Origin of the sequence: Blastopirellula marina (assembly GCF_002967715.1) — a bacterium.
Taxonomy (GTDB): Bacteria; Planctomycetota; Planctomycetia; order Pirellulales; family Pirellulaceae; genus Bremerella; species Bremerella marina_B.
Map to the genome: position 1 here is coordinate 57,672 of NZ_PUIA01000069.1, position 56,808 is coordinate 114,479.

Genomic DNA, 56,808 nt, shown 5'->3' on the forward strand with positions numbered 1-56,808 from the left:
CAGGAGCCGGCACAGGTCGGACTTCGATTTGCTGGCGACCTGGCCGTCGATCAGGGGGATGATGTCGGTGGTAGTAGAACCAACATCGACTACCAGGCCGCTTTTTCCTTGAAACCACTGACCACCGAATCGGCCCAGGGCGTGCCAGTTGGCAGCAGCCACGGAAAGGGGATCCAAGATGCCGTCTTCCAGCGAAACCATCTTGCCGGTGACGGTATAGACCTTCACGGGGTAATCAGTGAAGACTTCGCGAATCGCACCCAGCACGAAACGCACCCCCTCTGCTTTCGAGCCAAAGCAGTCGGCCAGTTCGGCGGTCATCGTCACGGCCACCCGATCAAAGACCGGGGTCATCCCCAACACGTGCTTCAGATTCACGACCAGTTCGTGCTTCTTCTTCCAGATCGCAAAAGGAAAGGAATGAGCGAAACCATCACCCGTCGCAATCTTGATGTTGGCTCCTCCAACGTCAACGCCCAGGACCGTCATACGCTCTCTATTTCCTCATCTAAAGGATCTCAAAATCGATCTCACCGCAGCCTACCCTGGGCTCGAAGCTCTGACCAGCAACCACGTCCAACATGGCTTGGGCCAGATTGTTCTTCAGAAACAGTCGTAGGCCAACATACGAGCTCGTCAGCCGCGGATTCAGATCAACCGCGACATCGTCCTTCCCGTCGGGACAGGGCCCCAGAATCATATCAAGCCCAACATATCCCCGGAAAGGGGGCATCGCTCTAATTGCTTGCGCCGCAAGGCGATGCGCTCGCAAGTTCAGTTCCATCGGGATGGGCAAGCACCCTCCATGATATTTCAAATCTTTATCAAGCGACTGAAACGCAGCTGGCAAAAGAAAGAAATCCGCTCCATTTCCCAGCGCCGAGCAGCTCACGGCATCGCCAAATATCCTGGGCTGTATGAGATATTTTTCGTTTCCAAGTAGCTCGCCATTTAGCTCAAATCCCGCATTCCAAGAAAGAACTCCCTCCGAGCCAGCTCCGTCGGAGGGTTTTGTGACGACCGGAATATCTAACAAGTGCTCCCACGTCGCACGCTCGGCAACGCGGAACGTGTCGATCGTGCGGACCGACAATTCGCGCCACTGTTGGAAGCACTTCCACTTGCAAGATGCCAGTTGCACGAACGTCGAGTCAGGGCTCATCAGAAACGCGCCCTCTTCTTCCGCCCATTGGGTCCGCGCAAGATGGAGCCCGTCGAACTCGGGGGCGATCACCAGCGTGGCTTCGGTCGACGCTGCGGCATCTCGAAACGCAATGCGCTCTCCCTCGGGGCCTTCGACGGTGATTTGCTCGGCAGCCGCTACCGACAGCATGGGCAATCGCGAATCACGTAGCACCGTTACCGATACGCCATCGATCGCGGCGAAGTCTTCGACGACAGCGGCCAGCATGGCCGTGCCTTCTTTCAGCAGAGATCCACTTGGGGCAGGCGAACCAGGGACAGAGTAGAGACCGCCCCCGGTTATCAATTCGTAAACAAAGACGCTACGAGGATAGGAGGCTTCCGACGCCATCACAAACGCTTTTGCCCCCATCTAAGCAGTTATCTACGGTATCGTGTGCCAGACCAACTCACCTTCCAATACTCAGGCAAGAAGCCGCTGGCACTGGGAAGCCTGACAGTAGGTTAATCCCCACTATAAAGCTTCCGGTGGGGACTTTACTAGAAGATTCCCAGTTGATCCCGGGCATCTTCGGTCATGCGATCGGGCGACCAAGGCGGGTCCATTACGATCTTCACTTCAACGTCGCCAACCCCTTCCATTTGCGAAACGAACTGCTTCGCACCGCCGATCAACTGTGGGCCGGCCGGACAGGCAGGGCTGGTCATGGTCATGTTGATCAAGACCTTCTTGTCTTCCGACTCTTCGATATCCTCGAAGTTGACCTCGTAGACGAGACCAAGATCGACGATGTTCACGAACAGTTCCGGGTCGATCACATTCTTGAGTTGTTCGCGGACGGTGTCTTCCGATAGTGCCATCGCAGGGCTCCTTCTTAGTCAACAAGGCGAACGTAGATGTCGCCCCCTTCAATCTTGGCTTCGTGTACCTGGGTCGGCTGTGTGGCTGGCATCAGCGTGGCCTTGCCGGTCCGAATGTCGAACTTGGCCCCGTGACGAGGGCACTCGATTTCGTAACCGTCCAAGTCCCCCTCGCCCAGTGGTCCGTCGTCGTGCGTGCAAACGTCGTCCAGGCAGAAAACCTGACCACCGGCATGAATCACGATCACGAAGCGATCGTCGACTTCAAACACTTCTTTACCAGGATCGGGTATCTCACTGAGAGCCGCGACACGCACAAAGTCGGACATTCGAATTACTTACTTGCAGGACAGGAGGTGATTATCAAGTTGATCGCTGAAACATGTAGAGCCCACGTGTCGCGGGTCAGAAACTCGGTACCCGCTTTGCGACCCGCGACACGCGGGCCCTACTTACCAGTTAATCGTATTCGCGAACACGGCGCGCGATCGCGTGCCCTAGGGCTTCACGTACCGATTCGAGCGTAATGCGGTCGAATACCTGTTGGAAGAAGCCGGTCACGATCATACGCATCGCTTCTTTGCGGGTATAACCGCGAGCCATGGCGTAGAAGATCTGCTCTTCGTCTACCTTGCCGGTGGTGGCCCCGTGGGTGCAGCGAACGTCGTCCGCTTCGATTTCCAAGCCAGGGATCGAGTCGGCACGGCTATGTTCGGTCAGCAGTAGGTTGTCGATACGCTGATAGCCGTCGGTCTTCTGAGCACCGGGAGCAACCTTGATCATCCCGCGCCATACGGTTCGTGACTGATCTTGCAGGGCCGCTTTGTACAGGAAGTTACTCGTGCAGTTCGGGGCACGATGGTACTGCTGCGTGTGATAGGAAAGGTGCTGCTTGTTCTCGGTGAAGAGCACGCCGTTCACTTCGCAGTGGGCACCTGGCTTATCAAGGGCAACGTGCTGATTCACTTTCGACAGGCGGCTACCCAGTGCACCCAGCGTCCAGAACAGGTTACCGTCTTGGCCGACGCAACCTTTCTGCTGAGCGAAGTGCCACACCTTTTCGCCCCAGTTCTGCAGGTTCACGAAGCGCAGGTTGGCTCGATCGCCAACGATCACTTCAATCGCACCGCAGTGGAAGCCAGGCTGGTCGTCGTCCAGGCTGGCCGATTCGGTCAGCACGGTTGCCTGGGCACCTTCTTCCAGCACGATCAACGTATGAGCCAGGTCGACACCGTTGTCTCCAACCAGGTTCAACACGTGCAGCGGTTGCTCGACCTGAACGTTACGGGGAACGTACAGAAACGCACCGCCACTGAAGTAGGCGGCATGCAGGGCACTGAACTTGTCGAAGTGTGGGTCGAACTCGCCTTGGAAGAGATACTTCTTCACCAGGTCGCCATGCTCGGCCAGAACGGTACGGAAGTCGCCGAAGATGACGCCTTTGGCTTTCAGTTCGTCGCTGATGGTACTGACGGCGGTCTTACCGTTCAGGGAGATCACCTGGCCGCCGATGTCAACACCTTGGGCCAAGAGACCGGTCGGGAGGGTCGACGGATCGACCTGGGTAGCGAAGCTAGGCGGATTGAACTTCTTCAGGCTGAAGCCGCGGATGTCGGTTCGCATCCACTCTTCTTCCTTGCGGGTCGGCCAGTCCTTCTGCTCAAAGCTTTCGAAGGCTTCCTGGCGAAGATCGACCAGCCACTGGGGCTCGTTCAGTTGTTTGACGTAATCGTTGAATGCTTCGGCATTCCAATTTTCGACGGTGGTTGCGGCTGCCACGCTCATGATATCGCTAATGTTCGGGTCTTAACTGTCAAAGAAAAATGGCCAAGCACGCCAGCTCGATCGACGCTGCTTGGCCCAAATGTGGTCACGAAAGGGTTCCGTCGACTAACCGACCGAACCTTCCATTTGCAGCTCGATCAAGCGGTTCAGTTCGACCGCGTATTCCATCGGCAATTCCTTCACCAGCGGCTCGATGAAACCATTGACGATCATCGTGCTCGCTTCCGCTTCGGTCAGGCCGCGGCTCATCAGGTAGAAGAGTTGCTCTTCACCAATACGCGAGACGCTCGCTTCGTGACCGATGGCGACATCGGGTTCCATGATTTCGATGTAGGGGTAGGTGTCGGTCTGGCTTTCGGGGTCCAGAATCAATGCATCGCACACGACGCTGCACTTGGTGTTATGAGCACCTTCCTCGACGCGAACCAGCCCGCGATAGCTACCGCGACCGCCGTCCTTCGAGATCGATTTGGAAATGATCTGTCCAGAAGTGTTCGGAGCACAGTGAACCAGCTTGGCACCGGTGTCCTGATGCTGATGCTTGCCGGCAAACGCGATCGAAAGGATCTCGCCGCGGGCACCTGGTTCCATCAGGTAAACAGCTGGGTACTTCATCGTCAGGTGGCTACCCAGGTTGCCGTCCACCCATTCCATGGTGGCGTCGGCATAAGCCAAAGCGCGCTTGGTCACCAGGTTGTAGATGTTGTTCGCCCAGTTCTGGATCGTGCTGTATCGGCAACGCGAACCCTTCTTGCAGATCACTTCCACCACGGCCGAGTGCAAGCTTTCCGACGAGTACATCGGAGCGGTGCAACCTTCGACGTAGTGAATCTTCGCCCCTTCGTCGACGATGATCAGCGTACGCTCGAACTGCCCCATGCTTTCTTCGTTGATACGGAAGTAGGTTTGCAGAGGGAATTCGATTTCGACGCCAGGAGGAACGTAGATAAACGAACCGCCAGACCAGACCGCCGAGTTGAGCGCGGCGAACTTGTTGTCGTGCGGAGGAATCACCGTGCCGAAGTATTCCTTCAGCAGTTCAGGGTGTTCACGCAGAGCGGTGTCCGTATCGGTGAAGATCACACCCTTTTGAGCGAGGTCTTCCTGCAGCGAACCGTACACCACTTCGCTCTCGAACTGAGCTTTCACGCCGGCCAGGTATTGGCGTTCGGCTTCGGGAATGCCCAGTTTCTCGAACGTTTCCTTGATTTCCGCCGGCACGTCGTCCCACGTCTTGCCTTGCTTCTCGGTCGGCTTGAGGTAGTAGTAGATGTCTTGGAAGTCGAGGCTGATGTCGCCGCCCCATTTGGGCATCGGCTTGGAGTTGAAGATCTCCAGCGAGTCCAAACGGAACTTACGCATCCAGTCCGGTTCGTCCTTGATGTCCGAGATCTGATTGACGATCTCAGGATTCAATCCCTTCTTGGCCTTGAAGACACCCTTGCTGGTCGTGCGGAAATCGTACTTGTTGATTTCACCGATTGGGCTTTGTACGCCGGTGTCAGTAATATCGGTGGCCATTGTCTCTCCAAACTATTGAATATCGTCGGTGGCGATGGTCTGCGTGCTTCGCATTGGTGCCTGGTCGCAGTTCAGGCCGCGAAGCGAATCGCACAGTGACTAATACGCTTTGTGACTAAACCGTTTGCTCTTCGTCTTGCATCGCACGTTCCATGGCAGCCGCTTCCGGATATGCCTTGCGAATGCGTTCGTAACCATTGGAATGCAGTTCGTGAGCCAGCTCGACGCCGCCGCTTTCGACGATCCGCCCACCCAGCATCACGTGAGCGTGCGAAGGTGGGTTGTGCTCGAGCAGCTTGTCGTGGTGGGTAATGATCAGAAGGCCCATCTCTTCGCCACCGATCTGAGCGATACTCTGGCTGGCCAGACGCACCGCATCGGCGTCCAGACCGCTGTCGGTTTCGTCCAGAATGGCGAATTTCGGCTGCAGCATAGCCAGCTGAAGAATCTCGGCCCGCTTCATTTCACCACCTGAGAAGCCGTCGTTGACGTAACGACGAGCGAACTCGGTGTCCATCTGAAGCTGGTTCATCTTCTCTTTGATTTCCTTACGGAATTCCCGCATCGGAATGAGGTCTTCACCTTCTTTACGTTCTGGATTGCGAACGTTGGTCGTTGCGTGCCGCAGGAAGTCGGCCAGGCGAACGCCAGGGATGGCGATCGGCCGCTGGAAGGCCATGAACAGGCCAAGTCGGGCTCGTTCGTCCGCTTCCATCTCGGTGACGTCGACATCGTTCAGCAGAATGCGACCTTCGGTCACTTCGTACTTGGGATGTCCCATGACGGCAAAGCCGAGCGTGCTTTTACCGGAACCGTTAGGGCCCATCAGGGCATGCGTTTCACCACGCTTCAGTTCCAGGTTCACGCCATTGAGGATCGGCTTGTCTTCTACCGAAACGTGTAAATTCTCAATCTTCAATACGTCGGTCATTCGTGACTATTCGCTCTACTTGAGTCTCAACGGAGGCGACACCGCAAGCGGCGTCATGGAAGTTATTTACCAGTATGCTTTTGATGTTGGGTCAGCGGGTTTTCCGATCCTGTCGCCTGGACATAACCGGAATGATGCGGAACCGGCAACTCGTCTTCGACGCGTGTGCCGTTCTTATTATTGATGCGATGTCCGCGGATCTTGTCTTGGATTCGCATCAACCCTTCCAACAGTGCCTCCGGCCGTGGAGGACATCCGGGAACGTAAACGTCCACGGGAACAACCAGGTCAACTCCTTTGACCACGTGATACCCATACTTGAAGTAAGGACCACCACCCACGGTGCAGGCACCCATGGCGATGACATACTTCGGATCAGGCATCATGTTGTAAAGCCGCCGAACTCGGCTGGCCATTTTGTAGGTGACCGTGCCGGCGACAATCATCAAGTCTGCTTGGCGAGGGGAGGCCCGAAACGCTCCGGCCCCGAAGCGGTCGATGTCGTAACGACTCGCCCCAACAGCCATCATTTCGATCGCACAACAGGCCAGCCCAAACGTCATGGGCCAAATACTTGCCTGCTGCCCCCAATTGATGGCCTGTTCGATGGTCGTCGTGATGACGTTCTCTTCGAAACGGCCTTCAATCCACGGCTTGGTCATGTGTTACACGCTTTCCGTTTCCGGGCCGATTTGGGTCAGCTCGTAAGTGCAACAGCCTTCGCCATCGAGCCGACAATGGCTCAACTTCATGTTTTGTCCGACCAATTCGGCAAACATCGCTTTCTCGAGGGCACACACCGCTCGATCCTGCTCGGCCAAATCCGGATAAGGACAAGCCAGCACGTTGAGCACCGGCTTACCCTCAGTGTCTTCTTCGTATTCCAACGGAATCTGACGACCGATGAACAGGGCCATCAGGTCGTGAATCCGCTCGTGGGCGTCTTCGCCGTGAATCTGGCTGGCGTACATCTCGACCAGCCGCTTGGCGATCCGAGAAATGAGCCCTTGCTTCACCTCGGGATCTTCAATGGACCGAATCTCGTCCCACAGGGCCAAAGCCAGGTCGGCATAGTTCGCCCCGGTCTTTCGTTCACCCTTGGTGGTCAAGCGATACTTGTGGGTCGGTCGACCACGGCCGGCTTTCGACGAGATTCGCTCGACATAGCCTTGCCCCATCAAGCGATTCAGACGCTGCCGCACGGCGGTGGCGGTCACTTCCATAGCCACGGCCATTTCGGCTGTGGTTAGGGAAGGAGTCCGACGCAATAGATCGAGCACGACCAAGTCGGTCGGGAAGACCTCGTTGGCCCATCGTGTGTCATTTTGCGCGGAATTGGTGCTCATTCGCTTAAATTCGCTGTCTCACGACTGGCAATCTGCTAGCCGTATCGCTAAGTTGTGTCAGTACCCTAATGTTAGGGATTATCGCATTTTTGACAAGTATATATTCGTTAAATCGCGGTTCCCCGACAAGCGTTGCCGTAACCCCTTACCAGAACAATGGTTAAACTTTGCGGCAACTACAGCCCCCTAATCGCCCTAGCTCATCCATTTCGGAACGACTAATAGAACAACCTTCATTCATCCGGCGAGCCCCATGCCGAATCAGGAAGGTTGGCAGTTTGGGAAATTTGCATGATCGCAAGTCGACGAACTTTTCCGTGGGCCGTATTCACCTTTGTCGCATTGATGGTCGCACTAAGTTGCTTCCTCGTTTCGGCTCAGGATGCTCCTCCTTCAGACACACCGGCGGCAGAAGATAACGCCGGAGAGCAGTCTTCTTCGGAAGCGACCTACCCGCCGCCGGTCAATTTGGTTGACCAAGAGCCGGTCCCGGTACTCGATCGCATCGATGGTGCATTCGGCTGGATCGTCGGCAAGATGGCCGCCACGCTCTTCTACAAGGTCGCCCCTGAAGAGCGGCAATATGTCCAAGAGAACTACGTTCTGTACTATGTGCGTGACGAAGGAACCGACGGACCGTTTCAATTGGCCGAGAACAGCAAGCTTCGCAAGCCGGAAGACATGCCCGACGAGGTAACCGAGAAGGAAGCGACCGCCTGGGTCGAGACAGGCAACGCGATCAAACCGGCCAGCCCAAGCGTTCCGTACCGCCGTGGCGACTTGATTCGCCCAGGTGAAGACGGCAAACCTCGCGTTCGACCGGTTGAATACGTCAAGTATATCATTAACGATTCGGCCAAGTACGTTCTGATCCCTGGCAAAGATGGCGAGCCTGACTCGTTCCGTCCGGTCCGCAAGGTCCGCGCCGCACTGAGCACCGACCCAGCCGATTGGAAGTCGCCGGAAGAGATCAAGCAGATGGCCGAGCATGGCGAACTGGCTCTTGATTCGGCCGCCAACGGCCCTCAGACGCCTTACCTGTTTACCGAATATGACGGAGGGGTTCCCCTGGTCGTGATTTGGCTGGCAGGGGGCGCGGTCTTCTTCACCGTCTACTTTGGATTCGTCAACTTCTGGGGTGTTCCGCATGCGATCACCGTTGTCCGCGGTACCTACGACGACCCCAATGAACCAGGCGAAGTGACGCACTTTCAGGCATTAGCCTCGGCACTTTCGGCCACCGTCGGCCTGGGTAATATCGCCGGCGTTACCGTAGCGGTTACAGAAGGGGGGCCAGGCGCGTTCTTCTGGATGATGCTGTGCGGCTTCTTTGGTATGGCCAGTAAGTTTGTCGAATGTACGCTCGGCCAGATGTACCGCGAGGTCAAACCTGACGGCACCATCCAAGGTGGCCCGATGAACTACCTGGTCAACGCCTTCGAGCAGTTCGGTCTCAAACCGATCGGCATCGTGGTTTCGATCGTCTTCGCGGTGATGTGCGTGCTGGCCAGTTTCGGCGGCGGCAACATGTTCCAAGGAAATCAGGCCGCTTCCCAAGTGCTGAAGATGGTCCAGAACTCCGACATCGATCAACTAGACAAGGTCCAGCAGCAACTCAAAACCGCTGCCGCAGCGAAAGACCTGGAGCAAATCCCCGTCCTACAGGCCCAACGTACGACCCTGCAAAACCGGGTCGATGGCTTCGAGCGTCAATTCAAAATTGGCTTCGGGATCGTTATGGCGATCCTGGTCGGGGCGGTCATTATTGGCGGTATCAAACGCATTGGCGCGGCGGCCAGTAAGATTGTTCCCTCGATGTGCATCATCTACATCCTGGCCTGCTTGTGGATCATTTTAAGCAACGTGACGGAGATCCCTTCGCTGGTCGCCATGATCTTCACCGAGGCTTTCAACCCTGAAGCGGTCCGCGGGGGTATTCTTGGCGTGATCGTGCTGGGTGTGCGTCGTGCCGCGTTCAGCAACGAAGCTGGCGTCGGTAGCGCCGCGATCGCCCACAGTGCTGCAAAAACTGACGAGCCTGTCCGCGAAGGATTCGTTGCCTTGCTGGAACCCTTTATCGATACGATCGTGGTCTGCTCGATGACGGCGTTGGTTATCTTGATCACCGGTGCCTGGAACGATCCGACCTTGGTTCACACCAAAGGTTTTGAAGGGGTCGAGCTCACCTCGGAAGCATTCAAAGCCCAAATCAGTTGGTTCCCCTATGTGCTGACGGTCGCGGTCGTGCTGTTTGCATTCTCGACCATTATTTCGTGGAGCTACTACGGCGAACGCTGCTGGGAACGCCTGTTCGGTGCCCGCAGTGTGATGCTCTATAAAGCGATCTTCGTGGGGGCCGTTTTCCTGGGCCCCATCTTCCCACTGAGCAACGTGCTCGATTTTTCCGACTTCATGATCCTCTCCATGGCGTTTCCTAACATCATGGGGGCCATACTGTTAGCCCCAACCGTCAAACGTGCCCTGGGCGAGTACTGGCAAAAATATAAGGCCGGCGAGTTCAAGAAATTCAAATAAGCCGCGAATGACTTCCTAAGTGGGAGATCCGATTTTATCTCCCACGTTTCCTCCCCCGGAAAAAGGAAGTTGTCCGATGTGCACTCGCCAGTGTCACGAAACGAAGTCCTCCTCGACGAATGTCCTCGGTGCTTGGGGCTTCGGGATTTCGTTGTTTGGTCTGCTGATGACCTTTGGCCTGCTATGTCCGCTGGGCCTGCTGCTAAGTTTCTTTGGCTTGTTTGCCAAGAAGCGGGGCATTGCGATCGCCGGAACGATCATCGGCGGGATCGGGACAACCATCGTCGCAGTCGGCATCGGCTCGATCGCCATGGCCGCTAATGCCGTGCATCACTATCAGGTCGAAGTCCCCAAGATCCAAGAGACGCGTCAGATCCTTGATACGGCCTGCGTCGAGATCGAATCGTACCGCCAAGAGAACAACCAACTGCCCGAGGGGATTGAAGGCAACAAGCTGGTCCTACAGTTCGAAGACGCGTACGGCAACGCCGTTCGTTACGAACCGGAAGACGACGGTAAGTTCGCCATTCGCAGTGCCGGTATCGACGGCAAGTTCGACACTAGCGACGACCTGCGAATGCTCAACACCGAGCGGGCCCTCAACGAACCAATCGCCTCGCACGGACCCCACTTCCACGGCCAACAGTGGCACGTCCAGAAACACCACCACAACTGTGGCTGGTAAACCGCATCAGGCCGGTGCCGGGGCCTCGATCGGGAAATGCTTCTCGACCACCTCGTAGAATTCCTGCGGAGTCGAGACATTCGCTACGTGCTTGCGGAAGTGGCGTGCACCAGGCTTTGCTTGAGCGTAACAGCAGGCAAACTTCCGCATCAGCAGCGTTCCCTTGCCTTCGCCGAATCGTTCTACCACCAGGTCGTAATGCTTGAGCATGCAATCGCGCTGCTCGACCAAGGTTGGCTCAGGCGGGATCGGTTTGCCGGCAATCGCCGCGGCGGCTTGAGCGAACAACCACGGACGCCCCAAACAGGCCCTGGCAATCATCACGCCATCGACATCGAAGTTGCGGAACGCCCGGTAAACCTTCTCGGCCGAATCGAGGTCGCCGTTGCCGATCAGCGGAATCTTCTTCAAATGCGATTTGATCTCGGAGATACGTTCCCAGTCGGCTTCCCCTTTGAAGAACTGAGCCGCCACGCGGCCGTGCACCGTCAGGGCCGCCGCACCACTTTCTTCAACGACCTGGGCGATGTCGTTGGCGTTGATGCAATCCATCGAACAGCCCAGGCGAATCTTCGCCGTGACCGGCGTCGGAGCACATGCCTCGACCAGCTTCGAGATGATCTGTCCCATTCGCTCGGGCATACTCAGCAGGTACGAACCGCTGTGGGCTTTCTCGGTAACCTGCTTCACGGGGCAGCCGAAATTGATATCGACGACACTGACCTTGAACTCTTCGACGAGGCGGCGTCCCACCTTGGCCATTACCTCGGGCTGATTGTCCCAGATCTGAACGGCCAGCGGACGGGCTTCGTCTTCGACACCCCATAAGCGATCAGGGAATTCAGCCTCATGCTCATCCAGCCAATGAAACCCGCGGGCATTGACCATTTCGGTCGCGAGCAAGCCAACACCACCATAACCGCGCACGATTTGCCGGAACGCATAATTGGTAAAGCCCGCCATGGGGGCCTGCAGAATCGGCGGATCGATGACCATATCGCCGATCTTCAGGGGCGGCACTTTCAGGTCTTCAGTGGTCGGCTCGATGCCGGTCAGGTCGAATTGATGCAGAGTATCCATGGGCTTTATCGTTTCCCACTCGACCAAAATCGTCAAGTGGCAAACTGGAAAGCCGCAATGACTTACAGCAAGAGCTAAGGAATTCGGCTCGGGCTGATCGAACCACTGGTACTGCTGCTGTATCCCTGCGTCGGCGTCGACCAGCTGGTGCTGGGCATCGCCGAGGTCGCCGGAGGAGCCAACATGGTGGCCGGGGCCGCCTGAACGGGGACTACTTCAGTTACCTCGTTGACATGCATCCCGCGCACGTACGGATTCGTGCTGGTGCCAGACGCAGTCGTCGTTGAAGGGGAAGTCACCGGGGTGCTGGCCGAGGTCGACATGTTCACTTCTTCGGTGTAGCTGGCCGGCACGACGCTTCCGCTAGTGGTACCGCTAGGGGAAGACTCACTCACGCTACGCCACTGCTGCGAACCATAGCTCGATGGCGGCGAGTTGGTAGGGGCGGTGTTCGGTGGCGGCGTGAACTGGGCAGGCGGATTAGTCTGGTAGCCACCTTGAATGGTTGGAACCTGGCCGGCAGCTGGCCCCTGATAATAGGGAGCCGTCTGGGCAGGCTGCCCATAGGTTTGCGTGCCAGGAGGGGGAAGACGCTGCGGTCCGTAGACGGCAAAAGGATTCATCTGCGACTGCTGGTTCTGGCAGCCGACCATCAAAAGCAAAAGAAAGCTTGCAATAACGAGGCTTTTCATTGGAAATCCTTTTCCGGATACGGCATCCACTTTCCGGCTTCCTGCCTGGGAAATTGCCATCCTCCCGAAATCAAACCGACCCGTCAGCCCACAACATACTGGCTGACGGCGGGGAGAGGTTACCAAAGACTGCTAGCCAGCGACAAGACGAATTGCGAAAACCTGAGAGAAATCCCTCAAGTTTCCGCGCAGCTAGACCGAGCGATTATAGCTCGTTGGTGACAACCTTAGGGGACAGCACCGAAACGGCTTCCCCTTCTGCGTCGACGATCTTCATCGCCGGCTCGGCGGGAACTTCGCTGCTAGCAACGTCTTGGTCGACGTAAGGATTCACGACGACCTGTGGCTCCGGAATCGTGCGTTCGGCGACGTAGGTGACGCTCGGCGAGTACGACGAAATTGGGTAAGGGCTGATTCCGTAAGGAACGGCCACGTTATGCGAGTAGTAAACCGGTGGGTGCATCGCGTAGTAAGGGGGCATCGGCAGATAGCCTAGCGAGCGATTGAGCGAGTAAGGGCCCCACGACCAACGATTGCCATACCCCAGGCCACAGTTGTTTCCGAAGCCGACCGATGAGGTACTATGGACGATGATGTTACCATCGGCCATCGCTTCGCGAGTGGAAATCAAACCTGCGGTCATAGCCGCAGCCAACAGCACCAGGATTACCTTGCGCATCTCAGAGCACCTTGCGTGATCAATCCGAAGAACCCGTCCTTGGTAATTCAATCCTTATTATTTCACCCTAATTACGCCCCCAGACGAACGCAAATTCATTTGCTGGTTTTGAACAAGTGCCCACTTCCCCGACAGATCTGACTTCTTTGATCCGTGACGAGGCCCACCAGTTGGGCTTCTCGGCGATTGGCATTTGCCCGGCAGTTACCCCCACCGGATTGCATCGCTTTCACGACTGGCTCGACGCCGGCTACGCAGGCCAAATGCAGTACCTGGAAGACCGCCGCGACGCCTACGCCCACCCCAAACACGTGCTGGAAGGGGTACAGAGCATCGTCATGCTGGCCCTCAATTACAAAAGCCAGCCCATTCCGCCGCTGGCCCCAGGGCAGGGGAGGGTGTCGCGGTATGCATTCGGCGAGCTCGACTACCACGACTGGATCCATGCTCGGCTCAAACTGTTAAAGAAGGCGATCGCCCAGTGGGAGCCTGAGGCCAGCGTTCGCGGCGTGGTCGATACGGCTCCTCTTCTAGAGCGGGAATTCGCCCAGCTGGCCGGCCTCGGCTGGATTGGCAAGAACACGATGCTGCTCAACAAGCAACTCGGCAGCCTGTTCTTTCTCGCCGCGATATTGATCGACCGAGAACTGGATTACGACGAACCTCACAGCGCCAGCCACTGTGGGACATGCACGGCGTGCCTGAGTGCCTGCCCGACCGACGCGTTTCCCAAGCCTGGCGTGCTCGATGCGACGCGATGCATCTCGTACCTGACAATTGAGCTGCGCGACGAAATCCCTGTCGAGCTTCGCAACGACATGCACGACTGGGTCTTCGGATGCGATGTTTGCCAGGATGTTTGCCCATGGAACAACAAGTCGCCCGCCTCGTCGCACGCGGCCTTCTTTCCAGCCAGCGAACGGGCACCACTCGATCTCCGCACACTGTACACGATGACCGACGACGACTTTCGCGATCACTTCCGAAAGACGCCGCTCTGGCGAACGAAGCGCCGCGGCATCCTGCGCAACGCGGCGATCGTGCTAGGCAATCAGCCCCATACCGACAATCTGCCAGCACTCTCACGCGGACTAAGCGACGCAGAGTGGCTCGTCCGCGGGGCCTCGGCCTGGGCGTTGGGCAAGCACCATTTCCCGGAAGCGTTGCAGCAGTTATCGCAGCGGCAGCCGGTTGAAGAGAACGAACACGTTCAGCGCGAAATCAACCAGGCATTGGCTAACCAGCCGAGCAATTGACCTGTTTGTTGTGGATATCAGCCGAGAGGTACAGCCCCGGCTGATCGACGGTATAGAACTCGTCGCGAATTGCTTCCCAGTCGGCCATCTCGCGGATACGAACGAACTTTGATCGTACGTCTTCTACTTGCGGATGCAAGAACGAATACTTCACACCGAACTTACGAAAGTTGGTCATTGCCTTGCTTTCGCCGTACAGTTCGACCACCAGCCGCAGATGCTCCTCGATGATCTCGAGTTGCTCGAACGTGGTTGGCGGTGGAGGCAGAGGCAGGCCCGCAGCCAAGGCCCGGGCCTGTTGGAAGATCCACGGATTGCCAATCGCACCCCGCGCGACAGTCACGCCGTCGACACCGGTCTCGTTGATCATGTCGAAGCAGTCTTGAGCCGAGAACAAGTCGCCGCTGCCTAGGATCGTGCGGTCGCCGACGTGCCGCTTTACTTCTGCCAGGAACTCCCAGCGACTGGGTCCGATGTAACGCTGCTCGACCGTGCGGCCATGCACCGTGATGGCATCCACTCCGATCTCGAACGCACCATCCAGAATCTCGAAAAACTTGTCGCGGCTTTCTGGGGTGTCGTCGATCCCACGACGCATCTTCACCGTTAGCGGCATCTCGCTGGGAACGACTTCTCGCGTGCGGCGTACGATGTCGAGGGCCACGTCCGGCTGGCTCAAATGGAACCCGCCACGGCAACGCCCTAATACCTTCTTTACCGGGCAGCCGAAGTTGATGTCGATCACATCAAAGCCAGCTTCCACTAGCTTGGCAGCACCAGCAGCAAACTGCTCTGGCTCGGCCCCCATCAACTGCCCCCCGACTGGGTGTTCTTCGTCGGCAATTGACAGGAAGTGGCGATTTTTTTTCCGGTCGTTCAGCTCGACCAGGAACTTGTCGAGCATCACTTCGCAGATGGTATAGGAGGCACCCATACGACGCGCGATGACGCGCATCGACATATCGCTGTATCCAGAAAGAGCAGCTTGTACGAGCGGGAAATCAAGCTCTAAATTGCCAAGTCGTAGGGCCATAGGGCCGTTAATACCTCGAAAATCGATTCAACCGGTGCCGTTTATCACCAAGATATCAGCTGTGCCGCCAGCGAATAGTGTGACTTTCCGCCAACTATTGATATTTGCATCAAGAGAATGTTTTCGCGCACCGAGGAATTTTTGAACTTCAGTAAAGGCCGCCCATTGGGTGGTCGATAAGTGCTCATATAGAACTGTTTCATGAACTGAATTACCCCAGCCAGAAACATTCGTGAGCACACGTCGCTGGTTCCTGAGATCACCAGCGACGATGAAGGGGTCGAATGGTTACCTGCCCCAACCGTTCGGCCCCGTTTTTATTTCTTGGTCTGATCTTAGTGCAGAATAGGGCAGACGTCGAACCATTGCCGGCCATGCTCGGCCATCCAGTCGTTCGATTCGTTTGGTCCCCAGTAGCCGGTCTCGTACAGGTGCAGTGTCGGGGCCTTCTCACTTCGCCAGGTCTGGATGATCGGGTCGATGATCCCCCAGGCCAATTCCACTTCGTCGCTGCGTGCAAACAGGCTGGCATCCCCTTGGATCGCATCCAATAGCAATCGCTGGTACGCGTCGGGCATTTCCCCCTGAAACTCTTTGCAGAAGCGAAAGTCCAGCGGGCTGGTGCGTGTCATCATGCCTGAGTCAGGCACCTTGGTCTGGATCTGCAGCTGCAAACCTTCCGCAGGTTGAATCTGCATCACCAGGCGACATGCGTCCACGTATGATTTCTGACCGAAGAGCGAGTGGGGTGGATGACGGTATTGAATGACGATCTGGGTCGTGCGACATGACATCCCTTTGCCGCTACGCAAATAGAACGGCACGCCATTCCAGCGCCAGTTATCAACCCACAGCCGCAGGGCAGCGAATGTTTCGGTCTGGCTGTCGCGCGGCACGCCTTCTTCCTGGCGGTAGCCGGCATACTGCCCGCGAAGCGTTTCATTGGCGATTTCCTCCGAGGCCATCGGGCGGATAGCCTGCAGGACCTTGACCTTTTCATCCCGCACCATGTCGGCGTCGAAGCGAACGGGAGCTTCCATTGCCGTGACCATCAGCAGTTGCAGCAGATGGTTTTGGAACATGTCCCGCAGCACGCCGGCCTGATCGTAGTAACCGCCACGGCGTCCCACAACCACTTCTTCGGCCACGGTGATCTGAACGTGGTCGATGTAGTTGCGATTCCACAGTGGTTCAAAGATCGAGTTAGCAAACCGCATCACCATCAAGTTCTGAACTGTTTCTTTTCCCAGGTAGTGGTCGATGCGATAGACCATCTCTTCAGGGAAGACGCGATTGACGTCGGTGTTCAACTTCTTGGCCGTGCCCAGGTCGTAGCCGAATGGTTTTTCCAGCACGATACGTCGCGGGCCTTCTTCCTGATTCGCCAGGCCAGATTCTCCCAGCTTATCGATCGCAGCGATGTAAAGCCGTGGTGCCGTCGACAGGTAATAGACTCGCTCAGCCGGTCCCGCTTCCAGCTTTTCCAGCAGCCACTTCAGCCCTTGCAGGTCTTCCAACTGAGTCAGGTCGCCGGGGTGATAGTAGATGTTGGCGGCGAACTTGTTCCACGACTCTTCTTCAAATTTCGAGTCGGTGAACTTCTGCGTGCTCTTCTTCAGTTCGTCCCGCCAGGCATCGTGCGAAAACTCGGTTCGCGACATGCCTACAATTCGCGTCCCTTCCGGCAGACGCTTCTTCTTGGAGAGCAGATACAGAGCCGGGATCAGCTTGCGACTGGTCAGATCCCCCGAAGCACCAAAGATGACTATTGTGTGAGACATGGCTATTCCTGTTCCATGCACCGCGGCGTGTCGGGAAAAGCCCCAAGGTCGCCAACAGCACGAATACGCGACTGTCTTACTTCTCACGAGCCGACACAAGCGGCTTACGCCATGTCGGCCCATTATGCCCGGTCGGCTGCTGGGCAATAACCCCGAAACTGGGGCCTAAAATCGCATCGCCGTAAAACCGCCGTCGACGTACACGGTGGCACCGGTGACAAAGCTGCCGGCGGCTTGCGATAACAGCAGGATCGAGGTGCCGACCAGTTCTTCCGGTTCGCCGAAGCGAGCCATCGGCGTTTGGCCGATGATGTTATCGACCCGCTGTTTATCCAGGATCTTACGGTTCTGCTCGGCTGGGAAGAAGCCAGGGCAGAGCGTATTGAATCGCACCCCTTGGGTCGCATATTCGCGAGCCAAGTTCTTGGTCAGGTTCTCGACGGCCGCTTTCGATGCCGAGTAGGCGAACACTCGCGAGAGCGGCAAGTGAGCCGTCACGCTACCAATGTTCAGCACCGCGCCCCCTTGCTTCTGCTTGGCCATCGTCGGGGCGAAAGCCTGGCATGCCAGGTGAGTGCCGGTCAGATTGGTGTCGATGACGCGCTGCCAATCTTCGTCGGTGATCTCTTCGTAAGGAACCGAAGAGTTCACGCCGGCACAGTTGACCAACATGTCGACCCGCCCGTATTTCTCCAGGCACTTATCACGCAGTTCGGCCAGCGAATCGCGTGAGAGAGTATCTGCGGCGATGAACTCGGCTTTGCCGCCGGCAGCGGAGATTCGCTTGGCACGGCTTTCACCGCGTTCGGGATTCATCCCACTAACCACCACGGTAGCGCCGGCAGAGGCCAGGCCTTCGGCGATGGCACCACCCAGGACTCCAGATGCCCCGATAACGACGGCAACTTGACCATCGAGTCCGAACATTTTGGTGAGGAAATCAGTTGCCATTGCTCGCGATCGATCTTTTTCTACAACTCCCAGGCACCCAAACGGCCTGGGAGTTTGTGGCAGGAGAGTTAGAAATGTAAATCGGCTAGCTAGAGGCGATTAGGACTTTGGCTCGCGACGACGCTGCAGCCATTCGGCATGGAAGGTTCCTTCCTTGTCGATTCGCTGGAACGTGTGAGCACCGAAGTAATCGCGTTGGGCTTGCAGCAGGTTGGCTGGCAGTCGTGCGTTGCGGTACCCATCGTAGTAGGCCAAAGCACCAGCGAATGCTGGGGTCGGAACACCCAGGTCGATGGCCGTTTTGACCACGGCTCGCCAGCCGTCTTGTCCCTTGGTAACCGCCTCCGTGAAGTACGGATCCAAGAGGAGGTTTTCGAGGTTCGCGTCTTTGTCAAACGCTTCCTTGATGCGATCGAGGAACTGGGCACGAATGATACAGCCACCACGCCACAAGAGGGCACAGTCGCCGTAGTTCAGGTCCCAATCATGCTCGGCCGAAGCGGCTTGCAACTGCACGAAACCTTGAGCGTAGCTGCACAGCTTCGAGGCGTATAATGCTTCGCGAACTTGTTCGATGAACTTGGCACGATCTTCGGAAGTCTTGCCGCTGGGGCCGGTCAGCACCTTGCTGGCACGAACGCGGGCTTCCTTGGCAGCCGACAAACCACGAGCATACACAGCCGTGGTTACCAGGGTGCTAGGCACGCCCAGGTCCAGAGCTAGTTGGCTCATCCACTTGCCGGTCCCCTTGGCACCAGCGACGTCCAGGATCTTGTCGACCAGGTAGCCATCGCCGTCGTCATCTTTCACGCTGAAGATGTCGCGGGTGATTTCGATCAGGTAGCTTTGCAGGTCACCGCTGTTCCATTGATCGAAGACGTCGTACAGTTCGTCGTTGGTCAGCCCCAGACCGTGCTTCAGCAGGAAGTAGGCTTCACAGATCAACTGCATGTCACCATACTCGATGCCGTTGTGCACCATCTTCACGTAGTGACCGGCACCACGAGGACCAACCCATTCGCAGCAAGGAATGTCTTCGTTCGGTCCCACCTTGGCGGAAATGGCCTGGAAGATTTCCTTGATGTGCGGCCAGGCAGCTTCGCTACCACCGGGCATCAAGCTGGGGCCCTTCAACGCCCCTTCTTCTCCGCCGGAAACACCGGAACCAACAAACAGCAGGCCCTTTTCTTCGACGTATTTGGTACGACGTTCGGTGTCGGCGTAGTGGGTGTTACCGCCGTCGATGATGATGTCGCCTGGTTCCATCAAAGGAAGCAGTTCTTCGATCACGGCGTCGACCGCTGGCCCGGCTTTGATCAGCATCATGATCTTACGAGGACGCTTCAGCGAAGCGACCATCGTTTTCAAGTCGTGGCAACCGACAAACTGCTTGCCGGCGGCACGACCTTGAATGAATTCATCCGTTTTCTCGGTAGTTCGATTGTAGACGGCTACCTTGTAACCGCGGCTTTCGACGTTCAGGGCCAGGTTTTCGCCCATCACGGCGAGACCAATCAAACCAAAATCGCAGGAAGCATCGGACATGATGTTTCTTTCCTCTGAGAATTAACGGGAATCAGTTGTACTGTTAGTCCCCTCTCCCTTGGGAAGGGAGAGGGGACAAGAGATGGACGCGGTGCGAGGTTATGCCGCCTCGGTTGATTACTTAGCCGACAACAGGCCAGCTTGGCTTTTCTGGCAGGTAGCGATCGAATTCTTCGAGCAATGCCTTTTGGTAATCGCCAGCGAATTCGAGATTCAGGAACTTATCAATTCCTTCGTCGTAGAATCGCTTCCAGCTGTTTTCTTCGTCGCCTGGGTTGATCGGATAAAACAAGCAGTCGTTAGCAACGGCTGCTTTGTAGTCGCCAGGAGCATCGCCAATCATCAGCGTTTGGTTTGGCTTGTACTTGGTCGCGTTGGTCAACGTTTCCTTCTTGTTGCCAGCCTCCTGGCCGCAAATTTCGGTCACGAACTGACGGATGTCGTGCTCTTCCCATTCGTCGTTCAGAGCGTCGTTTGGCGTGGCCGAAACGACCAGCATGTCGGCCTTGCCGGTCAGCTTTTCCAGGCACTTACGAACCGAAGGGAAGGGGGCCACGCCGCGAACCATGCCGGCGACCGTTTCGTTAACGGCCTTCGACCACTTCAGGCAGTGGGCCAGATCTGGGTCGTTCGACTCGGCGACCTTGGCTTCCAGTGCGGGGTTACCCAGCTTGGTTTCTTCGGCGATCCACTTGGTCAACGAAGCAGGGATTTCGATCTTCGCGCCACGTTCGATCACTTCTGGACGCTTCTGCAGCCATTCCAGCGTTTCGACCAGAGCCGGAAAGCGGTTGATGCCGCGGCTCTTGGAGTACAGATTGACGAACTCGGCGGCTTCGCGAGCGTACTTGCTGACGCCTTGCAGTTCGTAGTAGTTGATGATGTTCGGAATGAAGCATTCTTTGTGCTTCAGTTCCATCGTGTCGAAGACGCAACCATCCGAGTCGATGCCGACAAGAAACTCTTGCTTCGGTTCAATCTGATAGACCATGGTCGTTCGTTCTCGCTACTTTCGGTTGATGGTTGATGTGGGTGTGAAGTCGACGCGATGTTACTTCTTCGGAGCTTCCTGGCGATCGGCCTGCGGCACGTACGCTGGCAGCTTTTGCTCGGCGTACAGGTTCTGCAGGCGAGTCATCCGCTGACGACCATCGATCATCGGCAGACTGACCATTCCTTCGCCCAACAGCGGCTTGGCGTACTTGACGAATTCGTCGGTTACGTCGTAACCGTTGGCGGCGATCCATTCTTTGGGGAAGGTACGTTCGCTGTTGGCAACTTCTGACAGAGGTGCCTTGTCGTAGCGAACGCTGTAGACGTCTCCTTCGTTTCGCAAGATCGTCGACATGTAGCCCGACTGACCGGTCGAGGCCAGCACAGCTGCCATTTCACCGGCGTGGTAAGCTTCGTCCAGGTCGACCGACGAGGCATAAGCCATCGCGTGGCGTTGGTCGGTACCACTGACGTTACAACGAGCCGCACCCTTGACGGCGAGGCCTTGATCGTTGAGGTAGTTCGTGACGATCTGAGCCACGGTGATGCTGCTGGCACTGAAGCTGGTGTGACCGAACGAGTCTTTACGGGCACCGATGTCGCCCACGTCGAACCCTTCGCTGAGGACCACGATGCAGCGGCCATCTTCACGGAGCTGTTTGTTGACGTTCTCGTGCAGTTCTTCCAGCGAGCATGGCGACTCGGCCATGTAGATCTGCAGCGGCATTTCGCGTTTGGGGTCGGCCAAACGAGCGGCAGCGGGGATGTAACCGATCTTGCGCCCCATGGCCTGCATGACCAGCACCGGGTCGGCTGGCGAGCTACCACGGTTTTCTTCGTTGGCGTACTGAATCATGTGCATCCAGTACTTGGCCGTCGAAGCGTAACCAGGCGTGTGGTCGATCAGCTTGAACTCGCTGTCGCCGACGTCGTTATCGATCGTCTTCGGTCCGCCGATGCCGATCAGATCGAGGCCGCGATCCTGGGCCATCTTGGCGATCTTGTTGGCGGTGTCCATCGAGTCGTTGCCGCCGATGTAGACGAAGTAACCGATGTTGTGGGCCTTGAACACTTCGATGCAGCGATCGAAATCTTCGTTCTGCCAATCCTTCAGCTTGTAACGGCAGGTACCAATTGAACCAGCAGCAGGTGTGTAACGCAGCAGCGAGATCTCTTCGGCCGGCTGATCGGTCAGGTTGATCAGTTCTTCTTTGAGAACCCCTTCGATCCCATGATGGGCACCATAGACCGTCCCAATGTTGTCCGTCTGCAATGCCGCTTCGACCAAACCGCGAAGGGTGTTATTGATTACGGGACTGGGACCACCACTTTGGGCAACAATTAAGTTCTTCTTGGTGCTCATGCTTTTCCACCGAATCGAGATGGGGAACCGTCTGCGCCTTCCTACTTCCAGATCAGGTCGGCAAGATAGGGTAAACCGCGAATTTTACTAGACATAGCTGCAACCGGCAATGAGGTGCCACCACGGCGACTGACACCGTTTCACCTTCACTCATCTGGCATTTCAGGCCCCGAGCTGCGTGCGAAGGCAAGCGAAGCCAATAGTATAAGAACCGTTAATGGAACCCCGCCGAACAAGGCGACCACTCCTACGGTTGATGCTAACGGTGATTCGATCGCCACCAACACCAGATAAACGGTGTAAAGCACGTACCACGCGAGAAACAGCCCGCCTTCCCAGCGGTCGATGCGATAACCGGTAAAGAAAATCGGCAGGCATATCGCGCTGGCCGCAATCATCACTGGTATCTCTTGCCAAACGGCAGATGAGGCCACCGGAACACCATCCGGGACGATCACAGCCGTCATTCCCAGCACGCACATCAGGTTGAACAGGTTGCTTCCCACCACATTGCCTACGGCGATGTCGCGTTCTCCTTTAAGGGAAGCGGCAATCGAAGCCACCACTTCCGGCAGCGAGGTTCCCACGGCAACGATTGTCAGGCCAATCAGCAGTTCGCTCATGCCCATCTGCCGGGCGATCATCACAGCCCCATCGACCAACCAGCGTGAACCGACCGCCAACGCGATCAGCCCCAACACGATCCACAATAGCTGCAGCGCAAGTCCCCACTTCGTTCGCGGAGGCTTGTCGAACTCTTCGGCGAACTCCTCGACAACGGCCGCTGATTCGCGCCGGCTTTCGATTACCGACCAAATGACATACACGACCAGGCCGGCGACCAAGACCAGGCCCTCGATTCGCCCCAGAGTTCCGTTAAAGGCCAGCCCCCACGTCACCAGGGAAACGATCACCATCAAGGGAAGCTCGCGGCGGATCAGCTGGCTATGGACTACCAGCGGAGCAACCAGCGCCGAGATGCCCAGGATGAAGAGGATGTTGAAGATGTTGCTGCCGACCACATTACCGACAGAAATATCGGCCTGACCTGTAAGGCCTGCTTTGAGCGAGACCGCCAACTCGGGGGCACTGGTGCCGAAGGCCACCACGGTCAAGCCAATAATGAGTGGAGAAACTCCTAAAAAGGCCGCTAAAGCCGAAGCCCCACGGACCAAGAGTTCCCCACCTAAAACCAACGCCACCAGACCAACAAGGATCAACCCGACGGCCAATAACATACGGCTCTTTCAGCAAAAGAAGTTGTGAGCCGTCATTATGAGAAGCGAACCCGGCCGTCGAACAGGGGACATTCGACGGCTTGGGGGAATTCGCACGCGGGCCAGGCGAGTGTTAGTCGACCGGAGCGTCGTTCTGTTCCATCAAAGCACTGAAGTACATGACGAACTTGCCGCTGCGACGATCGCGTTTATCGATCATCTGCATCGCGGCATTGAGCAGATCGCGGCGACTAACCTGGCCAATCAGTTTGGTCCCTTCCAATACCGGCAACCGCCGATAAGGAGTGGACAAGAAGATTTGAGCACAGCTGAGCCAATCGGTATCGGCAGTGATCAACCGAGCGATATCCGTGTTCATGAACGCCCCGACCCGGTTCGAGGGGAGCTGGGAATAGGCAGCGTCGAGCAGGAAACGCATCGAAGTCTTTTCGGAAAAGATCCCCAAAAAGTTTCCTTCGCTGTCGACCACCGGAGCCCCGGAAATTCGGTAGTGTAGCAATTTTCGAATGGCGGCCAAAGCATCTTCATCCGGGCTCAGGCAAATCAGCTTGGTAGCCATGAAGTCGCGCGCCGTTAGCGTCGGTGCGGTTGGCGCAGTCGTCGAAGTAGGAATCGACATGCAAAGTTCCTCCTGCGAGAAGTGGGGTTAATACCACGCAGCGTTGTCAGACGAGACTTTTATTTTAGCGGATAGAAAACTCAATTTTCCATCCTTTTTTGTTACGTCTGACAAAAACAAGTCACTAGAAGCGATGCAACTGCCATGCCTTTCCTGGGAAATGGCCAGCAAAAAATGGTTCAGATTGACGTGAATTCAACCACGAGATAACTTTAATTTAGGGAGATTCCAGGAGGAGAGTCCCCATCGTGCCCTTAACTCGGAAAGTGTTTCGATGATTCGCCCCGGCGATGTGGTCGTCTATACCAAGACAAAACACACAACGAGCCCTGGTCCCAGGGCGCACGACATCGAGCCAGAATCTCGGGGGGAATACTACACCTACGTGGTTGACAAATACTGGATTGTCGAAAGTGTTGACCCGGACGGCATTATCTGCCGTACCCGCCGCGGCAAGTGCCACCGCATCTCCCCGGACGACCCACGTCTGCGGCCAGCTAACTTCTGGGAAAAGCTCTTCCTGAGAAGCCGCTTCCCGACATCCCCACAAAGCTCGTAACAACAAAACGCCGCGAAACATTCGCGGCGTTTGTTGTTCGTTTAGCTGTTAACAGGCAGGGCAAGCACTACTTGCCTTCCAGTTGATCCTGCATGGCCTTGTACTGGGTCGCCATGCGGCCAGGGCTGCCCATGATATTGTACCCAGCGTCGACGTGCATGATCTCGCCGGTGATGCCGCCGGCCAGGCTCGAAAGCAGAAAAGCCCCGGCGTTCGAGACTTCTTCCATCGTAATATTGCGGTTCAGTGGCGAAACGGCGGCGTACAGATCGAGCATTTCCTTTGCGCCGACGGCACTGCTGGCCAGGGTCTTCAACGGACCGGCACTGATCGCATTCACGCGGACATTGTATTCGCCCATGTCGAACGACAGGTACTTCACGATGCTATCCAGAGCGGCCTTGCAGACCCCCATCATGTTGTAGCCAGGCACCGCTTTTTCGCCACCGAAGTAGGTCATCGCACAGACCGAAGCACCCTCGTTCAGAATCGGACGAGCTGCGTTGGTCAACGCGATCAGGCTGTAGGCGCTGATGTCCATGGCCATTTTGAAGCCTTCGCGGCTGCATTCGACGGTTGGCACACGCAGGTCATCCAGCGAAGCGAACGCCACCGAGTGCAGCAGGAAGTCGATCTTGCCCAGTTCGCTTTCGGTCGTCTTGATCACTTCGGCAATGTTTTCATCCGACTGAACGTCCAGCGGAACCAGGAACTTGGCCTGCTCGTAGCTGTCGGTCAGCTGCGAAACGCGGCGACGATTCTTCTTGCGTTCATCGTCTGCGCGATCTGGCAGGTGAGTGAAGCCGCACTCGCCCCCTTCTTCCATAATTTTCTGGGCGATGCCCCAGGCAATCGAATTTCCGTTTGCAACGCCAACGATCAGGCCTTTTTTACCAGTGAATAGTCCCATCGTTCTCTTACCCTGGGGAAACATGTCTTCGCGGAATTGATGAATGTCGCGTGTCCGATTTTCTCGAAATCGCGCAGCGTTTAGGATAACGACATTCGGCCTGCCGCAAAAGGCGACCCAATCGGCATAGTGCCCGCCCGGGCCGATGCCTGAGGTGCGTTTTAGCCACAGAGCTCACAGAGCACACCGAGGGAAAGCCAGGAAAAGAAGTAGATTAACCACGGATTACACGAATATCACGGATGAGGAAAAGCTGAAATGAGGCTGCCGCCCGTGGCATCCCATATTCCATACCACTTATCCGTGTTCATCCGTGCAAACCGTGGTCAAAAACCTTCCCTCAGTGCTCTCTGTGTCCTCTGTAGCAGATCCCCTCTTCGGTATCATCACCAGGGGACCGGCCGTTTTTGAACCCTTGGATTGCAAACTTGTTTTTTTGATTTGGAAGGCGCTTGCTCATGTCGCTTGAAGGAAAAGTCGCTCTGGTTGTTGGTGGTGGGTCGGGGATCGGCAAGGCAATTGCCCTGTCGCTGGCCGCCGATGGAGCAAAAGTCGCCATCGCAGGCCGCCGCTTCGACGTCCTTGAGCAGGTCGCTGCCGAGAGCGATGCCGAGATCCACTGCCACAGCGTCGATGTAGCCGACCGGGCCAGCGTGAAGGGGCTGTTCGAGTTCGTTACGAAGACTCTGGGGCCTGTCGATATTCTGGTCAACGCCGCCGGCATCAATATCAAAACCCGCAGCATGGCCGAAATGACCCCAGAACAATGGGATCAGGTGATGCAGATCAATGCCACTGGCGGATACAATCTGATGTATGAAGCACTCCCTCCGATGCGAGAACGGAAGGACGGGCTGATCATCAACATCTCGTCCATCTCCGGCAAACGAGCCTATGCACTGGGGGGCATTGCCTACTGTGCGTCGAAGTTCGCCATGACGGCTCTGGGCACCGCGATCGGAAACGAAGTCGCCGCCGAAGGGGTTCGCATTACCAACATTTACCCTGGCGAAGTCGAAACCCCAATCCTTGCCCAGCGTCCCAGCGCACCGACCGCCGAACACCGTGCCCGGATGTTGCAGCCGGAAGACTTCAGCGAAGTGGTTTTGGCAATTTGCCACTTGCCACCGCGGGCCCACGTGGCCGAACTGATTATCAAACCGACGAAACAGGAATACACCTAGTATCGCGGCATTTACGATGCGGGCAGTGACTGCCATCATTCCCGTCCACTAACTTTTAATGTGGAGATTAATGATGCCATACGATCCCGACTATCACGAGGACGCTCCAACCAAGGACGACATCAACCGGACGACCGGGAAGGTCGTCCTCGATTTCGGAGCCAATTGGTGCCCTTACTGCCAGGAACTTTCCCCGTCGCTTCAGTCGCTTCTTTCGGGTGCCGAAAACGTGCGGCACATCCGGGTCGCCGACGGCAAAGGGAAAGTCCTCGGCCGATCGTTCCGAGTCAAACTCTGGCCAACGCTCGTTCTTTTGCAGGATGGAGAACTGGTCGCTCAACTGGTGCGGCCATCGGCCCATTCCGCCGAGACAGAACTGGCGGCTTTCCTTAAGACGTGAAAAACGCGTGACCGCCACCTCACGCTGCATTACACTTCGAGCGATGCTCCACCCATCGCATTGCTCGAAATGTAAGCCGCTATTGTGACGAATGACTCGCCTAAATCCGACGACGAGAAACCTGCCCGACACCGATGGCATGCCGTGGCGATCGTGGTCGCGGTGATGGCCTTCGCGATGGGGGTCTTTTTGAATGTGCCAGGGGAGCCGATCGTCGGTCCCGGCATTCTCAATAACGGCAAATATGGGCCACACTTTGAGTGCTACACGCAGTACGTTGCCCACGGCTGGCCGTGGCGGTTCCTGAAACATCTTGGCCCGCCATCGGTGGCAGCCAATTGGGGTAAACCGCTGAGCCCCTGGATCATCGGCGTTTCTCCCGAAGTTGACGGGTGGAAACTGAGCGCAAACATCGCGACCGTTATCATGGGCTCGCTGTTGATCGGTTGGCTCGTCCATCGGCACCTTACGAAGTACAGATACCGATTCGGTCTGGCAAACGTGGCGATGCTTCTTCTGGCAATAGCGTGTGTGCTGGGCTACGGGACGTATAGCTATCGCCTGCAACAGGACCAGCTTCGTGCCCTCGTCTCTGAGGATGTCGATACGAGCTCTTCTTTCTTTGAGTGGGAGCCGTTTGGTCCCTACTGGCTCCGCTCCCTTACCGGGAATAAGTTTTGGAGTTGGGGTGATCGCCTGGTCGTCATTGAGCCATGGAAATCGGCCGATATCGATGCCTTTCCCGGAAAGTCTTCGGTCAAGGTCATTCGGCTTAGTGAGTTCAACCTGGATCATCCCCCAAGGCTTGCCGATTACCCAAACCTCGTGGGTCTCGACGCATACGCTGTGTACTTCACATGGGACTCTTGGGAAGACGACAATCGTGGCGTGGTACGCACAGAGTTTCTAAAAGCCGTCGCCGAGTGCCCAACCATCGAAGGCATTAACTTCTATGAACTCGATTTAACCGATGCCGACCTACAAGAGTTAAGCGGGATGCCCAACTTGATGCACCTCGATATTTCACTAAATGTCGACGTCACCGATGCAGGCCTCGCTCATTTAGCTTCGATCAAATCGCTGCGAATTCTTTGTCTCTACGAAACGCAAGTCACCAAACAGGGAGTCGACCAACTTCAGGCCGAACTGCCCCATTGTGAAATCGAGTGGGACGGAATGGAGCAAGAACCGTGGTAGCTACCGTGAGGCCCCAGCAATCAGTCCAAACACAATCGAGCCAATACACGACAAATTCGCCAGCGTCGCAAAGCCCCCCAGCAAGATTCCGATCCAGGCATGCACCGAGCCCTTAACCGCTGGGTTCTGAGCCCGTTTTCGGAGCCCCATGATCCCCAGCACGAAGGCCGGGATCGACGCGAAGATGCCAATCACGGGGAATAGACCAACGATGGCCAGGTAGTAGGCGGCCAAGGCAGCAGGGTTCTTATAGGGGATCAGGCCACCCGTGCCGTCTCCAGAGGTGTCTAGCGGTCGGACCTCGGTCGAGCCGTCGAGGTCGGTTGGAGGCGAATTGAAGGGATTGGACTCATTCATCGCTAGGACCTTGGCAAAGATGAGGTTAGCACCCGAAGCCTGTTTTGCTCCGATGTGCCTAATTGTGCCTGATGCGCATTCTCTTTGCGAGGTCTTTCGGTAGCGAATTCCCGCTCCAATTTAGGGGAGCATGCGTATCTGGTGCAACATGTGTCCGAGGCACCAAAACTGGTAAGGCACCTCCAACATGCCTAGCAATAGGGCGATCAGTGCCGCTGGTTTGCCGGGGATGGTAGGGTCGTCGTGGATGCGATTAAGGCTAATGAACGCGAAGACGATAGCCGCCATCACCAAGGGAACGCCAAACCCTGGGAACATGCCTAGAAAAGCACAGGATAATGCGAGAAGAGTGTACGATTCCCACTTGCGAATCTCCTTGACTGGGTCGTTCACGGGGCTTTGGTCGCTGGGCTGGTTCATAGGAAGGGCTCCTGGTGGCGGTGGGTGATCTTCGGTAGGTGTCGCTTTTTCGGCCTCAAACGTCTCTCGGCTTACTATCCTACGCGTAGGCGGTATCTGTATGGGTCAAAAGCTGCGGCATCTGTGCCCGTTGACGAACGGCAGACGCTTTCCGACAATTCAATATTCTTTCCGGGGCTCGGGTATGCTCTGGGGGTCTCACTAGGTCTCAACCACAACGCTGGCATGAACTTAATCAAGCAAAACGATCCCGAAGTTTGGGCAGCAATCCAGGCCGAGCAGGTACGTCAGGCAGACGGCCTCGAAATGATTGCCTCGGAAAACTACACCAGTGCCGCCATCCAACAGGCCGTCGGTAGCGTGCTGACCAACAAGTACGCCGAAGGCTACCCCGGTCGTCGCTATTACGGCGGCTGCGAACATGTCGACGTGATCGAACAACTGGCCATCGACCGCGCCAAACAGCTGTTCGGTGCCGAGCACGCCAACGTTCAACCCCACGCCGGTAGCCAGGCCAACTTCGCCGTCTACCTAACGGCGGTCGAGCCCGGCGATACGATCCTCGGTTTGGACTTGGCCCACGGTGGCCACTTGACGCACGGCATGAAGCTGAACGTCAGCGGCATTCTGTACAACTTCATCAGCTATGGTGTCGATCGCGAAACGCACCGGCTCGATTTCGACGCGATCGCCAAGCTGGCCAAAGAGCACAAGCCGAAGCTGATCGTCGCCGGTGCATCCGCCTACCCGCGTGAAATCCCGCACGAAAAGTTCGCCGAGATCGCCAACGACGTCGGAGCGAAGCTGTTCGTCGACATGGCTCACTACGCAGGCCTGGTCGCTGGTGGCATCCACAACAGCCCGGTGCCGTATGCCGACTTTGTCACGACGACCTGCCACAAGACGCTGCGTGGTCCGCGTTCCGGTCTGATCCTGTGCAAGGAAGAGCACCAGAAGCTGATCAACCGCAATGTCTTCCCCGGCACGCAGGGTGGCCCGCTGATGCACGTCATCGCCGGCAAGGCGATCTGCTTCCAGGAAGCGCTGCAGCCTGAATTCAAGCAGTACGCTCAGCAAGTGGTCGACAACGCCAAGACCCTGGCCGACACGCTGATGTCCGGCGGCCTGAAACTGGTCTCTGGAGGCACCGAAAACCACCTCATGCTGGTCGACGTCACTGCGGTGGGTACCACTGGTACCGCGGCCGAAAACGCCCTGGGTGCGTGCGGCATCACGGTCAATAAAAACATGATCCCGTTCGACGAGCGCAAGCCGATGGACCCCAGCGGAGTGCGAATCGGAACGCCTGCCCTGACCACTCGCGGCATGAAGACCGACGAGATGAAGACGATCGGTGGATGGATCCTGGAAGCCTTGAAGGCCCCCGAAGACGCCGCCGTTCACGGTCGCATCCGCAGCGAAGTTGCCACGCTTTGCGAGCAGTTCCCAGTGCCAGGCCAGGCAGTCGAACTGCACTAAGCCGGATAGCAGGCATCGCTAAGAAACGCGTGTTACACTGTGCGTAGCCCATTTCGGGCTACGCATTTTTTTTGTAATTACAGGTAAACCGCGTTCGGATCGAAGGCCAGTAATTTCATGCCCGATACCCCGTCGGCAAATCGATTTCGATTCAACATCAGGACCTTCCTGCTGCTGATAGGAATGGTCGGTGTGATATTGGCTTTCATCAACTATACCGAGATTGACTTCTTTGGTCCCAGACTCGACGAGTACACGATGTCGAATGGCAACGACAATCGCTGGGGCTTGGTGCTCAGCCGGGGCCGACCTAGAATCGGTTACTACGACCAATTTGGGGAAACAGGAACGGAACCCGAAGATTGGCAGGTCTACGGCAATCGAGTCTCGACTCTCGTGGTTCGAAGAAAGAATGAGCGTATCTTTCCTGTCGACGGTGGCTTGCGACTCTTCTTTCGTCGAGCCGATGAAGAGTGGGAAGAGGTATTCATTCCGGATGAGGACCTAAAAGAGTGGTTAGACTCATCAAACCATCTCCACAATGCGCGTGAATTCTTCGAGAAGTATGCCCAGCCCTAAGCACCCAAGCCCTATTCGGACGAAGCAACAAGGAAATTCGGTTTACAGCTCCGCTCCCTAGCCCTCTCCCCGGCGGGGAGAGGGGACATGAGGCAAAGACTATTTGCCCATGAGTTGCTGTTTGAGGAACTCGTAGGTCAGGGCCGTCATGAAGGCGCGTTGCTTGTTGTCGGCGGCGCCGGCGTGGCCTCCTTCGATGTTCTCGTAGTAGAGAACTGGGTGCCCCATCTCTTTCATCCGGGCAACCATCTTCCGAGCATGACCAGGATGAACGCGGTCGTCGCGGGTGCTGGTAGTGAAGAGCGTGTTGGGGTACTTCACATCCTTCTTCACCAGGTGATACGGCGAAAAGGTCTGCATGAATTCCCATTGCTCAGGGTCGTCGGGATTACCGTATTCGCCCATCCAACTGGCACCGGCCAACAGCATGTGGAACCGCTTCATATCCAGCAGCGGAACCTGACTGACCACCGCGCCCCACAGGTCAGGCCGCAGCACCAGCATGTTGCCAGTCAGCAGACCACCGTTCGAGCCACCCATCACGCCGAGATGCTCAGGCGTGGTAACCTTACGGGCAATCAGATCTTCGGCCACGGCAATAAAGTCTTCGTACGCTTTGTGGCGGTTTTCTTTCAGAGCGGCCTGGTGCCACTTCGGTCCAAACTCGCCGCCGCCGCGGATATTGGCCACGACGAAGACGCCACCTTCGGTCAGCCAGGCCGTGCCGGTGGTGGCCGAGTAGTTTGGAGTCAGTGGAACTTCAAAACCACCGTAACCGTAGAGCAGGGTGGCGTTCTTGCCGTCGAGCTTCAAGTCTTTGTGCGAAACCTGGAAGTAAGGAATCTTGGTCCCGTCCTTCGAAGTCGCCTCGAACTGTTCGACCACCATGCCTGTAGCATCGTAGAACGCCGGCAGCGACTTCAGTTTTTCGAGTTTGGCATCGCCGCAGGTCCCCAGGTAGAGCGTGGTGGGTAGCGTATAGTCGGTCACGGTCAGAAAGAATTCGTCCGACTCTTCTTCATCAACGGCACCGGCCGAGATCGAACCGAACTCCGGCGCACCGGGCAGGGGCTCGCTCTTCCACTTGCCATCTTTGCCCGGCGTCCACAGGTAGAGCTTGTTGCGGACGTTATCCAGTTCGTTGACGATCAAGTGATTCTTCGTCGGGCTGTAACCGGCCAGCGACTTGCGATCGGTCGGCTCGAACAGCACGGTGAATTCGCGCTTACCAGCCATGTAGTCGTCGTAGTTGCCCACCAGCAGGGCACCTGGCTCGTAGGTCTTGCCGCCCACTTCCCATGTGCTGCGAGGCTGGACGAAGATCCACTCGCGGTGGACGTTCACTTCGGCATCGTCCGGCTTTTCGATTTCGACCAGTTCGCCATTTTTCACTTCCCACAGCTTGCTGGTATAGAAAGTGATCGCGCGGCTGACGAACTCACGCTCGAAGCCAGGCGTTTCGTCGTAGATGCCGGTGACGCTGACGTCGCTCTTTTCCCCTTCGAAGATCGTCTTGGCTTCGGACAGTTCGGTGCCACGCTTCCACTCTTTGACGATCCGCGGGTAGCCAGAGTCGGTGAGCGAGCCTTCGCCGAAGTTGGTACCGACGATCAAGGTGTCTTTATCTTTCCACGAGACACGGCTCTTGGCTTCCGGAAGGTAGAAGCCGTCTTTGACGAACTCACGCGTTTCCATATCGAACTCGCGTTTGATGTCGGCATCGGCACCGCCGCGCGAGAGCTTCACGATCGCGTGACGATAATCAGGCCGCAGTAGCGAGACACCGTGCCAGACCCAGTTTTCCCCTTCTTCCTTACCGAGGGCATCGACATCGATGATGACGTCCCATTTGGGGTTCTCCTTCTTGTATTCCTCAGGGGTCGTGCGACGCCACAGGCCACGCGGATGCTCGCCGTCTTGCCAGAAGTTGTAGTAGTAAGGACCACGTTTGACGACAAAGGGAATCCGCTCGTTCGAGTTGAGGATCTTCAGAATTTTTTCTTGCAACTGCTGAAAGTCTTCTGACTCGGTCAGCTGCGCGGTGCTTTCTTTGTTTTGCTCTTTGACCCAGTCGAGAGCCTTTTCGCCGGTGACGTCTTCCAGCCAGAGATTAGGGTCATCGGACGGGGTTTCCGTGGCCGTTTGCGCCATAGCGAGGTTTCCTCCGTGAGGCAAAAGAAGTGAGATCAAACCAACGAACAGCAGGGGGATCGCACGCATCAACTAGCTCCATGTTCCGTGGGATATCCTGGGGGTCGAGTACTGCGTTCCATCGTACGTGCGGGACTACCCCTGTGACAACCTGGGCGAATTGGCCGAAATTTGCTCATTTCGCGGATCACCGCCGCTGCCGGGGGTGTCTCGAAGAAGGGGGCCTTTTCTAAAATGCTAGGGAGAAAGAAGAGAGAACCGCGGATTTCATGGATGAACGCGGATGGTAGAAAGAAATTGCGAAATCACAGGAAGTAGCATTGGCTCGCGTTGTTTTAGCTATGTCTGGGGGTGTCGACAGTAGTGTCGCCGCCCATTTGCTCAAGCGTGACGGTCACGACGTCATTGGGGTCTTTATGCGCCATGGCGAAGAGAGCCCCGTGGCTGAATGCAAGCTGGATGCCCCTGGGGGCGGTACGGCTCTGCAGATCCTCAACCAAAGGGCCGACCACAAGCAGGGCTGCTGCAGTGCTTCCGACGCCGCCGACGCGCGGCGCGTAGCCGACCGGATGGACATACCTTTCTATGCGCTGAACTTGCAACAAGAGTTCGGCCAGATCATGGAGTACTTCGCCGACGAGTACATCCGTGGCCGCACGCCGAACCCGTGCGTGATGTGCAACAACTGGATCAAGTTCGGCAAGCTGTTCGACTATGCCGACAGCATCGGGGCCGAGTACGTCGCCACCGGGCACTACGCGAAACTGATTCCTTCCAGCGAAGCAGATGGCGTTCCGCGGATGGTTCGCGGTGTCGATCCTGGCAAGGATCAAACGTACGTGCTGTTCGGCATTCAGCGCGACTACCTCAAGCGGATGCTGCTGCCGGTCGGCGATTTCCATAAAGACGAGATCCGCGCAATGGCGGGGGAGACGGGTCTGCGCGTGGCCGATAAGAAGGACAGCCAGGAAATCTGCTTCGTCACCAGCGGCAAGCACGATCAGTTTGTGAAGCAGCGGCGGCCGGGCGCACAGACGGCCGGCAACTTCGTGCTGACCGATGGGAGTGTCGTCGGCCAGCACGATGGGATCGAGCGGTTCACGATCGGCCAGCGAAAGGGTTTGGGCATTGCCTTGGGCGAGCCGCACTACGTGGTGAAGATCGATCCGCTTGAAAACCGGGTGGTGCTCGGGCGCATCGAAGAGCTGGGCTGTGCCGAGTTGACGGCCAACAACTGTAACTGGTTGGTTGAGCCCCAGGCCGATGAGTTCCGCTGCGAGGCGATGATCCGCTATAACAGTGCGGCATTGCCGGCCACGGTGAAGTTGCTGCCGGAGGGACGCATCGCGGTGACCTTCGACGAGCCTCGCAACGGCGTCGCCCCAGGTCAGGCCGTGGTCTGCTACGACGGCGACACAGTGCTGGGAGGCGGCTGGATCGAGTAATCCCACGCACGACCAGATGCAATGCTATCAAAGCATCTGGCAATCCAGGAAAGCTGGCCGGAGCTTAACGGGCTGGATGTGAATCGGACGAGGGAAATCTCGATTTTGCCGATGATTCAGGCCCATTCTGGCCGACTTTAGAAGACGTACGCGTGCTCGGTTGCCGATTCGGCGTGAGCGCAGCCTGCCGATTCGTTGCGTCGACAACCATATCCTGGAGTAGATACCCAATGACCAAGCTGATTCCCTTCACGTTCGTTTTGGCCATCGTCGCCCTGACCTCGCAGGTCAATGCTCAAGAGCTGAAGGTGGTCGATGCCAATGAAGAAAACAAGCCGCTGAGCGTCGAAGAAATGCCTTCGCTGGGCAACGCGACGCCGGAAATGTGGTTCTACCTGCAAGAACTGCGTCGCTATGAAGATCCCTCCGCTGCTCGCCGTCGCCGTGCCGAACTGACCGCTTCGGCTCGCCGCGCTCGCATGTTCTCGCAGCAGTGGTACGGCATCAATAACCTGCGTCCTTCGGCCAACGCCGTGCCGATGATGTACCGCTACTCGGCTCATCAGTCGAACGTCTCGTGGGACGCCACCCAGCACACTTACTACAACACGGCCGCAACACCCACAAGCGGCGGACCTCGCCAGTTCTAAGTCTGGCGCTGCATGACTCAAAACGAAACGGGACTAGTGAATACTGGTCCCGTTTTCTATTTCGAAAGAGCTTTAGCCACAGAGCCTTAGAATCCCAAGCCAGGCCCAGTCAGTACGCCGGTACCTACCGTACCGTCGGTTATGTTGAACATGGCCGGGAAGCGGTCTCGCCAGCCGTCGTTGCCTAGCGGGCAGTATTGGCGGCCGTTACCTTCGATGGCAGCGATCGTTGGCAAGCGGGCCGCAATGCTGGCCGAGTGCAGGAACGAGGCCCCGGGACAGGTCAGATCCTGCACGCAGAGGAACAGCTTGTACTTCTGAGCCGCGGCTCCCATCAGCAATGCTTCCGAGTGCCCTTTGCATGCTTTCAAAGCGACACCGCTGTAACCTTGTTCGCGCGAAAGAAAGAGAGTGTCGAGATCGATCAGCGATTCATCGATTACCACCGGCTTGATCTTTGCGGCGGCGTGCATCTTGTTTTCGGGATGCTTACGCAGATCGCGATGGGTTGGCTGTTCGATGTACTGCACGCGGTCCATGGCTGAAGGGCTGACCTCTTGAAGCTTGGCCAGGAAGTCGAGCACATATTGCACGCTGGCGCATTTCTCGTTGAAGTCGAGCGAATAGAACCACGAGTCGATACCACGCTGCGACTGGACGGCGGTCGCGACTTTATCGATCTTGGCAACGCGGGCCACGTCCCAGTCGAGATCGTCTCCGTTGAGCTTGATCTTCAGATGGGTCAGACCGTCTGCCACAATCCACTGGGCAAGCGTCTCTGGCAGGCCATCCCCGACCGGCTGTTCCAGTTCGTCATGATCCAGCGGATCGAGCGCCCCCACCAGGTGATAAAGCGGCATCGTAGGCTGCGGCTCGCGCGTGGTGTACTGATCGAGGTATTCGCCAGCGAAGTCCTCGTTCAAGAAGCTGGCAAGGTCTTCGGCGATGAACTCTTTGCCCAGCGTGTTGTAGCTGTTGAGCCCGAGTGCCTTGCCGTAGGCATCGTGCAGAGCCGCGTCGATGGGACTACCAGCGACCAGCAAGGCCAGCTGCGGAATTGCTTCTGGCAGTAAGAACTCGGCCTCCAACTGTTTGCCGATATCCATCAAGGGCGGATGCAGCGTACGGGCATGCTGCAGCGGGTGGGCAGCCTCGTTCAACTGGCCGGCCGCAGCCGAAAACCGCTGGGCGACTTCGATCATTGTCTTGAGCGTTTGGCTGCCATCGATCTGCTGGGAAGGCCATCCCCAGACGTTGCCCATAGGCATCGAACCGAAGCCGCGGCCGATCTGGCCATTTTGGGTTTCGACAGTGACTTCGACGTTGAAAAGAGTTACGTCGGTGACGACGCGTCCCCCAAACTTCATGGGGGTGCGATACTGAATCGTTTCCGTCGAAGGTTTAACGTCGCGAACGACAATATCCGTGGGCTTGGTCATGGTGGCTCATCCTGGCAGAAGGAAGGTGGAGCCACCCATCGTAAGCGCTGACAGGTGACGTGAAAACGGGCCACGTCACCTGAAATGGTCTAAGCAGGGTATCTTTGCGACACCCAGATACCACGAGATATTAACGTAATGTTAAACCAAGCCTTTGCGGACGGCCCAAACGGCTGCCTGAGTACGATCCGACACACCCACTTTGCGGAGGATATGCTGAACGTGTTCTTTGACCGTTTCGTAGCTGATGTGCAGTGCCTGGGCGATTTCCTTGTTGGTCAATCCCAGAGCCAGTTGGCGGAGCACTTCACTTTCGCGCTGCGTCAGAGGAACTTCGACGTCGGCGTTGAGACGAGGCGTAGCCAACGCTCCAGTCACGCGGCGGAGTTCGTCGCGAGTCCAGGCATTTTCGCCCCGATGCGCCGTGCGAATCGCGTCTAGCAGACGATCACGCGGATCCCCCTTCAGAACATAACCGCTTGCCCCTAAGGCAACCGCACGTGCGACGTACGTTGGGTTATCGTAGGTCGAGAGAACGAGAATCGCCAGGTTTGGATGATCAAGCTTGAGACGCCCCAACGTCGTCAAGCCGTCTCCTTCGGGCATACGAATGTCGAGAAGCACCACGTCCGGCTTAATCTCGTCGACCATCGTGATCGCCGCGTCCCCCGTCGCCGCTTCGCCGACAATTTCAATGTCACTGTCTGCTACCAGTGTCTTCAGTCCGCAACGTACCACTTCGTGGTCGTCCGCAACTAATACTCGAATTGCCATCGATTACTCCACTTCAATCTCTTAGTAAGCCGCATCATAGATTCTGCTGAAGAATCGATCATCGGCACAAACGGTTGATAAGACTGCCCATCCCATCCCGATTTGTGTCGCAGCTGCTTCCTGGCCGAAAGCGGCTCGCGATACGGTTGCAAGTTTTGGTTTGCCCTCTCTTCAGCAGGGTGTGGGTGCGCGTTTGACGAAAAAATCCTTGCGCTTGCCCCTGGTACCCCACAAGTGTCGTGGGCTTTAACCACACCACCCGCTAGAGATAGATTAACCTAACCCATAAAAATTGCTAGGGCTTGGACCCACAACTGCAGGAGTATATATCCTGCCTATGTTGAAAAACCAGGAAGTTCAAACCACTTACGGCAAACCGCTTGCGGAATTGCCGCACAGATCATCCCTCTGAAGTCATTGACTTTATTCACTTCTACCTAAGTTACATATCGGTTTCTGCGTATATACCGCAAAGGGGTGTCAATCAAAAAACCGTATTTTACTTCACGCCGAAAAATCAAATTCCGTTGATACGTGGCAATCCGAATATTTTTCAAACTCACAGAGAACTCGCAGGCCAGCAACGAATGATTGCGCAAGAGACGCGATCGCATCTGCCAAGACAGGCAGCATAGGCAAAAGAAAAAGAAGAGGCGCCGGCCGGATTCGAACCGGCGATGGTGGATTTGCAATCCACTGCCTTAGCCACTTGGCCACGGCGCCTTGAAAATCGCGTTTAAGCGATCGTTAGCGATTGGTTTGATTATTCCAAATTCGCTGACTTTGACAATGGTATCGGAAGCTTCAGGGCTGCCTCTTCACCGAATTTCTTAATATCTGACAAGCTTTCGCCAGCTAGTAAGAACCCACCCCTTGGCAAATAACTGCCGTGAGCATCGATTCTCGTTCGATCTCTTATTTCCGTTCGTGGATATATCTCGAAATCCACCATCGAAGGAAAGACAGAGGAAGGATTCTTCACGTGCGGCATTTATTAGCGTGGGTCAGCAGTTTCACCAGGAATGACCAGATCGTCAACCGAGCGGTTCGTCAGTTGACCGAAATTGCCCGAGAAAGAGTCAATTCCTCTGCTGGCATGCCAGTGCATGCACAGGCCAACGGCTATCAGCGTGCACGTTTGCGGCAAACGGTGCGCGAATACCTGAATTCGCTTGAAGGGGGCCAGCGTCACGTTTCACCGGCCCGGCGTCAGCAATTGATCGAGATGATCTTGGAGCGGCTGGTCGCGCAAGACTTGATTCAGCCCCAAACACTACCGACGGTTCAAACTTTGCCCCGACAAGCGGCATAACCGTTAGCCTTCACGCAGATCGCATCTTTTTTCATCGAACCAGGCAAACCTGTCAATCGATGCATCTCGCGGCTGCCGATCTCGCATAGGACTCCTGTGAGGAGATTCCCCCACCACTCATGCCATGCGAGGCGCCCCATGAATCCTACCCAAAATTCGCTTCCCGATCTGCGAAAACTCAACCAACGTCTGGCCCTCAACAGCGTTCGTGTTCAAGCGTTTCTCGATGGGCTGACACCGCGTCTGGACCAGCTTTTGCAAGCCGTCAGCGAAGGCAACATGGCCGAGGTAGGGCGTACGAGCCACTTTATCCATCGTTGTTGCGATGTGTATGGCTACGAAGAATTGGCCGAGAAAGCGGGCGAAGTCTGTCAGGCCGCTGCTGCTTGTGAATCGGTAGATATCGTTGGACGCAAGGTTGTACGACTGATCGGTGCGTTTGGCCGCACCAGCGAAGACACAAACACGACGATAGCGATGTAAGCAGCGTCTTACTTGCCCGAGCTTGAGAGCAGGTTGGCCTAGTGGCCACCCTGTTCGAGCTTTTTGAGCCGCTCTTCTTTCTCTTTCGCTTCCTGGCGTTCTCTCTTACGTTCTTCCTCGGTCTCGCGGTTGGTACCGTAACCGACCACGATGACCCCCAGAACGACGCTGAGAACCACAACGATGTAGTTTAGTACCCAGCTCTTGCCGGCTTCTTCTTCACCTGGTGCTTGCGCAAACACGGGACTGGAAATCACGTGAAGGGACAACAGCGTCAGGAGTACTAAGATCAGGCGAAGCTTTGGCATGGAGAATTCCTGCAAGCGAAACAAGCGATTAACGAGAACTGTAGTTTAACCTGAACTCATGGGGCCGCAAAACCAGTTGTCCCAACATTTTAGCAGGGCAAAAGGGGCCCGCTACTATGTGGGACTCACTGATGACTGGGGGCCGCAGCATATTCCGGCTGGGAATGGGGCTGGAATTCATCGTCCTCCAGGCCACCCAACGGCAGGTCATCATCTTCATCACGTCGCCAGGGGGCGACCAACGCGTCGTACGCTTCTACCGTCAGGCTAAACAGACTCGGTACCAGGATCAGCGTCAGGAACGTCGAAACGAGCAAACCGCCCAGCACCACGCTCCCGAGCCCGCGATACAGTTCGCTACCAGAACCAGGGAACAGCACCAGCGGCATCAACCCCAAAACGGTGGTCATCGTGGTCATGAAGATCGGGCGAATACGAGAACGAACGCTTTCCAGCACAGCCTCGTTTAAGTCCATGCCATCTTCCCGCATGTGATTAAGCGCCTGATGCACAATCAGGATCGGATTGTTCACCACCGTCCCAATCAGAATGACGAACCCGAGCATCGTCAGCACGTCGAGCGATTGGAAGTAAAACAGATTCAACAGCGCTAAGGCCATCACACCACCGACCGCCCCAAGCGGCACCGAAAGGATAATCACGAATGGATAGATCCACGATTCAAACAGGGCCGCCATCAGCAAATAGGTGATCACCAGCGCCAGAACGACATTCACCCACAACGATTTCCAGGTGTCGGTCAACTTGTCGGCCGTCCCAGAAAGACCGACGCGGTAACCGGCCGGGATCTTTCCTTCGGCCACCATCGGGTCGACCAGTTGGGTCGAGATCAACTGCATGGCGTTTTCCAATGGCATCATCTCAGGAGGAGAGACTTCGATGGCGATCGAACGAAGACGTTCGCGGTGGTTAATCTGCTCGGGACCGCTACTGATGTTCACGTCAGCCAGCGCGGCCAGGGGAACGAGTTCACCACCTGGGGTGGCGATCGGTAATGCACCAATCTTCTGCGTGCTATCGGCGAAGTTGGTTTCACCGATGATCGTGAGGTCGATCTTCTTGCCATCCAGGAAATAATCGCCGGCGTAGGCACCATCGATCAGGGCATTGGCCGTATAGCCTAAGTCGGCGCTGCTGACCCCCATTTCCGCAGCCTGGACTAGCTTGGGTTCGATATGCAGTTCCGGGCTCGAAAGGTCCAAGCTCGGCACCGGGCGAACCTGGGCATCGGGAATGAGCCCCTTGCCGGTGAACGGTCCAGCCCCTTTGACGCGCATCAACATTTCGCCACCCAGTTCGACCAGTTTGTCGAGCTCGGGACCGGTGATTTCGATTTCAACGGTACGCCCTGCGGTCAGACCACGTTCGAAGAGACTCGACTGCTTAGCCACCGCGAAGGTCCCTGGCAGCTTGGCTCCGACACTGGCAACTAACGGCACCAGTTCGCCGCAGCGTTGGTCGTCGTAGGTTCGCAGCCCCATGAACACCTGGCGACCACGAGCGACAAAGAAGAAATCGCTGATCGCCGGATACTTGGCATTCTGTACGGCAGGATCGGTTGGATCGACATCCCAGTACGGTTTCAGTTCTTCTTCGACGGTCTCGCCGAGGGTCATCAGTTGATCGATATTGTAGCCAGGCGGGGGCAGCAGAATCCCAAACACCAGGTTGCGATTGCCGGTGGGAAGGTACTCCACCTTCGGCCAGAGCGCCCAACTGATGCCCACGGTGCCAACCAGAATGAGTGCGATAATGGCAACCCGCCGCGTGACACTTCCCATCAACCAGCGATTGAGACTGACGATGGCCTCGATCGTACTGCTGCCGGCATTGCTGATACCAGCTTCGATTCCGGATGCCGCAGCGTTGGCATGGCGCGGTAGCTGGCCGTTTTGTTTTTCAATCGCACCTCGTTTGTGCTTGGGGGTGCGATGGAAGAGTCGCGAGGCAGCTGTCGGAATGACTGACATTGATACGACCAACGAAAGCGCGACGGCCGCACTAATTGCCAAGGCAATGTCCCGGAACAACTGCCCCGCTTCTTCCTGTATGAAAACGATCGGTAAAAACACGGCAACGGTTGTCGCCGTCGAAGCAAACACGGCACCCCACACTTCCTGCGTTCCCTTCGAGGCCGCTTTCAACGGGGGTTCGCCCATTTGGTAGTGACGGTAGATATTCTCAAGCACCACGACCGCGTTATCGACCAGCATCCCCACGGCAAACGCGAGACCGGCCAGGCTGATCACGTTCAGCGATCGCCCCAGCACACCGAGGATCAAAAACGTGCCGATGATGCTGGTCGGAATGGCCAGCGCGACCACCAGTGCACCACGTGCAAACCAGAAGCCAGCCGTGATGAGCAGGATCAAGCAAGGAATGAACAGCCAGCCGCTAACCGTGGCCGAAGCGATGGCCAAGGCCATCGCCGGGGGAATCAGCAGCAGCGTACGAGCACCCAGGTGCAAAAACAGCATCAACACGCAAATGGTGAGTGCACCACCGATGAAAATGTTTTGCCGAACGAGGTCGACCGACGAGTAGATGTAGTCGGTTTCGTCGTAAACCTGCACCAACTGCAAGCCGCGTGATTTGAGCAGACCTTCATCTAGTTCCTGGCACACGTGCCGTAAGCCATCCATCACGTCCAGTACGTTGGCATTCGTTTCCCGCACACAGTTGATACCGATAGCCGACTCACCAAACCGTCGCATGATGCCGGTTGGCTTCTTATAGCCATGCTGTACCTCGCCGATATCTCGCACGTAAACCGGCACGCCATCGCGGACGGCCAGCAGTTGATTTTCGACTTGTTCAGGCGTGCGGAACTGACCGAGCGTTCGAACGACCCAGCGGCGTTTGCCTTCCCAGAAGTCACCCGCCGAGGTGTCTTCGTTCTGGCCCGATAGCACGCGACGAACGTCCGAGACGGTTAAGCTGCGAGCGGCCAGCCGTTCGGGATGGACGATCACCTGAATTTCGTCTTCCAATCCGCCAATCACATTCGACTGCGAGACCCCTTTGACGCGTTCGAAGCGGGCTTCAATTTCGTCTTCAGCAAATCGTTTGAGGGTTTGAATATCGAGCGACTCAGGCGGCATCAGTTCCTGAAACTCGGGGTATTTTTCCGCAGCGCGACGGAGCTTCAACATCTGCACACCGATATTGGGTGCATACTGGACTTCGTCGATTGCCTCTTTCAGTTCGGGATGCATCTTCCGCAACTCGGCGTACTCTGCATCGGATGGACGTCGGGCGCTGAGTACGAACCAGGCAATCGGGCGATCGGAAGAGTTCGCCGTTGTAATCACCGGCTGGTCGGCATCTTCCGGGTAGTCCGGCACTTGGGCCAGGCGGCTGTTCACCTTGAGCAGCGCTTCGTCCATGTTCGTACCGACCAGGAATTCAAGCGTGATCTTGGCCTGCGAGTCGCTGCTTTCGGAGGTCATCTTGCTGATGCCCTCGACGCTTTTGAGTTGCTCTTCCTGCTCGACGACAATCTCTTGTTCGATTTCCTGAGGACTCGCACCGGGCCACTTCGTTTCAATCGAGATCGTGGGGGTCTCGACCTCAGGGGTCAACGCCATCGGCATGCGCATCAAAGCGACCACTCCGAAGAGCGCCACCAGCAGCACCCCCACAGAGACTTTCACCGGATTATTGAGGAAAAACTGAATCATCGAATTAGCTTTGTTGGTCGGTGGGGAGAGGAACGGGAAGAGAGGGAAGGGGAGGAAATTAACTACCGGCAGCACTTGCTGTGGATGCCGCCGGCAAGACCGTGATCGGCTGACCGGGACGCAGGCGTTCGTTGCCGTGCGTAACCACATTCATGCCTGGTTCTAACTCACCTATGACTTCGATATCGCTGCCGTCGTGGATACCCAGCGTGACCGGGACCATGCGCGCGATTTGCCCTTGTTCGCCTGGCGATACCACGTAGACGACCTTGGAACCTCGATTGAGGACGACGGCATCTTTGGGAACCAGCAGCGCCAGTTTCGTTTCACTGGTCTGCAACATCACGTCCCCCATCATGCCGGCCTTGAGTATCGGTTGGTCTTCCTCGAACTGGTTGGGAACGCGCACTTTGACCGGGAATGTACGGGCACGAATGTCGGCCTGGGGAATGATCGCCGCAACCTTGCCAGGGAACTTACGTCCCGGATAAGCAAAGACTTCGACTTCCACTTCGCGGCCTACACGGACAAAGGGGATGTCTTGTTCCGGAACATTGGCGACGACGTCCACTTCGTCCAGCTTCGCCACTTCGGCAATCGCTCCGCCGCTGTTGGCCCAGGCCCCGATTTCGGTCGACTTCTTCACCAGGTAGCCGTCAAACAGCGAGCGGATGGTGTACTTATTGATCCGATCGTTCAGCTCTTGCACGATCGCTTCCTGCACGGCGACACGAGCCTTGGCTTGCTCGATTTGCTCTTTGCGCGGTCCTTCTTCGGCCAGCTCGAAGGCCTTCTCCGCGTCCATGTATTCCTGCTCGGCCGCATCGGCGGCGGAAACCGCTTCGTCGTAGACTTCCTTCGAAGTCACGCCCCGCTTCTCGAACAATTCGACCGCGCGATCGCGTCGCAGTTTCATATAGTCTTTACGCGACTTGGCAGCCAACATGCGAGCTTCCATTTGCTCGATCTCTAGTTGGCGGGTACCGTTCTCGAGTTCCTTCAGTTCCGCATTACGTACTTCAAGTTCGGCGGCGGCGGCATCGCGCTGAAGGGAAATCGTGTTGATTAACAGCTGAGCAACCGGCTCGTTCGCTTTGACGAAATCCCCTTCTTCGAAATTGAATTCGACAACGCGTCCATCGACGGCGCTTCCCAGGATGGCATGCTTTGAAGCCTGCACCGTTCCCACAAATGTTTTGTGCGAAGCAATCTCGCGTTGTTGAACCGGAACGGCCCTCACGGGTGACTGAGCCCAAGCTGGTGTCAGCAGGGTAACAAGAAGCAGTCCGGAGATAAGAGCGGTTAAGGGGTTGATCGTTTTCATGATGAATTGACCGAGGTTTCTTCGTGACGGGCAGGCTGGGCAGTTTCACCCAGGTTGAGGAGGACTTGGCATAGTAGATCGTGCAGCTTCTCGACTTCTTCGGCGGACATGCCTTGGGTGGCTTGCTCGCGCACCTTATTCAGCACCGCGACAATCTTTTCCCAGACAGGCTCGGCCGCTGGTCCCACGTCGAGGAACTTTTTGCGGCGATCTTGGTCGCAACTGGCTCGCACGATCCACTGCATCGACTCCATGCGAGTCATGATGCCGGCAAGCGTGGGAGGCTCGATCGTCATTCGGCGGGCAAGTTCGCTCTGGGTAAGCGGGCCTTCGTACTTCAGCCAGGCAATCACCTGAAACTGACGAAAGGTGATCCCGAAGGGGCGTAACTCGGCATCCACATGCTGCTGATAGTGATGCGCTGCAAGCGTTACCCAATAACCGGTGCTGGCATGGAAGTCGTACGTCATAAGACTAGAAAATCACGGTACTTAGTTAGGCTGCCTAAGGAATTATGATAACCGATGCGTTCTCGGGTCAAGAGAAATCTGCTATCACGCGGTGCGATTCCTACAATCGTTAAACTCTTGCTGAGAAAGTGACGATGAAACCGTTGACGCGGTGACTTGCGCCGTGCGCCGTGAATAAGGATGTCACGCAAAGTAGGGGGGCAAACATGACGCTCAACCAAAGCCAACAGTCAAAATCTCGGGTTTGCTTACCGCGACTTTCCGCGCACTTAGCTGCAGCCACATTGCTGTTTGGGGGAGTGCAAGCCACTTGGGGGCAAGACGCCGCCGAGTCGCGCTGGTCGACCAACAACCCGCCCACCCCGGCCATGGTGCAAGCTTCGCAGAAGCCGCAAGACCAAGACCTTCGCCGGTTGCCACCAATCGATCAGGAGGTAACGTCGCCAGCGAAACCTTCTTCCTTTACAGCTATCGAGCAGCCAGCCGAGAAACCACAAATTGCGGCTCAACCGCAATCTGCACCGCTGACCGCTCAAAACGCGGAGCCTGTGAACTGGTCGAGCCCGAAAATCGTTATCGGCCCGGAAGCAACCACCCGAACCGTTAGCCACGAAGAAGTCGTTACGGCACCCAAGCAGCAGATGACGCCGTCGCGTTATTCGAGTGCCCCAGAAACAGCCCAAGCTGCTGCTACGAATCAGGGACCATCACGGTTTTCGCAAACGGCCCCAGAATCGCCTAAGCAGGAAGTCGCACCCGAAGCCGAGAAGCCGGCTGCCCCGGTATTTGCCCGCGTGTTTGACGAACAGGTCGAATCGTCAGGCATCACCCAGCCAGAGGTCGCCACCGAAGATACCGGTTTGTCGCCGATTTTCGCTTGTCGCCTATTGGGCCTGCGAGCCACCAAGTCGGAGTCGAACTCGGTCCGCTAAGTTTGCCCGGTTGAAAGCGACCGCGAATCCTTCCATCATGAGTCACGCAGCCGAGGTTCGTTCTTCCTCGGTGTGATTCACGACGAGAAGAGGACTTCGCCCAGTGACCGACCAGCCGCAATCTCTGCAAGCACGCATCAACGCCATCTCCGACGACGCCGCCACGCCCGTCGCTCAGCTGCGTGATATGGTCTCGCACTTCGTCGCCGAACGAGACTGGCATCAGTTCCACGCCCCCAAAAACATCAGCATGGCCCTGGCCATCGAAGCGGCCGAACTGATGGAACACTTCCAGTGGATCACCGTCGAAGCATCTCGCGCCGACATGGAAGCGGAAAAACGAGCCGCCATCGGTGAGGAAATCGCCGACGTAATGTGCTACGCGATGGCCCTATGCAACGAGATGGGTTTTGATGTCGCCACGCTGATGCGCGAGAAGATGAAGAAGAACGTAGCGAAGTACCCAGCCGATGAGTTTAAAGGACGGTATGGGAAAGAGGATCTGCCGAAGGAGTGAATTGCGAGTTCAAGCTGGCAACTAAAGCACAGCAAACACCATCACTACCAGTGCTATTGCAACCCATATCAGGGTAACAATTCTCTTGCGAATGTCCTGGAGCATCGCCCGGTGCCGAGAAAGATTAAAACTAAGCCAGATCGTCACGAAGCACCCAAAGAGCCAGAAAAGTGCGCCTATCGCAATTACAGTAAGCAAGCTTGATTTCTGGAAACTATACCACACGCTAAATACGGAACTTGCCGCGAACCCGAAACCCATCAGCGGCCAAAGCCATGCCTTCTTAGCCATTTGGACATAGAAGTCGGCATCGGAACTGGAACGACGACTGTCGTCTGGTGGTTCAACCGGAATCTGCTCGGACGAGTTATTCATTTCATGATTTTACGCTTTGAACGCGAATGAAACGTAGTCCTGTTATTGAATTGCCCTGCCGGCTAGAAATGCGAACCTGGTGTGGGCAATTGAAACGGATTCTCGACGTTCCTATTCGCTTACGTCCCGGGCACTAACCCGGGTAAGAAGAACTCACCGCGAAAAGTAGCAGCAAAATCACGCCCCCCACAACCGTCATCAAAACAAAGCTCGCGGCGAGACCTCCCATTACATGACGCAATAAAGCCCGATGAGCTACCGACCAGAACATGCCGTAGACCGTGAACAAGATCCCACCGACCAGGCACAGCAGAATGCCTATCAGGATCATGAAGTTAAGCGAAGTTGGGATCTCCAACCTGGTCGTCACCAGGATCATGACGAATAACCCGATGCCGATCAGCGGCAGCAGCCACCCCAGCCGGGCAAGGTGTACAACACGCTCGAGCGACGCACTCGGATCGCTGGCCGCGGTGGGGGACTCGAACGGGTTGTTTTGATCGGCTGGCTCCATAGGCATTTTCTACCAGATCACGAGGCAACTTCCCATGCGAGAATCTTCGGCCCGGGTAGTCGAATCGTACGATTCCGGCCAAAATGAAGGGGAATCATCACCATTTAGACCCTGAAATCAGAGCCCCGGAAACCCTGGCATGGATACCTTCGACGCCATTTACGGCCGCCGGTCGATTAAGCACTATCATCCCGAACACGAACTGACCGACGAAGAAGTCACCAAGCTGATGCAGGCGGCGATTCAGTCGCCAACCTCGTTCAACATTCAGCACTGGCGGTTCGTACTCGTTCGCGACAAGGAAACGCGCCAGCAACTTAAAGCGGCCGCCTATAACCAGGCCCAGGTCACCGACGCGTCCCTCCTGATAGTGCTGACCGCTGACATGCATGCATTCAAGAAGGAGCCTGAGCGGTATTGGAAGGATTCGCCGCCGGAAGTTGGCAAGAAGCTGGTTGGCATGCTGGTCGGCTTGTACGACAACCAACCGCAACTGCAGCGAGACGAAGCGATGCGATCGATGGGAATCGCCGCCCAAACGATCATGCTGGCCGCGAAGAGTATGGGCTACGACACCGGGGCCCTGGTTGGGTACGACCCCAACAAAGTTGCCGAGATCATCAACCTGCCAGAAGACCACGTGTTGGGAATGATGATCGTCGTCGGCCAGGCCACGCAAGGCGCGTGGGGCAAACCGGGACAGCTATCGCTGGAAGACGTGATCGTACACGACAAGTTTTCCGCAGAAGTTTAAGCTTTGCTACGAAGCACCCTTCTTGGGCCGAGGAATCTTGCCGCCGCTACGAGTGCGGCGGCCACGTTTGCGACTGCCGCCGCCGTCTTTGACATCGACCTCACTCTTTTTCTTGCCGATCGAATCTTCCATCTTGGAGATGCGGTCACGAATGGCGGCGGCCCGCTCGAACTCAAGGTTCTCAGCCGCTTCCAGCATTTCGGTTTGCAGCTCGTTGATGTATTCCTGCGTGATAATCTCCGAGTCATCCTTGCGTCCGACCGCCTCGTTCGCCTTGCGATGGGCGTCTGCTTCCGATTCGATCCCGCGGCGGATGTTTTTCTTAATCGTCTCAGGCGTGATGCCGTGTTCTTGGTTGTAGGCCTGTTGAATCTCACGACGTCGGGATGTCTCGTCGATGGCACTTTGCATGGCCGCGGTCATCTTGTCCGCGTACATGATCACCTTGGCATTCACGTTACGAGCCGATCGCCCGATCGTTTGAATGAGGGACGTTTCACTGCGAAGGAAGCCTTCTTTATCGGCATCCAGAATGGCGACCAGCGAGACTTCCGGCAAGTCGAGACCTTCTCGAAGAAGGTTCACCCCGACCAGCACATCGAACTTCCCTTCGCGAAGATCACGTAGCAGTTCCACTCGCTCGAACGCGTCAAGCTCGCTATGCAGCCACTTACACGCGACTCCTTGTTCGTTGAAGTAATGCGACAGGTCTTCGGCAAGTCGCTTGGTAAGTGTCGTTACCAACGTTCGATCGCCGGCGGTTACGCGAGCCCTGATCTCTTCCAAGAGGTGCGGTACCTGGCCACGTGCCGGACAGACTTCGACCACGGGGTCTAACAGCCCGGTCGGACGAATGATCTGCTCGACCACTTCGCCGGTGGTCTTCTCAAGCTCGTAATTGGAAGGGGTCGCCGAAACGAAGACCGTCTGGTTCAGCACGTTTTCCCATTCCTCGAACTTCATCGGCCGGTTATCGAGGGCACTGGGCAAGCGAAAACCGTGCTCGACCAGGTTCATCTTGCGGCTACGGTCACCATGGTACATGGCCGAGATCTGCGATACGGTCACGTGCGACTCGTCGACGAACAGCAAAAAGTCATCAGGGAAGAAGTCGTACAGCGTGCTCGGTGGAGCCCCCTTAGGCCGGCCAGATAATGGCTGACTGTAGTTTTCGATCCCGGGGCAGAAGCCAACTTCCTGCATCATCTCGAGATCGAACCGCGTGCGCGCGTTCAGTCGCTGGGCTTCGAGCAACTTGCCGGCTTGCTTCAACTCTTCCAGGCGACCGTTCAGTTCGGCCCGGATGTTTTGCACGGCCTTTTCGATACGTTCTTCCGGCATCACAAAGTGCTTGGCCGGGTAGATGAAGAGCTGATCCTGCTGACTGATGATCTCGCCGGTGGTCGGATTGATGATCGCTAGCTGCTCAACCTCATCTCCCCACAACTCGATGCGATAGGCGAACTCTTCATACGAGGGCCAGATCTCCAGGCAATCACCGCGGACACGGAACTTGGAACGTTCAAAGCCGACGTCGTTGCGTTCGTACAGGATATCGACCAGCTTCGACAGGATCTCGTCGCGATCGACGATCTGTCCCTTGCGAATGCTGACCATCATCTTCTTGTAGTCGTCCGGCGAACCCAACCCGTAGATGCTGGACACGCTAGCGACAATGATCACGTCGCGGCGACTGACCAGGGCACTGGTCGAAGCGAGACGAAGGCGATCGATCTCGTCGTTGATCGATGCATCTTTCTCGATATAGATGTCGCGCTGCGGTATGTAGGCTTCCGGCTGGTAATAGTCGTAGTAGCTGACGAAGTAATGGACCGCGTTATTGGGAAAGAAGTCCTTGAACTCGGAATAGAGTTGGGCGGCGAGGGTCTTGTTATGCGAGATCACCAGCGTAGGCCGCTGCAGGTTCTGGATTACGTTCGCCATGGTGAACGTCTTACCGGAACCGGTCACGCCGAGCAGACACTGATGCTTCTTGCCAGCCCGGATCCCCTCGGTGAGGGCCTCGATTGCGGCAGGCTGATCTCCGGCGGGCTTAAACTCGGACGCTAGCTGGAATTCCACTGGGTCTCCCTTTTCTCTGCTCGACTGGCCTCGACGACCGCCGGCTGCTTGCTATGGGTGCATGCCGGCGGAACTGCTCTCCCCCGAATCCGTTTATTCTAACGATTCTGGGGCGGACTTGGGGGGATTACTCGCCCAGGCTTCCCAAAGATGCCAGCAACTCGCCCATTTCTCCGGCGGCGTGCCCATCCCCTTGCTGGCGGGCAATCTCGATCCCGTCTCGTAAAACCGCTCGTGAATCCTCGATTTCTCCCATCTCGGCCAGCATCTGGCCACACATAAACCAAGCCGCTACATAGGGGGGAGTGCCGTGCATCAGCTTCTCGAACTCGGCGCGAGCCTCGGCAAAGCTCTCTTCCTTGCGAAGCTCCATCGCCAGACCGTAGCGCAGAAAGGTGTCGCTCGGGTCGCTTTCTAACAAGCTGAGGATCTGCTGTTTGCGTGAATTTGTCACGAAGTTATTGCTCTCACTAGGATTACGTCGAATTGGAACATTCCGAATAGGATACCCAAACCATCCATTCTCCGAAATCCGAACAATTCTTTAAACCACTATTCTAGGAATGACCGATACCCAGATAGGAATCCAAATATTGTTTTGATGGGTGACAGGAAATTCAATGATGCATCGTAGCGCAATTCTGGGAACCGCGGGACTTATCGTACTCGCCGCCCTCGGCCACGTTGTCATTTCAGGACTTATGCCGCAGCAGGAAGTTTCGGCCGAGACGAAATCGTCCGTTGTGCACGAGTTTGCTCCCGCCGCACCCAGCCGATTCACCGCTCCGGAAAGCTCGGTGCCGCTGCAGCCCATGCCGGCTCGCATGAACTCAAAAGCCGCTAACGGAATGCGTCTCACGGCAGGGGAAGAGTCGACGAAACCTTCCAGTCGCCGCCGCGTAGCAACCACGGAACTCGAAGAACCTGCCAAAACGGAAGACGCACCTGAGGTTACGCCCCCAGCAGGACTGCCGTCGTCGCTGGATGAAGCTCTGAGCCGTTTCCGCGACAATCCTGTTTCCCTGGGTAACGAACCGGAAGCTGCCCCTGAACTGGAAGCACCTGCACCGCAGGAGCCACCCAAGCAGGAAGCTTCGCCGATGCCCAAGCCAGCGGCTCCTAGCCAGCCGAATCCTTATCGCTATCAGCCAGCCCCAACCGAAGCTGAAGCCCCAGCTGCTAATGGAGCCGCTTCGATCGGTGCTCCTCAGCCGGCTGCCCCGGAAACACCGAAGCCGCAAGTGAAGCTCGATGCTGAGCCGCAGCCTGCGATGCCGCAGCCAACGTCCATTCCGCGTCAGACCCTTTCCGCGGTCGAAACGCCGGCTCCAGCGCCACAACCAACCACGACATCCGCCACACTGTTCTCGGTCAACAGTCCAGCCGTGGTCGTCGATACGACCGGGCCGAAGTCGCTGGTCATCGGTAAGCCATCGACCTATCGCATTCATGCCCGCAACATGGGCGACGCGAGTGCTCGCCAAGTCACCATTCAAATGGTGCTGCCGCAAGGTATTCAGTTGCAAGACCTGCGAGGTACTCTGGGTTCGCCACGTCAGGTGCAGACCCCAACCGGTATGATGGCCGTTCAATGGGACATCCCTGTTTTGCCTGCCCACAGCGAAGGCTCGCTCGACCTGGGCCTGGTCGCTACACAAACGCGTCCATTCGAGTTGGGCATGGAAGTCATGTACGCACCGATGAGTGCGAAATCGCCGATCTCGGTTCTCGAACCGAAGCTCGACATGGTGATTGATGGTCCTCAGGACATCCTGTTCGGCGACTCGCAGATCTTCAAGGTCATTGCGAAGAACACCGGCACCGGGCCTGCCGAGAACGTCTCGATCACGATCATGCCAATCAAGAAGGGTCAGAACCCAACTGTAATCGACTCGATCGGAACAATTGCTCCTGGCGATCAGAAAGTCATCGAACTGGAACTCACCGCCAAGCAGGCCGGAACGCTGGCCCTGCGAGCCGAAACATCGGCAGACAACGGCCTGCGTGCCGCTGCCGCTCACGACGTTCTGGTTCGTCGTGCTGAACTGGCCGTCAATGCTCAAGGTCCTGGCATCAAGTATGCCGCCACCACCGCAACCTATGCCGTTGTCGTGGCCAACGCGGGTAACGCTCCGGCTAGCAGCATTCAGGTAGAAGCCCAGCTTCCTACCGGATCGAAGTTCGTCTCCGCTTCGCATGGTGGTAAGCTTGACGAAGCATCGGGACGCGTGACCTGGAACCTGCCGAAACTGGAAGCCGGTACCCAGCAGCCGCTGCAAGTTGTCAGCACGCTGATGGTGGAAGGCAACAACATTCTGCAAATCAGTGCCAACGCCGATCAGGGGCTTTCCAGCCGCCACGAAATGATCACCCGCGTCGAATCGGTGGCTGACTTGAAACTGCTAGTGAACGATCCGACTGGGCCTATCCCGGTTGGCCAGGAAGTTGAATACGAATTCACCTTGAACAATCGCGGCACGAAGGAAGCTCGTGGCGTGAAGGTTACCGTCAGCTTCGGCAGCGGCATCGAGCCGGTTCTGGTCGAAGGGGGCAAGGGAACCATCCAGGGTGATATTGTTCAGCTGAACACAATTCCCACGGTGAACGCTGGCCAAGAGATCACCGTCAAGGTGAAGGCCCGCGGACGTAGCGAAGGAAACCACACGTTCCGTGCTGAAGTTCGCTGCGACGATCCAACTACTCGCCTGGCGATCGAAGAGTCGACCCACTTCTATGGTGCGACCCTTCAAACCGCTTCGCCACAGATGCCGGCTCCACGGTACCAACCACAGCCGCCGGCTGCTCAGGACCCAGCCGCTGGCACTCCAGCACCCCTGAGCCCAACCCCATTCAGCCGCTATCAGTAAGCGGCCCTAGGGGGCGTGACGACCGATGAGGGGGCGAAGATCGTAACGATAGATCGCCTCCTTCTCGGGAATCGACATCAGCAAAGCATCTTGCCACAGCGCCAGGCCAAAGACCCCATCGCTGTGACACGAGATCACCTCGACCAGCTTGCCGTTGGTTGTATCGATGACGGCGACTTCCCCGCGATCCCACAGGCTGACGTACAGCCAGTTCCGCCGATCGATCGCGATATGCCCCATCCGGCCAATCTCTTTCGAATCGTCGATATCCAACAGTAAAGCCAGGAAGTAGGCGGCCACCTTCTCGGTCGAGCCATCTTGCTGGTTAATCGTGTAGACAGAAATCAGGCCGCGGCCAGATTCAGCAACAAAGAGCGACTTCCCGTTCGAGTTCAAGCAGATGCCTGTGGGCTGATTGAGCCCATCAGCCAGCAGCACCGGCCGATTCGTCACAACGTCGAATCGATACAGCGAACCGGTCGCGCCGTCGCCGGAGGCTCGCTCAGGCTCAGAGAAATAGATATTCCCGCCGGGACCGATATCGATAGCAAACAACGAGTCGAAGCGTCGGCCCTGGATGCGATCAGCAAGCGTGGTCACCATCTTCGATTCTGGCATGTAACGCAGCACGCGACCAAGCTGAGAATCGAGTACGAGGATGCGTTGATCGTCGTCCAGCGCGATACCGACCAGGGAAGCGGTCTCGTCCTGGTCAGCGACCGGCAGAGGAGCATCGAAGAGCAGGGCAGCTCCATCCTGTTCGCTGATTCTGCCGACCGATCCAAGGTGCCGATAGTTGGTTGCCAGGACGTTGCCTTGACCGTCGCAGCACATCGCCGTCAGGCCCGCCAGACCGGTAGCAAATAACTGACACTGCGATGCTGGGGGACTGACCACTTCGTCCGATCGGGCAACTGCAGCGAATGCCAGACAGCCCATTGCGGCTACGAGGGAAAGCGTGCGTGGTAAAGTCGTGAGGATCATATCGGAAGGAAGCTCGAGGAGAGTTCGTAAGACGATCCTTGTCCCACTTGCTTCATCCGATGAAGTCTTCTGCAACTTAAGCTTGATCGGAATGCCGCTCGAATGCCAGGGGCTCTTCGGCACGGGGGTCGCCGATCTTCACAACCAGCGAACCATCTAGCAGGTCTTCAATCGTTTGACCAATGACCTCGGCCCGCCACCCCTTAGCCAAAGGAGGCAATTCTCCGGACTTATCTAAATGATAGGCCACTAAATCGCGCACGTCCTGAATGGTACAAGCCAAACTAGGGGCAATGCGGGCCTCGCGACAGATGCTTCCCAGTGCCGCACTGAGGAACTGCCCGAGCACTGTGTACTGCGAATTGGCCGTGCCACGATGATTGGTAGGGCAGTCGGCTTCCGGCAGTTCGATCGCGCGATGAACACAATCAGCAAGTTCATCAATGTACGGATCAAGGTCTCGACGGTTCATTCCACGCAATGCTTTGATCTGCGAAACCTTGGCAGACTTGCGTTTCGAAAGTTCCACCATCAAGTCATCTCGCAAGATCCGGCGAGGCGGAACATTTTGCGATTTCGCGTGATGGTCTCGCCAGGTCCAAATCTCGCGCACGATGGCCAGCGAGCGGCGATTCAGGTTGCCAATACCAGAGACGCTGCGCCAGCCCGGCCGGGTCGAATACTCTTCCCAGATCGTTTGAAAGCGGTTCATCTCGGCTTCCATCCAACTGGTTCGGCCGAGGTTTTCCAGTTCATCTGCCAGTTGCTGGTAGATCTGATCGAGATAGATCACATCGTTCAGAGCATACTCGATCTGCAGCTTGGAAAGAGGACGACCGCGCCAGTTGGTGCGTGTCTCTCCCTTGGGCAGCCGTTCGCCCAGTAGCCGTGTGATGAGGTTGCCCAGCGAGATGGGGAACTCCATCCCAATCAGACCGGCGGCTACCTGGGTGTCGAACAAGCGAGTGGGCCATTTGCCAGTGGCGCGAAAGCAGAAGAGGAACTCTTCACGGGCCGCATGCGCTACGATAGTAACATCGTCGCTGGTGATCAGATCCCAAAAGGGACTCAGATCGATCATCCCCTTGGGGTCGATGACGGCCAGCCCCGACTTGCTTGCTACTTGAATCAAACACAAATCGGGCAAGTACACATCTTCCGAAATGAACTCGGTATCGAAGAAAATGTGCTTGTCGGCGGCCAGTTGCTGGCAAAGAGCTTGTAAGTCACGGTCGTGACGGACGTAGGAGTAGTCCACCGTCGTATCGCTTATCATCCGTGGAAAGTTAGAGACTACGCGGTCCAGTCCCCGCAGTTACCGCTTCCTAGTATCGGATAAACTTTCCCGGGCCGCAAAGGGTGAAAGTGCCCGATGCAGCGAAAACTGGCGGTTCGACGGGCCTCTAAAGGAAGAAGACCAGCGCGACGATTGCCAAAATCGGCAGCAAGATCGGAATGCTGAAGAACAGGACGTAGCCAAAGAAGCTTGGCATCTTGACGCCGCTTTCTTCGGCAATCGCTCGGACCATGAAGTTCGGGCCGTTGCCGATGTAGGTCATCGCTCCCATGAACACCGACCCCAAACTGATCGCGACCAACTCCAAGTGAGAGTTGCCGCCTACTTCTGACAACGCAGTATGAATCATTTCGGCATCCATGTTAGGGAATGCCGTCTTGAAGAAGACCAGATATGTCGGGGCGTTGTCCAGAATCGACGAGAGGCCACCGGTGATCCAGTAGAACTTCATCGGCGTATCGATACCCAGGCTAGGACCTTTTTCGTTCAAGATCTCCAAAGCGGGCTGCATACAAATAAAGATACCGACAAACAGGGCAGCCACTTCCACAATCGCATGGTAGTTGAAGCGGTTGTCTTCGCGAATCTGCTTGTTACCCAGGAACAAGCTCAAACCAACCAAAGCTAATTGCACGGCTTCGCGCAGGTAAACAAATGGATACCAACCAATGCCTGGCAGTGGCTTCGTCGGATCGAGCAAAGCGACCGAGAAGATCACCCCCAACAGCAGCAAAGCGTTAGGCCAAAGGCCACGAACTTGCAGTGGCGTAGTTCGCACTTCGTCGCGTAGAACGTCTTCAGCACCTTCTTTGGGATAGTAATAGAACTTATCCATCAACACGTAGAGAATCAGCAGCAACGCATTGGTCAATAACCACGGCTGCCATAGGGCGGTCATCGTCCAGAGGAAGTTCACCCCTTGCAGGTATCCCAGGAACAACGGTGGATCGCCGATCGGCAGCAAGCAGCCACCGCAGTTACACACGATAAAGATAAAGAAGACAACCGTATGTTGTCGGTAACGACGTTCTTTATTGGTTTCCAATAGCGGACGAATCAACAGCATCGCCGCACCGGTGGTACCGATGAAGCTGGCCAGCAAACCACCAACCAGCATGAACGCGGCGTTGGTCGTTGGATGGGCTCGCAAGTCGCCCGAGATGCGAATGCCGCCAGAGATCACATAGAGCGAAAACAGCAGCACGATAAATGGAATGTATTCGCCCAGGATGGCATGATCGATTCGATGCCAGGCGGCCCCCAAACTAGCACCTTCGTAGACGGTCATGTAATAGGCCAAGGTAATC

General features: G+C 56.5%; 54 protein-coding genes and 1 tRNA gene (2 of these 55 running past the window's edge). 17 read left to right on the top strand and 38 right to left on the bottom strand.

Annotation, left to right across the window (positions count from 1 at the left end; all coding sequences use genetic code 11):
- The 9 genes from C5Y96_RS20705 to C5Y96_RS20745 all read right to left on the bottom strand — a co-directional run.
- Positions 1-489 carry the 5' portion of a hydantoinase/oxoprolinase family protein gene (locus C5Y96_RS20705; RefSeq protein WP_105357366.1) on the bottom strand. Its footprint begins 522 nt before the window's first position, so only the first 489 of its 1,011 coding nucleotides appear in the window; the start codon lies at positions 487-489; its stop codon lies beyond the left edge, outside the window.
- Between the two features lie 19 nt (positions 490-508).
- A complete protein-coding gene (locus tag C5Y96_RS20710; RefSeq protein WP_158261344.1) occupies positions 509-1,534 on the bottom strand; it encodes an ATP-grasp domain-containing protein in 1,026 nt (341 codons plus the stop codon).
- A gap of 149 nt (positions 1,535-1,683) precedes the next feature.
- The gene (locus C5Y96_RS20715) at positions 1,684-2,004 is read right to left on the bottom strand and encodes a metal-sulfur cluster assembly factor (RefSeq protein ID WP_105357370.1); all 321 of its coding nucleotides are present in this window, start codon (positions 2,002-2,004) and stop codon (positions 1,684-1,686) included.
- 14 nt (positions 2,005-2,018) lie between these two features.
- On the bottom strand, positions 2,019-2,333 hold the full coding sequence (locus tag C5Y96_RS20720) for a non-heme iron oxygenase ferredoxin subunit (RefSeq protein WP_105357372.1): 315 nt from the start codon (positions 2,331-2,333) through the stop codon (positions 2,019-2,021).
- A gap of 130 nt (positions 2,334-2,463) precedes the next feature.
- Entirely contained in the window at positions 2,464-3,789 is a 1,326-nt protein-coding gene (sufD, locus tag C5Y96_RS20725) for a Fe-S cluster assembly protein SufD (protein WP_105357374.1), read from the bottom strand.
- 105 nt (positions 3,790-3,894) lie between these two features.
- The gene (gene sufB, locus C5Y96_RS20730; RefSeq protein ID WP_105357376.1) at positions 3,895-5,310 is read right to left on the bottom strand and encodes a Fe-S cluster assembly protein SufB; all 1,416 of its coding nucleotides are present in this window, start codon (positions 5,308-5,310) and stop codon (positions 3,895-3,897) included.
- A gap of 115 nt (positions 5,311-5,425) precedes the next feature.
- A complete protein-coding gene (sufC, locus tag C5Y96_RS20735) occupies positions 5,426-6,241 on the bottom strand; it encodes a Fe-S cluster assembly ATPase SufC (protein ID WP_105357378.1) in 816 nt (271 codons plus the stop codon).
- Positions 6,242-6,303: 62 nt separating this feature from the next.
- Positions 6,304-6,903, bottom strand: a complete 600-nt coding sequence (locus tag C5Y96_RS20740; RefSeq protein ID WP_105357380.1) for an NADH-quinone oxidoreductase subunit B — start codon at positions 6,901-6,903, stop codon at positions 6,304-6,306.
- A gap of 3 nt (positions 6,904-6,906) precedes the next feature.
- Positions 6,907-7,587, bottom strand: coding sequence for a helix-turn-helix transcriptional regulator (locus tag C5Y96_RS20745; RefSeq protein WP_105357382.1), 681 nt, complete (start codon positions 7,585-7,587; stop codon positions 6,907-6,909).
- Positions 7,588-7,878: 291 nt separating this feature from the next.
- Here C5Y96_RS20745 and C5Y96_RS20750 point away from each other — a divergent pair, with 291 nt between their 5' ends.
- Together C5Y96_RS20750 and C5Y96_RS20755 are read left to right on the top strand one after the other, a co-directional pair.
- Entirely contained in the window at positions 7,879-10,122 is a 2,244-nt protein-coding gene (locus C5Y96_RS20750; protein ID WP_105357385.1) for an alanine/glycine:cation symporter family protein, read from the top strand.
- 76 nt (positions 10,123-10,198) lie between these two features.
- A complete protein-coding gene (locus C5Y96_RS20755) occupies positions 10,199-10,807 on the top strand; it encodes a hypothetical protein (protein ID WP_105357387.1) in 609 nt (202 codons plus the stop codon).
- Positions 10,808-10,813: 6 nt separating this feature from the next.
- Here the strand turns inward: C5Y96_RS20755 and dusB are convergent, their stop codons facing one another.
- From dusB to C5Y96_RS20770, 3 genes are all read right to left on the bottom strand, one after another.
- Positions 10,814-11,887 carry a tRNA dihydrouridine synthase DusB gene (dusB, locus tag C5Y96_RS20760; protein ID WP_105357389.1) on the bottom strand — a complete coding sequence of 358 codons (1,074 nt, stop codon included), beginning with the start codon at positions 11,885-11,887 and terminating at the stop codon, positions 10,814-10,816.
- Positions 11,888-11,961: 74 nt separating this feature from the next.
- Positions 11,962-12,579 carry a hypothetical protein gene (locus C5Y96_RS20765; protein WP_146115752.1) on the bottom strand — a complete coding sequence of 206 codons (618 nt, stop codon included), beginning with the start codon at positions 12,577-12,579 and terminating at the stop codon, positions 11,962-11,964.
- A 205-nt stretch (positions 12,580-12,784) separates the two neighbouring features.
- The gene (locus tag C5Y96_RS20770; RefSeq protein ID WP_105357392.1) at positions 12,785-13,258 is read right to left on the bottom strand and encodes a hypothetical protein; all 474 of its coding nucleotides are present in this window, start codon (positions 13,256-13,258) and stop codon (positions 12,785-12,787) included.
- A gap of 116 nt (positions 13,259-13,374) precedes the next feature.
- Between C5Y96_RS20770 and queG the strand changes: the two genes are divergently transcribed.
- On the top strand, positions 13,375-14,514 hold the full coding sequence (queG, locus tag C5Y96_RS20775; RefSeq protein ID WP_105357393.1) for a tRNA epoxyqueuosine(34) reductase QueG: 1,140 nt from the start codon (positions 13,375-13,377) through the stop codon (positions 14,512-14,514).
- On the opposite strand, the gene C5Y96_RS20780 is transcribed toward queG, so the two are convergent.
- From C5Y96_RS20780 to C5Y96_RS20820, 8 genes are all read right to left on the bottom strand, one after another.
- The gene (locus C5Y96_RS20780) at positions 14,495-15,547 is read right to left on the bottom strand and encodes a tRNA dihydrouridine synthase (protein ID WP_105357394.1); all 1,053 of its coding nucleotides are present in this window, start codon (positions 15,545-15,547) and stop codon (positions 14,495-14,497) included. The two genes, queG and C5Y96_RS20780, sit on opposite strands and share 20 nt — an antisense overlap.
- Positions 15,548-15,882: 335 nt before the next feature.
- The gene (gene zwf / locus C5Y96_RS20790; RefSeq protein WP_105357396.1) at positions 15,883-17,328 is read right to left on the bottom strand and encodes a glucose-6-phosphate dehydrogenase; all 1,446 of its coding nucleotides are present in this window, start codon (positions 17,326-17,328) and stop codon (positions 15,883-15,885) included.
- Positions 17,329-17,493: 165 nt separating this feature from the next.
- Positions 17,494-18,279 (bottom strand): SDR family oxidoreductase, encoded by a 786-nt coding sequence (locus tag C5Y96_RS20795; protein ID WP_105357397.1) that lies wholly within the window; start codon positions 18,277-18,279, stop codon positions 17,494-17,496.
- Between the two features lie 99 nt (positions 18,280-18,378).
- A complete protein-coding gene (gndA, locus tag C5Y96_RS20800; protein ID WP_105357398.1) occupies positions 18,379-19,824 on the bottom strand; it encodes a decarboxylating NADP(+)-dependent phosphogluconate dehydrogenase in 1,446 nt (481 codons plus the stop codon).
- A gap of 121 nt (positions 19,825-19,945) precedes the next feature.
- Entirely contained in the window at positions 19,946-20,815 is an 870-nt protein-coding gene (locus C5Y96_RS20805) for an HAD family hydrolase (protein ID WP_105357399.1), read from the bottom strand.
- 60 nt (positions 20,816-20,875) lie between these two features.
- The gene (locus tag C5Y96_RS20810) at positions 20,876-22,180 is read right to left on the bottom strand and encodes a diphosphate--fructose-6-phosphate 1-phosphotransferase (RefSeq protein WP_105357401.1); all 1,305 of its coding nucleotides are present in this window, start codon (positions 22,178-22,180) and stop codon (positions 20,876-20,878) included.
- A 146-nt stretch (positions 22,181-22,326) separates the two neighbouring features.
- On the bottom strand, positions 22,327-23,418 hold the full coding sequence (locus tag C5Y96_RS20815; protein WP_105357404.1) for a calcium/sodium antiporter: 1,092 nt from the start codon (positions 23,416-23,418) through the stop codon (positions 22,327-22,329).
- A 112-nt stretch (positions 23,419-23,530) separates the two neighbouring features.
- Positions 23,531-24,037 carry a CBS domain-containing protein gene (locus tag C5Y96_RS20820; RefSeq protein WP_105357406.1) on the bottom strand — a complete coding sequence of 169 codons (507 nt, stop codon included), beginning with the start codon at positions 24,035-24,037 and terminating at the stop codon, positions 23,531-23,533.
- A 274-nt stretch (positions 24,038-24,311) separates the two neighbouring features.
- Here C5Y96_RS20820 and C5Y96_RS20825 point away from each other — a divergent pair, with 274 nt between their 5' ends.
- A complete protein-coding gene (locus C5Y96_RS20825; RefSeq protein ID WP_105357407.1) occupies positions 24,312-24,596 on the top strand; it encodes a hypothetical protein in 285 nt (94 codons plus the stop codon).
- A gap of 67 nt (positions 24,597-24,663) precedes the next feature.
- Here C5Y96_RS20825 and C5Y96_RS20830 read toward each other — a convergent pair whose 3' ends face one another.
- Positions 24,664-25,506 carry an enoyl-ACP reductase gene (locus C5Y96_RS20830; protein ID WP_105357409.1) on the bottom strand — a complete coding sequence of 281 codons (843 nt, stop codon included), beginning with the start codon at positions 25,504-25,506 and terminating at the stop codon, positions 24,664-24,666.
- Between the two features lie 458 nt (positions 25,507-25,964).
- On the opposite strand from C5Y96_RS20830, the gene C5Y96_RS20835 reads away from it, so the two are divergent.
- The 3 genes from C5Y96_RS20835 (at position 25,965) to C5Y96_RS20845 (ending at position 28,287) form a co-directional block, all read left to right on the top strand.
- Positions 25,965-26,690, top strand: coding sequence for an SDR family oxidoreductase (locus tag C5Y96_RS20835; RefSeq protein WP_105357411.1), 726 nt, complete (start codon positions 25,965-25,967; stop codon positions 26,688-26,690).
- A gap of 70 nt (positions 26,691-26,760) precedes the next feature.
- The gene (locus tag C5Y96_RS20840; RefSeq protein WP_199188753.1) at positions 26,761-27,090 is read left to right on the top strand and encodes a thioredoxin family protein; all 330 of its coding nucleotides are present in this window, start codon (positions 26,761-26,763) and stop codon (positions 27,088-27,090) included.
- Positions 27,091-27,234: 144 nt separating this feature from the next.
- The gene (locus tag C5Y96_RS20845; protein WP_158261345.1) at positions 27,235-28,287 is read left to right on the top strand and encodes a hypothetical protein; all 1,053 of its coding nucleotides are present in this window, start codon (positions 27,235-27,237) and stop codon (positions 28,285-28,287) included.
- On the opposite strand, the gene C5Y96_RS20850 is transcribed toward C5Y96_RS20845, so the two are convergent.
- Together C5Y96_RS20850 and C5Y96_RS20855 are read right to left on the bottom strand one after the other, a co-directional pair.
- Positions 28,288-28,644, bottom strand: a complete 357-nt coding sequence (locus C5Y96_RS20850) for a DUF4190 domain-containing protein (protein WP_105357418.1) — start codon at positions 28,642-28,644, stop codon at positions 28,288-28,290.
- Positions 28,645-28,764: 120 nt separating this feature from the next.
- A complete protein-coding gene (locus C5Y96_RS20855) occupies positions 28,765-29,064 on the bottom strand; it encodes a hypothetical protein (protein ID WP_105357421.1) in 300 nt (99 codons plus the stop codon).
- A 225-nt stretch (positions 29,065-29,289) separates the two neighbouring features.
- On the opposite strand from C5Y96_RS20855, the gene glyA reads away from it, so the two are divergent.
- Both glyA and C5Y96_RS20865 read left to right on the top strand, forming a co-directional pair.
- The gene (gene glyA, locus C5Y96_RS20860) at positions 29,290-30,543 is read left to right on the top strand and encodes a serine hydroxymethyltransferase (RefSeq protein WP_105357423.1); all 1,254 of its coding nucleotides are present in this window, start codon (positions 29,290-29,292) and stop codon (positions 30,541-30,543) included.
- 117 nt (positions 30,544-30,660) lie between these two features.
- Positions 30,661-31,122: a hypothetical protein gene (locus tag C5Y96_RS20865; protein WP_105357426.1), complete on the top strand. Its 462-nt coding sequence runs from the start codon at positions 30,661-30,663 to the stop codon at positions 31,120-31,122.
- Positions 31,123-31,221: 99 nt separating this feature from the next.
- On the opposite strand, the gene C5Y96_RS20870 is transcribed toward C5Y96_RS20865, so the two are convergent.
- On the bottom strand, positions 31,222-33,342 hold the full coding sequence (locus C5Y96_RS20870; RefSeq protein WP_105357429.1) for a prolyl oligopeptidase family serine peptidase: 2,121 nt from the start codon (positions 33,340-33,342) through the stop codon (positions 31,222-31,224).
- 251 nt (positions 33,343-33,593) lie between these two features.
- Between C5Y96_RS20870 and mnmA the strand changes: the two genes are divergently transcribed.
- Entirely contained in the window at positions 33,594-34,718 is a 1,125-nt protein-coding gene (gene mnmA, locus C5Y96_RS20875; RefSeq protein ID WP_105357431.1) for a tRNA 2-thiouridine(34) synthase MnmA, read from the top strand.
- A gap of 230 nt (positions 34,719-34,948) precedes the next feature.
- Positions 34,949-35,368 (top strand): hypothetical protein, encoded by a 420-nt coding sequence (locus C5Y96_RS20880; RefSeq protein ID WP_105357434.1) that lies wholly within the window; start codon positions 34,949-34,951, stop codon positions 35,366-35,368.
- 86 nt (positions 35,369-35,454) lie between these two features.
- Here the strand turns inward: C5Y96_RS20880 and C5Y96_RS20885 are convergent, their stop codons facing one another.
- From C5Y96_RS20885 to C5Y96_RS20895, 3 genes are all read right to left on the bottom strand, one after another.
- Positions 35,455-36,807, bottom strand: coding sequence for a mandelate racemase/muconate lactonizing enzyme family protein (locus C5Y96_RS20885; RefSeq protein ID WP_105357436.1), 1,353 nt, complete (start codon positions 36,805-36,807; stop codon positions 35,455-35,457).
- A 141-nt stretch (positions 36,808-36,948) separates the two neighbouring features.
- The gene (locus tag C5Y96_RS20890; protein WP_105357438.1) at positions 36,949-37,581 is read right to left on the bottom strand and encodes a response regulator; all 633 of its coding nucleotides are present in this window, start codon (positions 37,579-37,581) and stop codon (positions 36,949-36,951) included.
- Between the two features lie 651 nt (positions 37,582-38,232).
- Positions 38,233-38,304 (bottom strand) — tRNA-Cys (locus tag C5Y96_RS20895).
- 259 nt (positions 38,305-38,563) lie between these two features.
- Between C5Y96_RS20895 and C5Y96_RS20900 the strand changes: the two genes are divergently transcribed.
- The gene (locus C5Y96_RS20900) at positions 38,564-38,893 is read left to right on the top strand and encodes a hypothetical protein (protein ID WP_105357441.1); all 330 of its coding nucleotides are present in this window, start codon (positions 38,564-38,566) and stop codon (positions 38,891-38,893) included.
- A 138-nt stretch (positions 38,894-39,031) separates the two neighbouring features.
- Positions 39,032-39,376, top strand: a complete 345-nt coding sequence (locus tag C5Y96_RS20905) for an Hpt domain-containing protein (protein ID WP_105357443.1) — start codon at positions 39,032-39,034, stop codon at positions 39,374-39,376.
- A 38-nt stretch (positions 39,377-39,414) separates the two neighbouring features.
- Here the strand turns inward: C5Y96_RS20905 and C5Y96_RS20910 are convergent, their stop codons facing one another.
- From C5Y96_RS20910 to C5Y96_RS20925, 4 genes are all read right to left on the bottom strand, one after another.
- Complete coding sequence (locus C5Y96_RS20910) at positions 39,415-39,684, bottom strand: hypothetical protein (protein ID WP_105357445.1); 270 nt, start codon at positions 39,682-39,684, stop codon at positions 39,415-39,417.
- 125 nt (positions 39,685-39,809) lie between these two features.
- The gene (locus C5Y96_RS20915) at positions 39,810-43,385 is read right to left on the bottom strand and encodes an efflux RND transporter permease subunit (protein ID WP_105357447.1); all 3,576 of its coding nucleotides are present in this window, start codon (positions 43,383-43,385) and stop codon (positions 39,810-39,812) included.
- Between the two features lie 58 nt (positions 43,386-43,443).
- On the bottom strand, positions 43,444-44,709 hold the full coding sequence (locus C5Y96_RS20920) for an efflux RND transporter periplasmic adaptor subunit (RefSeq protein ID WP_105357449.1): 1,266 nt from the start codon (positions 44,707-44,709) through the stop codon (positions 43,444-43,446).
- Positions 44,706-45,179: a MarR family winged helix-turn-helix transcriptional regulator gene (locus tag C5Y96_RS20925; protein WP_105357451.1), complete on the bottom strand. Its 474-nt coding sequence runs from the start codon at positions 45,177-45,179 to the stop codon at positions 44,706-44,708. The genes C5Y96_RS20920 and C5Y96_RS20925 overlap by 4 nt, the downstream gene beginning before the upstream one ends.
- Positions 45,180-45,385: 206 nt before the next feature.
- Here C5Y96_RS20925 and C5Y96_RS20930 point away from each other — a divergent pair, with 206 nt between their 5' ends.
- Entirely contained in the window at positions 45,386-46,111 is a 726-nt protein-coding gene (locus C5Y96_RS20930; protein WP_146115753.1) for a hypothetical protein, read from the top strand.
- Between the two features lie 103 nt (positions 46,112-46,214).
- The gene (locus C5Y96_RS20935) at positions 46,215-46,628 is read left to right on the top strand and encodes a nucleotide pyrophosphohydrolase (protein WP_233199041.1); all 414 of its coding nucleotides are present in this window, start codon (positions 46,215-46,217) and stop codon (positions 46,626-46,628) included.
- Between the two features lie 21 nt (positions 46,629-46,649).
- Here the strand turns inward: C5Y96_RS20935 and C5Y96_RS20940 are convergent, their stop codons facing one another.
- Both C5Y96_RS20940 and C5Y96_RS20945 read right to left on the bottom strand, forming a co-directional pair.
- Positions 46,650-47,003, bottom strand: coding sequence for a hypothetical protein (locus C5Y96_RS20940; protein ID WP_105357455.1), 354 nt, complete (start codon positions 47,001-47,003; stop codon positions 46,650-46,652).
- Positions 47,004-47,136: 133 nt separating this feature from the next.
- A complete protein-coding gene (locus C5Y96_RS20945; protein ID WP_146115754.1) occupies positions 47,137-47,523 on the bottom strand; it encodes a hypothetical protein in 387 nt (128 codons plus the stop codon).
- Between the two features lie 133 nt (positions 47,524-47,656).
- On the opposite strand from C5Y96_RS20945, the gene C5Y96_RS20950 reads away from it, so the two are divergent.
- Complete coding sequence (locus C5Y96_RS20950; RefSeq protein ID WP_105357459.1) at positions 47,657-48,271, top strand: nitroreductase family protein; 615 nt, start codon at positions 47,657-47,659, stop codon at positions 48,269-48,271.
- Between the two features lie 6 nt (positions 48,272-48,277).
- Here the strand turns inward: C5Y96_RS20950 and uvrB are convergent, their stop codons facing one another.
- On the bottom strand, positions 48,278-50,353 hold the full coding sequence (uvrB, locus tag C5Y96_RS20955) for an excinuclease ABC subunit UvrB (RefSeq protein ID WP_105357461.1): 2,076 nt from the start codon (positions 50,351-50,353) through the stop codon (positions 48,278-48,280).
- 127 nt (positions 50,354-50,480) lie between these two features.
- On the bottom strand, positions 50,481-50,807 hold the full coding sequence (locus C5Y96_RS20960; RefSeq protein ID WP_105357463.1) for a tetratricopeptide repeat protein: 327 nt from the start codon (positions 50,805-50,807) through the stop codon (positions 50,481-50,483).
- Between the two features lie 166 nt (positions 50,808-50,973).
- Here C5Y96_RS20960 and C5Y96_RS20965 point away from each other — a divergent pair, with 166 nt between their 5' ends.
- A complete protein-coding gene (locus tag C5Y96_RS20965; RefSeq protein WP_105357465.1) occupies positions 50,974-53,220 on the top strand; it encodes a DUF11 domain-containing protein in 2,247 nt (748 codons plus the stop codon).
- 6 nt (positions 53,221-53,226) lie between these two features.
- Here C5Y96_RS20965 and C5Y96_RS20970 read toward each other — a convergent pair whose 3' ends face one another.
- The 3 genes from C5Y96_RS20970 to C5Y96_RS20980 form a co-directional block, all read right to left on the bottom strand.
- Positions 53,227-54,327 carry an SMP-30/gluconolactonase/LRE family protein gene (locus tag C5Y96_RS20970; RefSeq protein ID WP_146115755.1) on the bottom strand — a complete coding sequence of 367 codons (1,101 nt, stop codon included), beginning with the start codon at positions 54,325-54,327 and terminating at the stop codon, positions 53,227-53,229.
- Positions 54,281-55,462, bottom strand: a complete 1,182-nt coding sequence (locus C5Y96_RS20975) for a ribonuclease D (protein ID WP_158261346.1) — start codon at positions 55,460-55,462, stop codon at positions 54,281-54,283. The genes C5Y96_RS20970 and C5Y96_RS20975 overlap by 47 nt, the downstream gene beginning before the upstream one ends.
- 145 nt (positions 55,463-55,607) lie before the next feature.
- A protein-coding gene (locus C5Y96_RS20980) for a sodium:proton antiporter (RefSeq protein ID WP_105357471.1) crosses the window boundary here: on the bottom strand, positions 55,608-56,808 show its 3' portion. Its footprint extends 434 nt past the window's final position; the window shows 1,201 of its 1,635 coding nt (coding positions 435-1,635); the start codon falls outside the window, past its right edge — the gene reads right to left on this strand; it ends in the stop codon at positions 55,608-55,610.

Bases quoted from the DNA above. Each gene is read 5' to 3' on its own strand.
- C5Y96_RS20710 (WP_158261344.1), bottom strand. From the start codon at position 1,534: ATGGCGTCGGAAGCCTCCTATCCTCGTAGCGTCTTTGTTTACGAATTG.
- C5Y96_RS20715 (WP_105357370.1), bottom strand. From the start codon at position 2,004: ATGGCACTATCGGAAGACACCGTCCGCGAACAACTCAAGAATGTGATC.
- C5Y96_RS20720 (WP_105357372.1), bottom strand. From the start codon at position 2,333: ATGTCCGACTTTGTGCGTGTCGCGGCTCTCAGTGAGATACCCGATCCT.
- sufD (WP_105357374.1), bottom strand. From the start codon at position 3,789: ATGAGCGTGGCAGCCGCAACCACCGTCGAAAATTGGAATGCCGAAGCA.
- sufB (WP_105357376.1), bottom strand. From the start codon at position 5,310: ATGGCCACCGATATTACTGACACCGGCGTACAAAGCCCAATCGGTGAA.
- sufC (WP_105357378.1), bottom strand. From the start codon at position 6,241: ATGACCGACGTATTGAAGATTGAGAATTTACACGTTTCGGTAGAAGAC.
- C5Y96_RS20740 (WP_105357380.1), bottom strand. From the start codon at position 6,903: ATGACCAAGCCGTGGATTGAAGGCCGTTTCGAAGAGAACGTCATCACG.
- C5Y96_RS20745 (WP_105357382.1), bottom strand. From the start codon at position 7,587: ATGAGCACCAATTCCGCGCAAAATGACACACGATGGGCCAACGAGGTC.
- C5Y96_RS20750 (WP_105357385.1), top strand. From the start codon at position 7,879: ATGATCGCAAGTCGACGAACTTTTCCGTGGGCCGTATTCACCTTTGTC.
- C5Y96_RS20755 (WP_105357387.1), top strand. From the start codon at position 10,199: ATGTGCACTCGCCAGTGTCACGAAACGAAGTCCTCCTCGACGAATGTC.
- dusB (WP_105357389.1), bottom strand. From the start codon at position 11,887: ATGGATACTCTGCATCAATTCGACCTGACCGGCATCGAGCCGACCACT.
- C5Y96_RS20765 (WP_146115752.1), bottom strand. From the start codon at position 12,579: ATGAAAAGCCTCGTTATTGCAAGCTTTCTTTTGCTTTTGATGGTCGGC.
- C5Y96_RS20770 (WP_105357392.1), bottom strand. From the start codon at position 13,258: ATGCGCAAGGTAATCCTGGTGCTGTTGGCTGCGGCTATGACCGCAGGT.
- C5Y96_RS20780 (WP_105357394.1), bottom strand. From the start codon at position 15,547: ATGGCCCTACGACTTGGCAATTTAGAGCTTGATTTCCCGCTCGTACAA.
- zwf (WP_105357396.1), bottom strand. From the start codon at position 17,328: ATGTCTCACACAATAGTCATCTTTGGTGCTTCGGGGGATCTGACCAGT.
- C5Y96_RS20795 (WP_105357397.1), bottom strand. From the start codon at position 18,279: ATGGCAACTGATTTCCTCACCAAAATGTTCGGACTCGATGGTCAAGTT.
- gndA (WP_105357398.1), bottom strand. From the start codon at position 19,824: ATGTCCGATGCTTCCTGCGATTTTGGTTTGATTGGTCTCGCCGTGATG.
- C5Y96_RS20805 (WP_105357399.1), bottom strand. From the start codon at position 20,815: ATGGTCTATCAGATTGAACCGAAGCAAGAGTTTCTTGTCGGCATCGAC.
- C5Y96_RS20810 (WP_105357401.1), bottom strand. From the start codon at position 22,180: ATGAGCACCAAGAAGAACTTAATTGTTGCCCAAAGTGGTGGTCCCAGT.
- C5Y96_RS20815 (WP_105357404.1), bottom strand. From the start codon at position 23,418: ATGTTATTGGCCGTCGGGTTGATCCTTGTTGGTCTGGTGGCGTTGGTT.
- C5Y96_RS20820 (WP_105357406.1), bottom strand. From the start codon at position 24,037: ATGTCGATTCCTACTTCGACGACTGCGCCAACCGCACCGACGCTAACG.
- C5Y96_RS20825 (WP_105357407.1), top strand. From the start codon at position 24,312: ATGATTCGCCCCGGCGATGTGGTCGTCTATACCAAGACAAAACACACA.
- C5Y96_RS20830 (WP_105357409.1), bottom strand. From the start codon at position 25,506: ATGGGACTATTCACTGGTAAAAAAGGCCTGATCGTTGGCGTTGCAAAC.
- C5Y96_RS20835 (WP_105357411.1), top strand. From the start codon at position 25,965: ATGTCGCTTGAAGGAAAAGTCGCTCTGGTTGTTGGTGGTGGGTCGGGG.
- C5Y96_RS20840 (WP_199188753.1), top strand. From the start codon at position 26,761: ATGATGCCATACGATCCCGACTATCACGAGGACGCTCCAACCAAGGAC.
- C5Y96_RS20850 (WP_105357418.1), bottom strand. From the start codon at position 28,644: ATGAATGAGTCCAATCCCTTCAATTCGCCTCCAACCGACCTCGACGGC.
- C5Y96_RS20855 (WP_105357421.1), bottom strand. From the start codon at position 29,064: ATGAACCAGCCCAGCGACCAAAGCCCCGTGAACGACCCAGTCAAGGAG.
- glyA (WP_105357423.1), top strand. From the start codon at position 29,290: ATGAACTTAATCAAGCAAAACGATCCCGAAGTTTGGGCAGCAATCCAG.
- C5Y96_RS20865 (WP_105357426.1), top strand. From the start codon at position 30,661: ATGCCCGATACCCCGTCGGCAAATCGATTTCGATTCAACATCAGGACC.
- C5Y96_RS20870 (WP_105357429.1), bottom strand. From the start codon at position 33,342: ATGCGTGCGATCCCCCTGCTGTTCGTTGGTTTGATCTCACTTCTTTTG.
- C5Y96_RS20880 (WP_105357434.1), top strand. From the start codon at position 34,949: ATGACCAAGCTGATTCCCTTCACGTTCGTTTTGGCCATCGTCGCCCTG.
- C5Y96_RS20885 (WP_105357436.1), bottom strand. From the start codon at position 36,807: ATGACCAAGCCCACGGATATTGTCGTTCGCGACGTTAAACCTTCGACG.
- C5Y96_RS20890 (WP_105357438.1), bottom strand. From the start codon at position 37,581: ATGGCAATTCGAGTATTAGTTGCGGACGACCACGAAGTGGTACGTTGC.
- C5Y96_RS20905 (WP_105357443.1), top strand. From the start codon at position 39,032: ATGAATCCTACCCAAAATTCGCTTCCCGATCTGCGAAAACTCAACCAA.
- C5Y96_RS20910 (WP_105357445.1), bottom strand. From the start codon at position 39,684: ATGCCAAAGCTTCGCCTGATCTTAGTACTCCTGACGCTGTTGTCCCTT.
- C5Y96_RS20915 (WP_105357447.1), bottom strand. From the start codon at position 43,385: ATGATTCAGTTTTTCCTCAATAATCCGGTGAAAGTCTCTGTGGGGGTG.
- C5Y96_RS20920 (WP_105357449.1), bottom strand. From the start codon at position 44,709: ATGAAAACGATCAACCCCTTAACCGCTCTTATCTCCGGACTGCTTCTT.
- C5Y96_RS20925 (WP_105357451.1), bottom strand. From the start codon at position 45,179: ATGACGTACGACTTCCATGCCAGCACCGGTTATTGGGTAACGCTTGCA.
- C5Y96_RS20930 (WP_146115753.1), top strand. From the start codon at position 45,386: ATGACGCTCAACCAAAGCCAACAGTCAAAATCTCGGGTTTGCTTACCG.
- C5Y96_RS20940 (WP_105357455.1), bottom strand. From the start codon at position 47,003: ATGAATAACTCGTCCGAGCAGATTCCGGTTGAACCACCAGACGACAGT.
- C5Y96_RS20945 (WP_146115754.1), bottom strand. From the start codon at position 47,523: ATGCCTATGGAGCCAGCCGATCAAAACAACCCGTTCGAGTCCCCCACC.
- C5Y96_RS20950 (WP_105357459.1), top strand. From the start codon at position 47,657: ATGGATACCTTCGACGCCATTTACGGCCGCCGGTCGATTAAGCACTAT.
- C5Y96_RS20965 (WP_105357465.1), top strand. From the start codon at position 50,974: ATGATGCATCGTAGCGCAATTCTGGGAACCGCGGGACTTATCGTACTC.